This is a genomic window from Pseudooceanicola pacificus, from assembly GCF_009789075.1.
Taxonomy (GTDB): Bacteria; Pseudomonadota; Alphaproteobacteria; order Rhodobacterales; family Rhodobacteraceae; genus Pseudooceanicola; species Pseudooceanicola pacificus.
Map to the genome: position 1 here is coordinate 622,796 of NZ_WNXQ01000001.1, position 55,987 is coordinate 678,782.

The 55,987-nt window shown below is 66.7% G+C and carries 53 protein-coding genes and 1 tRNA gene (2 of these 54 cut by a window edge); 31 read left to right on the forward strand and 23 right to left on the reverse strand.

Going from position 1 to position 55,987, the window contains the following annotated elements; translation table 11 throughout:
• Positions 1-269, forward strand: partial view of a nucleotide exchange factor GrpE gene (locus GLS40_RS02780; protein WP_160381066.1) — the 3' portion only. It extends 292 nt beyond the left edge of the window; only the last 269 of its 561 coding nucleotides appear in the window; its start codon lies beyond the left edge, outside the window; its stop codon occupies positions 267-269.
• Between the two features lie 109 nt (positions 270-378).
• Entirely contained in the window at positions 379-1,125 is a 747-nt protein-coding gene (gene map, locus GLS40_RS02785) for a type I methionyl aminopeptidase (RefSeq protein WP_160381067.1), read from the forward strand.
• Between the two features lie 29 nt (positions 1,126-1,154).
• On the opposite strand, the gene mutS is transcribed toward map, so the two are convergent.
• Entirely contained in the window at positions 1,155-3,773 is a 2,619-nt protein-coding gene (gene mutS, locus GLS40_RS02790) for a DNA mismatch repair protein MutS (RefSeq protein WP_160381159.1), read from the reverse strand.
• A 163-nt stretch (positions 3,774-3,936) separates the two neighbouring features.
• Here mutS and GLS40_RS02795 point away from each other — a divergent pair, with 163 nt between their 5' ends.
• Both GLS40_RS02795 and GLS40_RS02800 read left to right on the forward strand, forming a co-directional pair.
• Positions 3,937-6,192, forward strand: coding sequence for an NADP-dependent malic enzyme (locus tag GLS40_RS02795; RefSeq protein ID WP_160381068.1), 2,256 nt, complete (start codon positions 3,937-3,939; stop codon positions 6,190-6,192).
• A 1-nt stretch (position 6,193) separates the two neighbouring features.
• Positions 6,194-7,066 (forward strand): ribokinase, encoded by an 873-nt coding sequence (locus tag GLS40_RS02800; protein ID WP_160381069.1) that lies wholly within the window; start codon positions 6,194-6,196, stop codon positions 7,064-7,066.
• Between the two features lie 2 nt (positions 7,067-7,068).
• Here GLS40_RS02800 and msrA read toward each other — a convergent pair whose 3' ends face one another.
• Positions 7,069-7,707, reverse strand: coding sequence for a peptide-methionine (S)-S-oxide reductase MsrA (msrA, locus tag GLS40_RS02805; RefSeq protein WP_202075789.1), 639 nt, complete (start codon positions 7,705-7,707; stop codon positions 7,069-7,071).
• Positions 7,708-7,837: 130 nt separating this feature from the next.
• On the opposite strand from msrA, the gene GLS40_RS02810 reads away from it, so the two are divergent.
• Both GLS40_RS02810 and GLS40_RS02815 read left to right on the forward strand, forming a co-directional pair.
• A complete protein-coding gene (locus GLS40_RS02810; protein ID WP_160381071.1) occupies positions 7,838-8,560 on the forward strand; it encodes a sulfotransferase-like domain-containing protein in 723 nt (240 codons plus the stop codon).
• 98 nt (positions 8,561-8,658) lie between these two features.
• Positions 8,659-9,072, forward strand: a complete 414-nt coding sequence (locus GLS40_RS02815) for a DUF7282 domain-containing protein (protein WP_160381072.1) — start codon at positions 8,659-8,661, stop codon at positions 9,070-9,072.
• 169 nt (positions 9,073-9,241) lie between these two features.
• Here GLS40_RS02815 and GLS40_RS02820 read toward each other — a convergent pair whose 3' ends face one another.
• Together GLS40_RS02820 and GLS40_RS02825 are read right to left on the reverse strand one after the other, a co-directional pair.
• Positions 9,242-9,838, reverse strand: a complete 597-nt coding sequence (locus GLS40_RS02820) for an SAM-dependent methyltransferase (RefSeq protein WP_160381073.1) — start codon at positions 9,836-9,838, stop codon at positions 9,242-9,244.
• Between the two features lie 11 nt (positions 9,839-9,849).
• Positions 9,850-11,073 (reverse strand): argininosuccinate synthase, encoded by a 1,224-nt coding sequence (locus tag GLS40_RS02825; protein WP_160381074.1) that lies wholly within the window; start codon positions 11,071-11,073, stop codon positions 9,850-9,852.
• A 331-nt stretch (positions 11,074-11,404) separates the two neighbouring features.
• Here GLS40_RS02825 and ilvA point away from each other — a divergent pair, with 331 nt between their 5' ends.
• Complete coding sequence (ilvA, locus tag GLS40_RS02830; protein WP_160381075.1) at positions 11,405-12,631, forward strand: threonine ammonia-lyase IlvA; 1,227 nt, start codon at positions 11,405-11,407, stop codon at positions 12,629-12,631.
• 3 nt (positions 12,632-12,634) lie between these two features.
• Here ilvA and GLS40_RS02835 read toward each other — a convergent pair whose 3' ends face one another.
• On the reverse strand, positions 12,635-12,973 hold the full coding sequence (locus tag GLS40_RS02835; protein ID WP_160381076.1) for an Hpt domain-containing protein: 339 nt from the start codon (positions 12,971-12,973) through the stop codon (positions 12,635-12,637).
• Between the two features lie 161 nt (positions 12,974-13,134).
• On the opposite strand from GLS40_RS02835, the gene GLS40_RS02840 reads away from it, so the two are divergent.
• Positions 13,135-14,397, forward strand: a complete 1,263-nt coding sequence (locus GLS40_RS02840; protein ID WP_202075795.1) for a PP2C family protein-serine/threonine phosphatase — start codon at positions 13,135-13,137, stop codon at positions 14,395-14,397.
• Positions 14,398-14,432: 35 nt separating this feature from the next.
• Here the strand turns inward: GLS40_RS02840 and GLS40_RS02845 are convergent, their stop codons facing one another.
• The gene (locus tag GLS40_RS02845; protein WP_160381077.1) at positions 14,433-14,867 is read right to left on the reverse strand and encodes an NUDIX hydrolase; all 435 of its coding nucleotides are present in this window, start codon (positions 14,865-14,867) and stop codon (positions 14,433-14,435) included.
• An 80-nt stretch (positions 14,868-14,947) separates the two neighbouring features.
• Here GLS40_RS02845 and hslO point away from each other — a divergent pair, with 80 nt between their 5' ends.
• The 6 genes from hslO (at position 14,948) to GLS40_RS02875 (ending at position 21,420) form a co-directional block, all read left to right on the forward strand.
• Positions 14,948-15,940 (forward strand): Hsp33 family molecular chaperone HslO, encoded by a 993-nt coding sequence (gene hslO / locus GLS40_RS02850; RefSeq protein WP_160381078.1) that lies wholly within the window; start codon positions 14,948-14,950, stop codon positions 15,938-15,940.
• The gene (locus GLS40_RS02855; protein WP_408003717.1) at positions 15,933-16,529 is read left to right on the forward strand and encodes a CoA pyrophosphatase; all 597 of its coding nucleotides are present in this window, start codon (positions 15,933-15,935) and stop codon (positions 16,527-16,529) included. The genes hslO and GLS40_RS02855 overlap by 8 nt, the downstream gene beginning before the upstream one ends.
• A 53-nt stretch (positions 16,530-16,582) precedes the next feature.
• Positions 16,583-17,677, forward strand: a complete 1,095-nt coding sequence (locus GLS40_RS02860) for a CCA tRNA nucleotidyltransferase (RefSeq protein ID WP_160381161.1) — start codon at positions 16,583-16,585, stop codon at positions 17,675-17,677.
• Positions 17,678-17,744: 67 nt separating this feature from the next.
• Positions 17,745-19,580 carry an ABC transporter ATP-binding protein gene (locus GLS40_RS02865; RefSeq protein ID WP_160381080.1) on the forward strand — a complete coding sequence of 612 codons (1,836 nt, stop codon included), beginning with the start codon at positions 17,745-17,747 and terminating at the stop codon, positions 19,578-19,580.
• A 40-nt stretch (positions 19,581-19,620) separates the two neighbouring features.
• Positions 19,621-20,844 (forward strand): class I SAM-dependent RNA methyltransferase, encoded by a 1,224-nt coding sequence (locus GLS40_RS02870; protein WP_160381081.1) that lies wholly within the window; start codon positions 19,621-19,623, stop codon positions 20,842-20,844.
• An 84-nt stretch (positions 20,845-20,928) separates the two neighbouring features.
• Positions 20,929-21,420, forward strand: a complete 492-nt coding sequence (locus tag GLS40_RS02875) for a L,D-transpeptidase family protein (RefSeq protein WP_160381082.1) — start codon at positions 20,929-20,931, stop codon at positions 21,418-21,420.
• 86 nt (positions 21,421-21,506) lie between these two features.
• Here GLS40_RS02875 and dalA read toward each other — a convergent pair whose 3' ends face one another.
• Entirely contained in the window at positions 21,507-22,019 is a 513-nt protein-coding gene (gene dalA / locus GLS40_RS02880) for a divisome-associated lipoprotein DalA (protein ID WP_160381083.1), read from the reverse strand.
• 170 nt (positions 22,020-22,189) lie between these two features.
• Here dalA and GLS40_RS02885 point away from each other — a divergent pair, with 170 nt between their 5' ends.
• Together GLS40_RS02885 and GLS40_RS02890 are read left to right on the forward strand one after the other, a co-directional pair.
• Complete coding sequence (locus tag GLS40_RS02885; protein WP_160381084.1) at positions 22,190-22,807, forward strand: L,D-transpeptidase; 618 nt, start codon at positions 22,190-22,192, stop codon at positions 22,805-22,807.
• Between the two features lie 147 nt (positions 22,808-22,954).
• Entirely contained in the window at positions 22,955-23,137 is a 183-nt protein-coding gene (locus GLS40_RS02890; RefSeq protein ID WP_160381085.1) for a hypothetical protein, read from the forward strand.
• Positions 23,138-23,219: 82 nt separating this feature from the next.
• Here the strand turns inward: GLS40_RS02890 and hemH are convergent, their stop codons facing one another.
• Positions 23,220-24,269, reverse strand: a complete 1,050-nt coding sequence (hemH, locus tag GLS40_RS02895) for a ferrochelatase (protein WP_160381086.1) — start codon at positions 24,267-24,269, stop codon at positions 23,220-23,222.
• A gap of 50 nt (positions 24,270-24,319) precedes the next feature.
• A complete protein-coding gene (locus GLS40_RS02900) occupies positions 24,320-24,952 on the reverse strand; it encodes a methyltransferase domain-containing protein (protein ID WP_328598867.1) in 633 nt (210 codons plus the stop codon).
• Positions 24,953-25,165: 213 nt separating this feature from the next.
• On the opposite strand from GLS40_RS02900, the gene GLS40_RS02905 reads away from it, so the two are divergent.
• The 4 genes from GLS40_RS02905 to GLS40_RS02920 are packed head-to-tail and all read left to right on the forward strand — an operon-like array spanning position 25,166 to position 27,453.
• On the forward strand, positions 25,166-25,888 hold the full coding sequence (locus GLS40_RS02905; RefSeq protein ID WP_160381088.1) for a ComF family protein: 723 nt from the start codon (positions 25,166-25,168) through the stop codon (positions 25,886-25,888).
• A 38-nt stretch (positions 25,889-25,926) separates the two neighbouring features.
• Positions 25,927-26,184, forward strand: a complete 258-nt coding sequence (grxC, locus tag GLS40_RS02910; protein WP_160381089.1) for a glutaredoxin 3 — start codon at positions 25,927-25,929, stop codon at positions 26,182-26,184.
• Between the two features lies 1 nt (position 26,185).
• A complete protein-coding gene (locus tag GLS40_RS02915; protein ID WP_160381090.1) occupies positions 26,186-27,019 on the forward strand; it encodes a carbon-nitrogen hydrolase family protein in 834 nt (277 codons plus the stop codon).
• A complete protein-coding gene (locus GLS40_RS02920; protein ID WP_160381091.1) occupies positions 27,016-27,453 on the forward strand; it encodes a MarR family winged helix-turn-helix transcriptional regulator in 438 nt (145 codons plus the stop codon). The genes GLS40_RS02915 and GLS40_RS02920 overlap by 4 nt, the downstream gene beginning before the upstream one ends.
• On the opposite strand, the gene GLS40_RS02925 is transcribed toward GLS40_RS02920, so the two are convergent.
• From GLS40_RS02925 to GLS40_RS02950, 6 genes are all read right to left on the reverse strand, one after another.
• Positions 27,450-28,562: an alginate O-acetyltransferase AlgX-related protein gene (locus tag GLS40_RS02925; protein WP_160381092.1), complete on the reverse strand. Its 1,113-nt coding sequence runs from the start codon at positions 28,560-28,562 to the stop codon at positions 27,450-27,452. The genes GLS40_RS02920 and GLS40_RS02925 overlap by 4 nt on opposite strands.
• A 12-nt stretch (positions 28,563-28,574) precedes the next feature.
• A complete protein-coding gene (locus GLS40_RS02930; RefSeq protein ID WP_160381093.1) occupies positions 28,575-30,050 on the reverse strand; it encodes an MBOAT family O-acyltransferase in 1,476 nt (491 codons plus the stop codon).
• Positions 30,051-30,177: 127 nt separating this feature from the next.
• Positions 30,178-31,098 (reverse strand): NADP-dependent oxidoreductase, encoded by a 921-nt coding sequence (locus tag GLS40_RS02935; RefSeq protein ID WP_160381094.1) that lies wholly within the window; start codon positions 31,096-31,098, stop codon positions 30,178-30,180.
• A gap of 21 nt (positions 31,099-31,119) precedes the next feature.
• Positions 31,120-33,333, reverse strand: coding sequence for a hybrid sensor histidine kinase/response regulator (locus GLS40_RS02940; protein WP_160381095.1), 2,214 nt, complete (start codon positions 33,331-33,333; stop codon positions 31,120-31,122).
• Complete coding sequence (locus GLS40_RS02945) at positions 33,333-34,472, reverse strand: FIST N-terminal domain-containing protein (protein ID WP_160381162.1); 1,140 nt, start codon at positions 34,470-34,472, stop codon at positions 33,333-33,335. Before GLS40_RS02945 ends, GLS40_RS02940 begins: the two co-directional genes overlap by 1 nt.
• 47 nt (positions 34,473-34,519) lie before the next feature.
• On the reverse strand, positions 34,520-35,200 hold the full coding sequence (locus GLS40_RS02950; protein ID WP_160381163.1) for a response regulator: 681 nt from the start codon (positions 35,198-35,200) through the stop codon (positions 34,520-34,522).
• A gap of 210 nt (positions 35,201-35,410) precedes the next feature.
• Between GLS40_RS02950 and GLS40_RS02955 the strand changes: the two genes are divergently transcribed.
• Genes GLS40_RS02955 through GLS40_RS02965 form a run of 3 tightly spaced genes read left to right on the forward strand, consistent with a single transcriptional unit; the run spans position 35,411 to position 39,164 of the window.
• Entirely contained in the window at positions 35,411-35,893 is a 483-nt protein-coding gene (locus GLS40_RS02955; protein WP_160381096.1) for a (2Fe-2S)-binding protein, read from the forward strand.
• A gap of 57 nt (positions 35,894-35,950) precedes the next feature.
• Positions 35,951-38,323 carry a xanthine dehydrogenase family protein molybdopterin-binding subunit gene (locus GLS40_RS02960; protein ID WP_160381097.1) on the forward strand — a complete coding sequence of 791 codons (2,373 nt, stop codon included), beginning with the start codon at positions 35,951-35,953 and terminating at the stop codon, positions 38,321-38,323.
• A gap of 52 nt (positions 38,324-38,375) precedes the next feature.
• Positions 38,376-39,164, forward strand: a complete 789-nt coding sequence (locus GLS40_RS02965) for an FAD binding domain-containing protein (protein ID WP_160381098.1) — start codon at positions 38,376-38,378, stop codon at positions 39,162-39,164.
• Between the two features lie 85 nt (positions 39,165-39,249).
• Here GLS40_RS02965 and GLS40_RS02970 read toward each other — a convergent pair whose 3' ends face one another.
• The 3 genes from GLS40_RS02970 to GLS40_RS02980 all read right to left on the reverse strand — a co-directional run bounded on the left by GLS40_RS02970 (position 39,250) and on the right by GLS40_RS02980 (position 44,246).
• Entirely contained in the window at positions 39,250-40,458 is a 1,209-nt protein-coding gene (locus tag GLS40_RS02970; RefSeq protein WP_160381099.1) for a winged helix-turn-helix domain-containing protein, read from the reverse strand.
• Position 40,459: 1 nt separating this feature from the next.
• Positions 40,460-41,482: a LacI family DNA-binding transcriptional regulator gene (locus GLS40_RS02975; RefSeq protein WP_328598868.1), complete on the reverse strand. Its 1,023-nt coding sequence runs from the start codon at positions 41,480-41,482 to the stop codon at positions 40,460-40,462.
• Positions 41,483-41,852: 370 nt separating this feature from the next.
• Positions 41,853-44,246, reverse strand: a complete 2,394-nt coding sequence (locus GLS40_RS02980) for a methyl-accepting chemotaxis protein (RefSeq protein WP_160381100.1) — start codon at positions 44,244-44,246, stop codon at positions 41,853-41,855.
• A gap of 214 nt (positions 44,247-44,460) precedes the next feature.
• Between GLS40_RS02980 and GLS40_RS02985 the strand changes: the two genes are divergently transcribed.
• Positions 44,461-44,537, forward strand: a tRNA-Arg gene (locus tag GLS40_RS02985).
• A gap of 19 nt (positions 44,538-44,556) precedes the next feature.
• On the opposite strand, the gene GLS40_RS02990 is transcribed toward GLS40_RS02985, so the two are convergent.
• The 3 genes from GLS40_RS02990 to GLS40_RS03000 all read right to left on the reverse strand — a co-directional run bounded on the left by GLS40_RS02990 (position 44,557) and on the right by GLS40_RS03000 (position 46,905).
• Positions 44,557-45,774 carry an MFS transporter gene (locus GLS40_RS02990; RefSeq protein ID WP_160381101.1) on the reverse strand — a complete coding sequence of 406 codons (1,218 nt, stop codon included), beginning with the start codon at positions 45,772-45,774 and terminating at the stop codon, positions 44,557-44,559.
• A 167-nt stretch (positions 45,775-45,941) separates the two neighbouring features.
• Positions 45,942-46,646 (reverse strand): winged helix-turn-helix domain-containing protein, encoded by a 705-nt coding sequence (locus GLS40_RS02995; protein ID WP_160381102.1) that lies wholly within the window; start codon positions 46,644-46,646, stop codon positions 45,942-45,944.
• Positions 46,618-46,905 carry a hypothetical protein gene (locus GLS40_RS03000; RefSeq protein WP_160381103.1) on the reverse strand — a complete coding sequence of 96 codons (288 nt, stop codon included), beginning with the start codon at positions 46,903-46,905 and terminating at the stop codon, positions 46,618-46,620. The genes GLS40_RS02995 and GLS40_RS03000 overlap by 29 nt, the downstream gene beginning before the upstream one ends.
• Positions 46,906-47,084: 179 nt before the next feature.
• Here GLS40_RS03000 and GLS40_RS03005 point away from each other — a divergent pair, with 179 nt between their 5' ends.
• The 3 genes from GLS40_RS03005 to GLS40_RS03015 all read left to right on the forward strand — a co-directional run bounded on the left by GLS40_RS03005 (position 47,085) and on the right by GLS40_RS03015 (position 49,618).
• Complete coding sequence (locus tag GLS40_RS03005) at positions 47,085-47,621, forward strand: hypothetical protein (RefSeq protein WP_160381104.1); 537 nt, start codon at positions 47,085-47,087, stop codon at positions 47,619-47,621.
• 172 nt (positions 47,622-47,793) lie between these two features.
• Complete coding sequence (locus GLS40_RS03010; RefSeq protein ID WP_160381105.1) at positions 47,794-48,414, forward strand: ribonuclease HII; 621 nt, start codon at positions 47,794-47,796, stop codon at positions 48,412-48,414.
• Positions 48,415-48,517: 103 nt separating this feature from the next.
• A complete protein-coding gene (locus GLS40_RS03015) occupies positions 48,518-49,618 on the forward strand; it encodes a site-specific DNA-methyltransferase (RefSeq protein ID WP_160381106.1) in 1,101 nt (366 codons plus the stop codon).
• A gap of 388 nt (positions 49,619-50,006) precedes the next feature.
• Here GLS40_RS03015 and GLS40_RS03020 read toward each other — a convergent pair whose 3' ends face one another.
• The gene (locus tag GLS40_RS03020) at positions 50,007-51,134 is read right to left on the reverse strand and encodes an alkane 1-monooxygenase (RefSeq protein ID WP_160381107.1); all 1,128 of its coding nucleotides are present in this window, start codon (positions 51,132-51,134) and stop codon (positions 50,007-50,009) included.
• A 33-nt stretch (positions 51,135-51,167) separates the two neighbouring features.
• Positions 51,168-52,253 carry an A/G-specific adenine glycosylase gene (locus tag GLS40_RS03025; RefSeq protein WP_160381108.1) on the reverse strand — a complete coding sequence of 362 codons (1,086 nt, stop codon included), beginning with the start codon at positions 52,251-52,253 and terminating at the stop codon, positions 51,168-51,170.
• A gap of 100 nt (positions 52,254-52,353) precedes the next feature.
• Here GLS40_RS03025 and GLS40_RS03030 point away from each other — a divergent pair, with 100 nt between their 5' ends.
• From GLS40_RS03030 to GLS40_RS03045, 4 genes are all read left to right on the forward strand, one after another.
• Positions 52,354-52,863, forward strand: a complete 510-nt coding sequence (locus GLS40_RS03030; protein WP_160381109.1) for a DUF721 domain-containing protein — start codon at positions 52,354-52,356, stop codon at positions 52,861-52,863.
• Between the two features lie 13 nt (positions 52,864-52,876).
• Positions 52,877-53,551, forward strand: a complete 675-nt coding sequence (locus GLS40_RS03035) for a DsbA family protein (protein WP_160381110.1) — start codon at positions 52,877-52,879, stop codon at positions 53,549-53,551.
• 1 nt (position 53,552) lies between these two features.
• Complete coding sequence (locus GLS40_RS03040; protein ID WP_160381111.1) at positions 53,553-54,671, forward strand: CaiB/BaiF CoA transferase family protein; 1,119 nt, start codon at positions 53,553-53,555, stop codon at positions 54,669-54,671.
• A gap of 181 nt (positions 54,672-54,852) precedes the next feature.
• A protein-coding gene (locus GLS40_RS03045) for a 3-hydroxyacyl-CoA dehydrogenase NAD-binding domain-containing protein (RefSeq protein ID WP_160381112.1) crosses the window boundary here: on the forward strand, positions 54,853-55,987 show its 5' portion. Its footprint extends 968 nt past the window's final position; the window shows 1,135 of its 2,103 coding nt (coding positions 1-1,135); it begins with the start codon at positions 54,853-54,855; its stop codon lies beyond the right edge, outside the window.

Below are 55,987 nucleotides of genomic sequence, written 5' to 3' on the forward strand. Positions count from 1 at the left end.
GGTTGGGCGAAGATCACGCCGCCCTGCTGGAAGGTGTCGAGCTGACGATGCGCGAACTGCTGAACGTGTTCCGCAAACACGGCATCGAACCGATTTCCCCCGAAATCGGCGACCGGTTCGACCCCAAGCTGCACCAGGCGATGTTCGAGGCGCCGGTCCCCGAGACCCGCGCCGGAGACATCATCCAGGTGGCCGCCGAAGGGTTCATGCTGCACGACCGGCTGCTGCGCCCCGCGCAGGTCGGGGTGAGCTCGAACCCGGCAAAGTGAGCGGAGCCGTCAGGCATCGCGCGGGACCCGGCCACTGGCCGGGTTTTTCGTTTGATGGGGCGGGGCCTGCTGCGGCAGGGTTCCACGTGAAACGAAAGGGACGGTGCGGATGACAATCAACCACGAAGACGAGCTCGACACGCTGAAAGAGATCGGACGCATAGTCGCCAACACCATGCAGACGATGGCCCGCGAGATGGAGCCGGGCATGACCACGGGCGAGCTGGACGAGATCGGGCGCGCGCTGCTGGAGCGGGAGGGCGCGGTATCGGCCCCCAAGAGCACCTATGATTTCCCGGGCGCGACCTGCATCAGCGTGAACGAGGAGATTGCCCACGGCATCCCCGGCGGCCGGGTGATTGCGGCGGGCGATCTGGTGAATATCGACGTGTCCGCCAGCAAGAACGGGGTCTTTGCCGACACCGGCGCGACGTTCCGGGTGCCGGCGGTACGTCCCTCGCAGGATCGGCTGTGCCGCGACGGGCGGCGCGCGATGCAGATCGGGATCGCCCAGGTGCGCGACGGCCGCCCGCTGTCGGGGATCGGGCAGGCCATCGGGGCCTTTGCCGCCGCGAAGGGCTATACCCTGATCCGCAACCTTGCCAGCCACGGGATCGGGCGCTCGCTGCACGAATACCCGACCGAGGTCGCGACCTGGCCCAACCGCGACCGGCGGCGGATCAATCGCGGGCTGGTTCTGACGGTGGAGCCGTTCTTGTCGCGCGGCGGGATCTGGGCGACTGGCGGCAAGGATGGCTGGACACTTTACAGCGAACCCGCCGCGCCCTGCGTGCAATATGAACATACGGTTGTCGCGACCGACCGCGGCGCGATTGTCGTGACGATGCCCGGCTAGGCTGGGCGCGTGTTCAGCCGAAACAGGGTCTAATTCCGGGCGGCGTCCTTGAGGCGGTAAAGCACCTCCAGCGCTTCGCGCGGGGACAGATCGTCGGGGTTGGTGTCTTCCAGCAGCCGGGCCACCTCTCCCAGACCCTCGGGCAGTTTGGCTTTGGGCGCGGGCGGCGGGGCGGCGGCAAAGAGGGGCAGATCGTCGATCAGCACCTGCCGCTTGGCCCCCTCGCGGTCGCCCTTTTCCAGCGTGTCGAGGATCGCGCGCGCCCGGGCGACAACCGCCTCGGGCAGACCGGCCAGCCGGGCGACCTGCACACCATAGCTGCGGTCGGCAGCGCCCTTGCGGACCTCGTGCAAGAAGATCACGTCGCCCTCGTATTCCCGGACGGACACGGTGGCATTGTCGACGCCCGCCAACTTGCCCGCCAGCGCCGTCAGCTCATGATAATGCGTGGCGAAGAGGGCGCGGCAGCCGTTGACCTCGTGCAGATGTTCCAGCGTGGCCCAGGCGATGGACAACCCGTCATAGGTGGCCGTGCCGCGCCCGATCTCGTCGAGGATCACCAGAGCATTGGCATCGGCCTGGTTCAGAATCGCGGCGGTTTCGACCATTTCCACCATGAAGGTCGACCGCCCCCGCGCCAGATCGTCCGAGGCGCCGACACGGCTGAACAGCTGCGAGACGACGCCGATTTCGGCCCGCTCCGCCGGAACATGGCTGCCGGTCTGGGCCAGCAGGGCAATCAGCGCGTTCTGCCGCAGAAAGGTCGATTTGCCCGCCATGTTCGGGCCGGTCAGCAGCCAGATGCGGGCGGGATCGTCGCTCAGGTCGCAATCGTTGGCGATGAAGGGCGCGCCCTGGCGCCGCAGGGCGGCTTCGACCACCGGATGGCGTCCGTCCTCGATCCTGAGCGCGCGGCCCTGGGTCATCACCGGGCGCACCCAGTTTTCGCCGCGCGACAGATCGGCCAGCGCGGTGGCGAGGTCGAATTCCGACAGCGCGCGGGCGGTAGCGGCGATCCCGGCGGCGGATTCCAGAATAGCGCCTTTCAGGGTGTCATAGAGACGTTTTTCAATCTCCAGCGCCTCGCCGGCGGCGTTGTGAATCCGGGTTTCCATCTCGGAAAGTTCGATGGTGGTGAACCGCAGCTGGTTTGCCGTGGTCTGCCGGTGGCGGAAGGTGCCTGACAGCGGCTCCGACAGCATCTTGTCGGCATGGGTCGCGGTGACCTCGATGAAATAACCCAGCACGTTGTTGTGCTTGATCTTCAGCGCGTTGATGCCGGCAAGTTCGGCATATTCGCCCTGCATCCGGGCGATCACGCCGCGTCCTTCGTCCCGCAGCTCGCGCGCGGCATCCAGATCGGCGTCATAGCCGGCGGCGATGAACCCGCCGTCGCGGGCCAGCAGGGGCGGTTCGGCCACAAGCGCGGCGTCCAGCAGCTCCAGCAGCGCGTCATGGCCGGTGAGGTCGGCAGAGGCCCCGGCGAGAAGCCGGGGCACCGCGGTCCCGCCAAGGATCGCGCGCAGTTCTTCGGCCTGGGTCAGCCCGTTGCGGATCGCGGTCAGATCGCGCGGGCCGCCGCGGTCCAGCGACAGGCGCGACAGGGCGCGGTCAAGATCGGGCACCTTGCGCAGCGCCTCGCGCAGATCGGCAGATATGCGACCCTGATCCTGCGCAAAATCCACCGCGTCGAGCCGTTCCTCGATCACCGAAATGACGCGCGAGGGCGAGGACAACCGACGCTCCAGCAGCCGCGCACCGCCGGGGGTGACGGTGCGATCCACCGTTGCCAGCAGCGACCCGGCCCGCCCGCCCGACAGCGCATGCGTCAGTTCAAGATTCCGGCGGGTGGCGGCGTCGATCTGCATCGTGCGGTCCTCGGCCTCGCGGACCGGGGGGCGCAGCAGGGGCAGTTTGCCCTTCTGGGTGATTTCCAGGTAGTCGACGATGGCGCCCATGGCGGCGACCTCGGGCCGGGAGAACTGGCCAAAGGCCTCCAGCGTGCCCACGCCAAAGAGCGAGAGCAGGCGTTTCTCTCCGCCCGTGCTGTCGAAACTCGCCCGCGCCAGCGGGGTCAGCGCCGGCCCGATATCAGAGACTGTTTCGCGGTAATCGCCCTCGATCGCATCCGACATCAGCACCTCGGACGGGGCCAGCCGGGCCAGTTCCGGCCCCAGGCGGACGGGCGGCAGGGGCATCACGTGAAAGGCCCCGGTCGAGATATCGACCCAGGCCAGCGCGCCCTCGTCCCGCACCAGGGCATAGGCGGCCAGGTAATTGTGGCGACGCGCGTCAAGCAGGGAGTCCTCGGTCAGCGTGCCGGGCGTCACCAGCCGCACCACGTCGCGCATCACCACGGATTTCGACCCGCGTTTCCTGGCCTCTTCGGGGCTTTCCATCTGTTCGCCCACGGCGACGCGGAATCCCTTGCGGATCAGGGTCAGCAGGTAGTTCTCGGCGGCATGCACCGGGACGCCGCACATGGGAATGTCCTCGCCCAGGTGCTTGCCGCGTTTGGTCAGGGCGATGTCCAGCGCCTCGGCCGCCGCGACGGCGTCGTCAAAGAACATTTCGTAGAAATCGCCCATCCGGTAGAACAGCAGCGCATCCGGGTATTGCGCCTTGATCTCGAGATATTGCGCCATCATCGGCGTCACGGCGGAACTGGCCTGGTTCACTGCATCGCCCCCACTGCGTTGCCCGGCAACTTACAAATCCGCAGCCCGCGGCGAAAGGCGAAAGCGCGATTCGGTTGAGTGCCACGCACGGCCCGTGTAAGAGGCCCAAGCCTTGACGAAGGAGGAGGCCCCGATGACTCGCAACAGGATCACGCCGGAAGAGGCGCTTGCATTCCATCTGGAGCCCATGCCGGGCAAGCTGGAAGTCAGCGCCACCGTTCCGATGACCACGCAGCGGGACCTGTCGCTGGCCTATTCCCCCGGTGTGGCCGTGCCCTGCGAGGCGATCCATGCGAACCCGGAAACCGCCTATGACTACACGACCAAGGGCAACCTTGTCGCGGTGATCTCCAACGGCACCGCGGTGTTGGGCCTGGGGAACCTGGGCGCGCTGGCCTCCAAGCCGGTGATGGAGGGCAAGGCCGTCCTGTTCAAGCGGTTCGCCGATGTGAACTCGATCGATATCGAGCTGGACACCGAGGACACCGAGGCCTTCATCAACGCGGTCAAGCTGATGGGCCCGACCTTCGGGGGCATCAACCTGGAGGACATCAAGGCGCCGGAATGCTTCATCATCGAGCAGCGGTTGAAGGAAGAGATGGATATCCCCGTCTTCCACGACGACCAGCACGGCACGGCGGTGATCTGCGCGGCGGGGCTGATCAACGCCCTGCATCTGAGCGGCAAGAAGATCGAGGATTGCCGGATCGTCCTGAACGGGGCCGGGGCCGCTGGCATCGCCTGTATCGAGCTGCTCAAGCGCATGGGCGCGCGGCCCGAAAACTGCATCACCTGCGACACCAAGGGCGTCATCTACCAGGGCCGCACCGATGGCATGAACCAGTGGAAATCGGCCCATGCGGTCAAGACCGACCTGCGCACTCTGGAGGATGCGATGGCCGGGGCCGACGTTTTCCTCGGCGTTTCGGCCAAGGGGGCGGTGACGCGCAAGATGGTCGCGAGCATGGCCCGCGATCCCGTGATCTTTGCCATGGCGAATCCCGATCCCGAGATCACGCCCGAAGAGGCGCATGAGGTGCGCTCGGATGCCATCGTCGCCACCGGGCGCAGCGATTACCCGAACCAGGTAAACAACGTCCTGGGCTTTCCTTACCTGTTCCGGGGCGCGCTGGACATTCACGCCCGGTCGATCAACGACGAGATGAAGATCGCCTGCGCCGAGGCGCTGGCCGCGCTTGCCCGCGAGGATGTGCCCGACGAGGTCGCGATGGCCTATGGCAAGGCGCTGACCTTTGGCCGCGACTACATCATCCCCACGCCCTTCGACCCGCGGCTGATCCACCGCATCCCGCCCGCCGTGGCGCGGGCCGGGATGGACACCGGCGCGGCGCGGCGGCCGATCATCGACATGGAAAGCTATGAGCAGTCGCTCATGTCGCGGATGGATCCGACGGCCAGCATCCTGCGCGGGCTGAACGCCCGGGCGCGGCGGGCACAGGCGCGGATGATCTTTGCCGAGGGCGACGACCCGCGCGTGCTGCGCGCCGCCGTCATGTACCAGCGCAACGGGTTCGGCGAGGCGCTGGTCGTCGGGCGCGAGCCGGATGTGAAGGCCAAGCTGGAAGCGGCCGGGCTGGGCGACGCGGTGAGCGAACTGAAGGTGGTGAATGCCGCCAACACGCAGCACCTGGAAACCTACAAGTCGTTTCTTTACGACCGGTTGCAGCGCAAGGGCTATGACATGGCCGATATCCACCGGCTGGCCGCGCGCAACCGCCATGTCTTTGCCGCGCTGATGCTGGCGCATGGCCACGGCGACGGGCTGGTCACCGGGGCGACCCGCAAGTCGGCCCATGTGCTGGAGCTGATCAACCACGTCTTTGACGCCAGCATCGAGATCGGGGCCGCCGGTGTCACCGCGCTGCTGCACAAGGGGCGGATCGTCCTGATCTCGGACACGCTGGTGCATGAATGGCCGGACGAGGAAGACCTGGCGAATATCGCGGAACGCGCGGCCTCGGTCGCGCGCGATCTGGGGCTGGAGCCCCGGGTGGCCTTTGTCAGCTTCTCGACCTTCGGCTATCCGGTTTCGGAACGGGCGGAAAAGATGCATGTCGCCCCCCAGGTGCTGGAAGCGCGCGGCGTGGATTTCGAATTCGAGGGCGAAATGACGGTCGACGTGGCGCTGAATGCCAGGGCGGCGGCGCATTACCCGTTCTCGCGCCTGACCGGGCCGGCCAATATCCTGGTGGTGCCGGCGCGGCATTCGGCCTCGATCTCGGTCAAGCTGATGCAAGAGATGGCGGGCGCCACGGTGATCGGGCCGATCCTGTCGGGTGTCGACCGCCCGATCCAGATCTGTTCGACCGGCTCCACCGTGAACGACATCATGAACATGGCGCTGATGTCCGCCTGTAAGGTCGGCTGAGATGACGGTCTGGAACCTGGGTTCGGTCAATGCCGACAGGTTCTATGCCGTGCCGCACATCCCCGCGGCGGGTGAGACCCTGGCCGCCACGGGTTATGCCGAGGGGCTGGGCGGCAAGGGCGCGAACATGGCCGTCGCCTCGGCCCGCGCGGGATCGCGGGTCGAATTGATCGGCGCCGTCGGGGCGGATGGCGGCTGGATGCGCGACCGGCTGGCCAGCTATGGCGTGTCGGTCGCGCATGTCGCCCAGGTCGAGGGCCCGTCGGGGCATGCCAATATCGCGGTGGACGGAGACGGAGAGAACCAGATCCTGATCCTGCCCGGCGCCAATGTGCTGCTGGATCGGGGGCAGGTGGCTGCCGCGCTTGCCGCCGCTGCGGCCGGGGATATCTTCGTCTGCCAGAACGAAACCAACCTGCAACGCGAGGCGGCCGACATCGCCCGCGCGCAGGGCCTGCGCGTGGCCTATGCCGCCGCGCCGTTTTCGGCCGGGGCGGTCGGGCGCATGCTGCCGGTGACCGATCTGCTGGTGATGAACGCTGTCGAGGCGCGCCAACTGGAAGAGGCGACAGGCACCGCCCCCGCCGACCTGCCGGTGCGCGACGTGGTGATCACGCTTGGCCCGGACGGATGCCGCTGGATCGACACTGTTTCAGGGCAATCGCGCGATTTCCCGTCGCCAAGGGTTTCGGCTGTGGACACCACCGGGGCGGGCGACACCTTCACCGGCTATCTTCTGGCCGGGCTGGATCAGGGGGCCGGGATGCCCGAGGCCTTGCACCTGGCGCTGCGGGCCGCCGCGCTGAAGGTCACCCGAAGAGGCACCGCCGACGCGATCCCCGCGCGGGACGAGGTGACGGGCTGGCAGCCCTAGGCTCAGCCGTGCACGAAGGGCGCGCCGTTGCCCCAGAGCGCGCGGATCCGTTTGTCCCGCCCGCACGCCTCGCGATAGCGCTTGTAGGCCTCGGCCTGACGCTTGGGGCCGAACCGGGTCAGGATCAGCTTGGACCCCTTGTAATAGTTCTGGTGATAGTCCTCGGCCTTGTAGAAAGTCCCGGCCTTGAGGATCGGGGTCACGATCTTCTGCCCCAGGGCGGCCTGGGCCTCGGCCCTGGCCTTTTGCGCCGCCTGCTGTTCAGCCGCGGTAGAGACAAAAATTGCCGTGCGATAGCTGTCCCCACGGTCGCAGAACTGCCCGCCCGCGTCGGTCGGGTCGACCGAGCGGAAGAAGAGCGCCAGCAACTGGTCCAGCGAGATGCGGCGCGGGTCGTAATTTATCTGCACCGCCTCGTAATGCCCGGTGCCGCCGGCCGACACCTGCTTGTAGGTCGGGTTCTTGAGCGTGCCTCCGGTATAGCCCGAGACGACGCTGCGCACCCCGGCGACGGATTCGAAATCGGCCTCGACGCACCAGAAGCAGCCCCCGGCGACGGTCAGGGTGTCCGCGCGGGCGGCGGACAGGCCGGTCATGGCGGCAAGCGTCAGGGCCAGCAGGGACAGGAAGCGGAATGACATGACAGGCTCCTCGGGTTTCACGTGGAGCATGGCAGGATGCGGCCCGGGCACAAAACCCTTTGCATCCCTGTCACGCGGTCTTGAGCTTGCGTGATCGCCGGTAGAGGATCGCCAAAAACAGGAGCCTCACGTGAAGATTGCCTGCTGGTCCGGCCCCCGGAACCTGTCGACCGCCATGATGTATGCTTTTGGCAACCGCGCCGATTTCGCCGCGGTGGACGAACCCTTCTATGCCGCCTACCTCGCCCGTACCGGGCTGCAACATCCGATGCGCGAGGCGATCCTGGCCAGCCAGCCGCAGGATTATGCCGGTGTGATCGAGGCCCTGACCGGGCCGGTTCCCGACAATCGGGCGCATGTCTGGCAGAAACACATGGCCCAGCACATGATCGAGGGGATCCCCCGCGACTGGGCCAGCGACCTGGTCAATGTCTTCCTGATCCGCCACCCGGCGCGCGTGGTCGCCAGTTTTTCCGACAAATACGACAACCCCACGCTGGACGACATCGGCTTTCGCCAGCAGGCGGAGCTGTACGACATGCTGGTCGCCCGGGGGCAAAGCCCGGTGGTGATCGACGCGCAGGACATCCGGGCCGATCCCGAACAGGCGCTGCGGGGTTTGTGCGATGCGATCGGGCTGGACTGGGATCCGGCGGTGCTGTCCTGGCCGCAGGGCGGGCACCGGGCGGATGGAATCTGGGCCTCGCACTGGTATGCCTCGGTCCATCGCTCCACCGGATTCGCGGGGGCCGAGGGGCCCTTGCCCGAACTTGCCGGACCGGCCCGCGATCTGGCCGAAGCGGCGATGCCCCATTACCGGCGGCTGCACGCCCTGCGCCTTGGATCGGGCTGATCCACCTTTCGAAAGTTTCTGTGAAACTAATAGCGCTCCCCATCCGTTTCTATGTCAGCGCCCACAAACGGGCTTGCTCAAAACCCAGGGAGACTTTGATGAAGACCTTTGTACTTTCCGCCGTATTTACGACCCTTGCCGGTGCCGCACTGGCCGCCAGCCACAGCATGGCCCCGATGGTCGAAGCGATGGATCAGGACGTGTCCAACGGCGTCGTCAGCGCGACGAAGGTTGTCGCGCCGGAAAACGGCTGGATGGTCGTGCACCGCACCGACAGCGAGATGAAGCCCGGCCCCGTGGTCGGCTATGCCCCGCTGCGCATGGGTGACAACGAAGACGTCGCCGCGATCCTGATGGAAGATGTCAAGCCCGGCGACATGCTGATGCTGATGGTCCACTCCGAAGCAGGCGGCATGAAGACCGGCAGCTTTGAATACACCCTCGGCGCAACCGAGGACGGCCCGATCAAGCCGGACGGCAAGCTGGTGATGACCACCATCACCGCCAAGTGATGGAGGACCGGTGATGGTCTTTTGCACCTTCACCGCGAAACAGAGTGTTTCTGAAACGGGGTCGGAACGTCCGGCCCCGTTTTGCGTTGACGTGACGTTAACGAGTGACCGTGTTAGTTGGTAAGTCGGCGCGAGCCGGCGACGGCTCGTGCCGCACCAGACTGCCAGGCTAAACCCGGCGCACGACCAGGTCAGTCAGGGCCGACATGCCTTCATGTCCGGACCCTTCGGAAATCTCCGCCTCATAGTCCCTCAACTCGACGATCTCATGCGCTGAAAAGGCGTCTGTCAGGATCTCCGCCGTATAGAGGTTTTCCACGACGCCCGGGCCGCCGGTGCCGAATTCGATCTGTTTCGGCGTGTAGCCGTGGATCAGGATCAACCCGCCGGGGCGGGTGGCGGCGATCATGCCGTCGAACACTTGCCGGCGCAGGGCAGGCCCGGCGAACTGGAAGAAGATACCGCAGACAATGTCATACTGCCGGGCCGTCCAGCCGAACCTTTCGGCCGTTTCCTGGCGGAAGTCGACCGTCACGCCGCGGCTCTCTGCCAGCTTGCGGGCCTTGTCGAGTGCGACGGGCGAGGCATCCCAGGCCGTCACATTCAGACCCTGTTCCGCCATGAACACCGAATTCCGCCCCTCGCCATCGGCGATGCAAAGGGCGGTGTCCCCGGCGGTCAGCAGGTGGACATGTTCGGACAGGAACCGGGACGGCGCGGTGCCGAAGAGGTAGTCATCGGTCGAATAGCGCGCGTTCCAGTCCATCTGCGGTATCCTCAGCCCGTGCGGCGGTTCCGCATGGCGATCAGTTTCAGCCGCAGCGCGTTCAGGTTGATGAACCCGGCCGCGTCCTTCTGGTCGTAGGCGCCGGCGTCTTCCTCGAAGGTCACATGCGCCTCGGAATAGAGCGAGTGATCCGACCAGCGGGCCACGGTGCGCGCCGAACCCTTGTAGAGCATCAGCCTGACGGTGCCGGTGACGTGCTCCTGGCTCTTGTCGATCAGGGCCTGCAGCATCTCGCGCTCGGGCGAGAACCAGAAGCCGTTGTAGATCAGCTCGGCATAGCGCGGCATGATCGAATCTTTCAGGTGCCCGGCGCCGCTGTCCAGCGTGATCTGTTCGATCCCGCGGTGCGACTCCAGCAGGATGGTGCCGCCCGGGGTCTCGTAGACGCCGCGGGATTTCATGCCGACAAAGCGGTTTTCGACGAAGTCCAGCCGCCCGATGCCGTGGCGCTTGCCGTAGTCGTTGAGCTTGGTGAGGATCGTGGCGGGCGACATCGCCTCGCCGTTGATCGACACGGCGTCGCCCTTTTCAAAGCCGACCTCGATATATTCCGGCTCATCCGGCGCGGTGAGCGGATCGTCGGTGCGCTGGTAGACATAGTCTGGCGCCATGTCGCCCGGGTTCTCCAGCACCTTGCCCTCGGAAGAGGTGTGCAGCAGGTTGGCATCGACCGAAAAGGGCGCCTCGCCGCGTTTGTCCTTGGCGATCGGGATCTGGTTGGCCTCGGCGAATTCCAGCAGCTTGGTGCGCGAGGTCAGGGACCATTCCCGCCACGGGGCGATGACCTTGATCAGCGGGTTCAGCGCATAGGCGCTGAGTTCGAACCGCACCTGGTCGTTGCCCTTGCCGGTGGCCCCGTGGGCGACGGCATCGGCACCGGTTTCGGCCGCGATTTCCACCAGCCGCTTCGAGATCAGCGGCCGCGCGATCGAGGTGCCCAGCAGGTAGAGCCCTTCGTACAGCGCATTGGCGCGGAACATCGGGAAGACGAAGTCGCGGCAGAATTCCTCGCGGACGTCCTCGATATAGATGTTCTCGGGCTTGATACCCAGAAGCTCGGCCTTCTTGCGGGCCGGGTCCAGTTCCTCGCCCTGGCCGAGGTCGGCGGTAAAGGTCACGACCTCGCAGCCATATTCGGTCTGGAGCCATTTCAGGATGATCGAGGTGTCGAGGCCGCCGGAATAGGCCAGCACAACTTTCTTGGGCGCGGACATGGTTTTCCCTCGTCTGGAGTTTGGCAGTGGCGATAACGGGTTTCCTTGGGCGGGGCAAGGTGGCGGCGGGGGCAGAGCGGGGTCCCCGGGATCGCAACGGCCCGCGTGGCAGGTCGCACATCGGCCTAGATGTCTTGCCCGGTGGCACCCCGGGCGGCGCCCGGCCCTCCCCCCGGGAGGCGCTTGGCGCAGACATCCGGCATTGCTGCTTTCACGCGCAGCGCCGACCGCACGCCGGGCGCATGCCCTCACAGGGTCGGGCGCGCCCCTCAGACCCCGTGTCCCCACCATCGGACTTGCGCCCGCGCCCCAAGGGATGCACACCGATCCAATGACCGACACGTTCCGCACCGCCGTCCTGACCGCCACCGAGGCCATGCGCGCCGTCTTTGCCGAGACGCCGCTGCTGCGCAACGATCACCTGTCCGCGAAATACGGCGCCGATATCTGGCTGAAGCGCGAAGACCTCAGCCCCGTGCGGTCCTACAAGCTGCGCGGCGCCTTCAACGCCATGCGCAAGGTCGAGGGCGCGCGCAGCTTCGTCTGCGCCAGCGCCGGCAACCACGCGCAGGGCATGGCCTTCATGTGCCGTCATTTCGAAACCCCCGGCGTGGTCTTCATGCCGGTCACGACGCCGCAGCAAAAGATCGACAAGACCCGCATCTTTGGCGGCGATTTCATCGAGATCCGCCTGGTTGGTGACTATTTCGACGACACCCTGGCCGAGGCGAAACGCTTCTGCGGCGAGATCGGCGGCCATTTCCTGGCCCCCTTCGACGATGACGACGTGATCGAGGGCCAGGCCAGCGTCGGCGCCGAGATCGAGGCGCAGCTGCCCGGCGTGCCGGACCTGATCGTGCTGCCCGTGGGCGGCGGCGGGCTGGCGGCGGGGCTGACGAAATGGTTCTGCGAGACCTGCGCGTTTTCCTATGTCGAGCCCGAAGGCGGCGCCAGCCTGACCGCCGCCGTGCAGGCCGGCGAGCCGGTGACGCTGAACAAGGTCGACAGCTTTGTCGACGGGGCCGCCGTGGCGCGGATCGGCGAACGGCCCTGGGCGGCGCTGCGTGGCCTGACCCCCGATCAGGTGAAGACCGCGCCCGAGGATCGAATCTGCACCACGATCCTGGAAATGCTCAACGTCGAGGGGATCGTGCTGGAACCGGCGGGCGCGCTTTCGGTCGACGCGCTGAAGGACCTTGGCGATCTCAGCGGCAAGCGGGTGGTCTGCATCACATCGGGCGGGAATTTCGATTTCGAACGCCTGCCCGAGGTCAAGGAGCGGGCGCAGCGCTATTCCGGAGTCAAGAAATACTTCATCCTGCGCCTGCCGCAGCGCCCTGGCGCCCTGCGCGATTTCCTGGAGATGCTGGGGCCGGACGACGATATCACCCGGTTCGAATACCTCAAGAAATCCGCCCGCAACTTCGGTTCGGTCCTGATCGGGATCGAGACGAAGGATGCCGCGAATTTCGACCGGCTCTTTGCCCGGATGGAAGAGGCCGGTTTCGCCTATCGCGACACGACAAACGACACGATCCTGGCGGAATTCCTGATCTGAGCGCTAGCTGCCCGGCATGGCGACCTGCAGGCGGGCCGCCATCTCTTGCAGGAAATATGCGCGTGCGGCGCAAAACGACCGGTCGAGCGCGGTAACATCCACCGCATGGGCCTGGCCCCGGGCGGCGTCGGACTCGCCCTGCTGGCAGAGGCCGGCCAGTTCGGCGAAACCCACGGTCATCGCGCTGCCCTTGATATCGTGCAGGGCATGTTCGCTGGCGCCCTGTTGCATCATCCGGCCGATGGCCTCCTCGGTGTCGCCCAGGAACATGGTCAGCACCTCGGGGAACACGTCCGCCCCGATTTCATCGCGCAGCTCTGCGGCGCGGGTCCAGTCGATCACCTTGGCCTCCTGTCCGGTTCCGCCGGAAGGGTAAGCGCGAGGGTTTAACAAAAAGCTGACTAGATTTCGGGGGGCGCCACCCGGATTTTCACCGTGGATCAACGACTCGGCCCTATTCAGGTGACAGGCGGTCACGGGCCGGGCGGCGAAAGGCGGATCCATTGTACAGGGCCAAGGAACCGGTCCGGGCGGATCACGCCCAGGCGGACGCGGGATATCGCGTGCTGGTGGTCGACGACAACCGGCTGCAGCGGGCGGTTCTGCGCAGCTCGCTCACGCGCTGGGGCTACCGGGTGGAAGAGGCCGGATCGGCGGAAGAGGCGATTGCCCTGGCCACCCTCACCCCGCCCGACCTGGTGTTGAGCGACTGGATGATGCCCGGGATGAACGGGCTGGAATTCTGCCGCGCCTTTCGCGCGATGGAACGCGAGGATTACGGCTATTTCGTCCTGCTGACCTCCAAGGCCGAAAAGACCAACGTGGCCGAAGGGCTGGACAGCGGCGCCGACGATTTTCTGACGAAACCGGTGAATTCGGGCGAGCTGCGGGCCCGGCTGAACGCGGGCGAACGCATTCTCGCCATGCAGCGCGAGCTGCGGCACAAGAACCGGCTGATCAGCGACACGTTGAACGAATTGCAGACGCTCTACGATTCCATCGACAGCGACCTGGTCGAGGCGAAGAAGCTGCAACAATCCCTCGTGCGCGAAAGGTTCCGCGACTTTGGCAGCGCCAAGCTGTCGCTGACGCTCAGCCCGGCGGGGCATGTCGGCGGCGACCTCGTGGGCCATTTCCCGGCGGGGGAGGGGGTTGTGGGCCTCTACGCGATCGACGTATCGGGCCACGGCATCAGCTCGGCCCTGATGACGGCGCGGCTTGCCGGGTATCTCTCGCCCGCCGCGCCGGAACAGAACCTGGCCCTGCTGCGCCGCCCCGACGGGGGATTCGCGCCCCGCCCCCCGGCCGAGGTGGCGGCCCATCTCAACCGTCTGGTCCTGGCCGAGGTCGAGACCGAACATTACTTCACCCTCGTCATCGCGCTGTGCGACCTGCGCACAGGCGCGGTGCGGATGGCGCAATGCGGCCACCCGCACCCGCTGCTGCAGGCGGCGGACGGTCAGGTGCGGCAGGTCGGCCAGGGCGGCATGCCCGTCGGGCTGATCCGCGATGCCGAATATGACGAGGTTGCGTTTCAGCTGCGCCCGGGCGACCGCCTGCTGCTGGTGTCGGACGGCATGGTCGAATGCCCCAACCAGGTCGGCGGTATCATTGGCGAGGAAGGGCTGATCGCCATGCTGGCGGGGTTGGCGGACATCCCCGGCCCGCCCCTGCTGGAAACCCTGATTTGGAGCCTTGACCAAAGGAACCCGCAGCCGGATTTCCCCGACGACATATCGGCGATCCTGTTCGAATTCTCGGGATAGGGCCGGAACAGGGTCGAATCCGCCCGGCCCCGGGATCAGCCGATAATCTGCCCCAGCAGGTGCCGCTCGCCCTCGTTCGCCAGCAGGTCGACAGCGGTTTCCGCCGGCATCCACACCGCCATATGCCCCGGCTCGCTCGGCGGGCCGTGGGGGCGGACCGGACGGGCCATGTAGATCATGCAGATCTTCTCGGCCCAGAGGTCGTATTCCGGCATGTAGACGAACCGGCGAAAGGCCCCCACACGCCGGGGCGCGGCGATATGCCAGCCGGTTTCCTCGAACACCTCGCGATGCAGGGCGCGGATCGGGGATTCGCCGGGGTCGACACCGCCGCCGGGCAGCTGGAACTCGGGCTCCGGCTCGGCCTGATGGGTCAGCAGCAGGCTGCCGTCGCGCGGCAGGATGGCATAGACCCCGGGACGCAGGGTGTAGGTGATATCGGGCCTGGCCGGCTCTCCGAATCGGCGCATCGTGATCGTCCTTTCAGGGGGCCTTCTTGCCCCGGCTCCGCCCAGAGGCTATGGCAGGGCAAGGCGCGGAAGGATACCCCATGACCATAGGTTCCAAACTGGCCTGGGACGACACGGTGCTGCCGTTCCAGCTGGACACTTCTGATATTCGCGGCCGCGTGGCCCGCCTGGATGGCGTGCTCGACGGCATCCTGAAGCAACACGATTACCCCCGGGTTGTCGAGGCGCTGGTGGCCGAAATGGCCCTGCTGACCGCTCTGATCGGGCAGTCGATCAAGCTGCGTTGGAAATTGCAGCTGCAGGTGCAGTCCGACGGCCCCGTCCGGATGATCGCGACCGACTATTACGGCCCCTCGGAAGAGGGCGAACCGGCGCGCATCCGGGCCTATGCCAGCTTTGACGCCGACCGCCTTGGCGACGGGCCGGCATTCGACCAGGTGGGCAAGGGCTATTTCGCCATCATGATCGACCAGGGCCAGGGCATGTCGCCCTATCAGGGGATCACGCCGCTGGCCGGTGGATCGCTCGCCGCCTGCGCCGAGGCCTATTTCGCCCAGTCCGAACAGCTGCCGACGCGGTTTTCCCTCAGCTACGGCCGCTCGACCGAGGCCGGCGGGACGGAACACTGGCGCGCGGGCGGGATGATGATCCAGACCATGCCCAAGGCCTCGCCCCTGTCGGGCGGCGGTTCGGGCGAGGGCGGGCTGATTGCCGCGCAGGACCTTGTCGAAGGCGACGAGGAAGAGAACTGGAACCGCGTGAACTATCACCTCGACACGGTCGAGGCGCTGGAGCTGATCGGCCCCAATGTCGCGCCGACCGACCTGCTGGTGCGGCTGTTCCACGAGGAACAGCCGCGCGTTTTCGATTCCCAGCCCGTGCGGTTCGGCTGCACCTGTTCCGAGGACCGCGTGCGCCAAAGCCTGTCGATCTATTCCGCCCGCGATATCGGCACGATGACGACGGACGACGGCAAGGTCACCGCCGACTGCCAGTTCTGCGGCGCGCATTACGAGCTGGACCCGGCAACCGTGGGATTCGAGGCGAACGGGGATGCGCCCAAAGGTGAGTGACCTCTTCGCCCCGGTGGCCGCGGGGCTGAACGCGCCCGGCGATCCGACCTCGGATTTCGAGCTGAACCCGGGCGTGTTCGTGCCGTCCACGGCCAAGGTGCGCCCCGCCGGGGTGCTTGTCCCGCTGATCGAGCGCAACGGCGCGCTGAACGTGATCCTGACGAAACGCTCCTCGGCGCTGAAACATCACCCGGGGCAGATCGCCTTTCCCGGCGGCAAGGTCGACCCGAGCGATGCCGATGCCACCGCCGCCGCCCTGCGCGAAGCCGAGGAAGAGATCGGCCTGCCGCGCGACAATGTCGAGGTGATCGGCTACCTGCCGACGCATGACACGGTGACCGCCTTTCGTGTGACCCCCGTGGTTGGCCGCGTGCTGGCCCCGTTCGAACTGCGCCCCGAGGCGGGCGAGGTGGCCGAGGTCTTCGAGGTGCCGCTGGCGCATCTTTGCGACGTGGGCCGCTATTCGATCCAGGGCCGCCGCTGGCAGGGACGCACGCGGTACTACTATACCGTGCCCTGGGGGCCCTATTACGTCTGGGGCGCCACGGCGCGCATGTGCCGGGTGCTGGCGGACCGGTTGGCCCCGTGACCCGGCTCTCCGGCTCCTGGCTGGAACGGCCCGAAACCCAGGCCGTCTGCGCCATGTTGACCGAGGCCGGGCATCAGGCGCTGTTCGTCGGCGGCTGTGTGCGCGACGCCCTGCTGGGACGCGAGGTCAGGGATATCGACATCTCCACCGATGCGCGGCCGGAAACCGTGGTCTCCCTTGCCGGTCGCGCGGGGCTGAAGCCGGTGCCGACGGGTATCGAACATGGCACGATCACGGTTGTTTCGGGTCACATTCCGCACGAGATCACCACCTTCCGCAAGGATGTCGAAACCGACGGACGCCGCGCGGTTGTCGCCTTTGCCGACCGGGTGGAGGATGACGCCCGGCGGCGCGATTTCACCATGAACGCGCTCTATGCCCGGCCCGATGGCACGGTGCTGGATCCGCTGGGCGGCATGCCCGACCTGCTGGCCCGGCGGCTGCGTTTCATCAAGGACCCGGCCCGCCGCATCCGCGAGGATTACCTGCGGATCCTGCGGTTCTTTCGCTTCCATGCCTGGTATGGCGATGCCGCCGCCGGGATGGATGCCGAGGCGCTGGCCGCGATTGCCGACCTGGCCGAGGGCATTCAGACCCTGTCACGCGAAAGGGTAGGGGCCGAGGTGATCAAGTTGCTGAGGGCGCCCGATCCCGCGCCCTCTGTCGCGGCGATGCGGGCGACGGGCGTGCTGGCGGTGACGCTGCCGGGGGCCGACGACCGGATGCTGGCCCCACTGGTGCACCTGGAGGCTCAGGCCGGGGTCGCGCCGGACCCGATCCGGCGCCTCGCCGCCCTGGGTGGGGCAGATGTGCAGGATGCGCTCCGACTCAGCCGGGCCGAAAGCGCCGAGTTGGGCCGGATCAGAGACGCTTTTGCCGCGATGATGCCGCCTGCCGAGGCCGGGTACAGGCTGGGTGCTGAGCGGGCCGCCAGCACCCTGTTGCTGCAGGCCGCGCTGGCGGGGCAGGAGCTGGCCGAGGGCGCGCTGGACACCGCGCGCGCTGCTGCGGGGCAGCAGTTCCCGGTGCGCGCCGCCGATCTGATGCCCGGCTACAGCGGCCCGGCCCTGGGCGCGCGGCTGGCAGAGCTGGAAAATCGCTGGATCGCATCGGGCTTTGCCCTGACACGCGACGACCTGCTGGGCTGAGCCGCGCTTTGCGGCTTGACCGCGCCCGGCCAAGGCCCAGTATCCCCCGCAACAAGGGAGATCGCAGATGCGGCCTGACCGCCTGATCGACGCATTCCGCCCCGCCGAGGGCCCGCCCCCCACAACCCTGCTGCCCTTCATGCGCTGGGCCCTGCGCGGTGCGTTCCCGGCGCTGATCCTGGCGGCGGTCTTTTCCGCCCTGGCCGGCGGGATGGAGGCGGGCACGGCCTATATCCTTGGCCGCGTGATCGACACGGCGACCACCAGCGGCGCCGAAAATTTCCTGACGCCTGCCAACCTGGGCCTGTTGCTGGGCGCTGTGGGCTTCTTCCTCGTGCTGCGGCCGATCCTCTTCGGCCTGTCCTCGGCCTCGAACTCGATCGTGGTTGCGCCCAATGTCGACGCGATGGTGCTGGCGCGGCTGCACCGCTGGACGCTGGGCCAGTCGGTTGTCTTCTTCGACAACGACTTCGCCGGCCGGATCGCGCAGAAACAGATGCAGGCCGCGCGCGCGATGACCGATGTCACGGTCGAGATGATCAACGTGGTCGCCTTTGCCCTCGCCTCGCTGGCCGGGGCGGTGGCGCTGATGGCGGGGATCAACTGGCGGCTCGCGGTCGGCTTTCTGCTCTGGCTCTGTCTCTATTTCGCCCTGATCCGCTATTTTCTGCCGCGCATCCGGGTGCGGGCCGCGAACCGCGCGGCGGCGCGGGCGATGGTCACCGGGCAGATCGTCGACACGATCACCAACATCAAGACGGTCAAGCTTTTCGCCCATGACGATCATGAGGACCGGGCCGCCCTGGGCGCCATGCGCAGCTTTCGCGGGCGGGTGCTGGAATTCGGCTACATGGCTTCGGCCTTTCGCGTGATCCTGAACGCGCTGGCCGGCACGCTGCCGGTTCTGCTGGTGGGCGGCGCGCTGTGGCTGTGGACGCAGGGCCTGTCGACCATCGGCGATGCCGTTGCGGCGGGCACCATCGCGATGCGGGTGGCGCAGATGACCGGATGGGTCAGTTTCTCGCTGATGACGATCTATGCCAATGTGGGCGAGATCGAGGACGGCATGCGGACCCTCGCCCGCCCCGTGCGGCTGGAGGACGAGCCCCGCGCCGGGCAGCTGTCGGTGCCGAACGGGCGCGTGACCTTCGACAATGTGGGCTTTGCCTACGGGCGTGAAAAAGGTGGCGTGCAGGGCATCCGGCTGGACATCGCCCCGGGCGAAAAGCTGGGGATCGTCGGTGCGTCGGGGGCCGGGAAATCGACGCTCGTGGGGCTGTTGCTCAGGCTCTATGACCCGGAACAGGGTCGAATCCTGATTGACGGGCAGGACATCCGCGACGTGACGCAGATTTCGCTCAGGCGGCAGATCGGCATGGTCACGCAGGAAACCGCGATGTTCAACCGCTCGGCCCGCGACAACATCCTGTACGGCAATCCCGACGCGGGCGAGGCCGACCTGCACGCCGCCGCCTCCAAGGCCGAGGCGCATGAGTTCATCGGCGACCTGGTCGACCACACCGGACGCGAGGGCTACGAGGCGCGGCTGGGGGAGCGCGGGGTGAAACTGTCCGGCGGGCAGCGTCAGCGCATCGCCCTGGCGCGCGCGATACTCAAGGACGCGCCGATCCTGGTGCTGGACGAGGCGACCAGCGCGCTGGACAGCGAGGTCGAGGCCGCGATCCAGGGCGCGCTGGAGCGGGTGATGCAGGGCAAGACGGTCCTGGCCGTGGCGCACCGCCTGTCGACCATCAGCCACATGGACCGCATCGTGGTGCTGGACCGGGGCCAGATCGCCGAGATCGGCACCCATGACGAGCTGCTGGCGGCGGACGGGCTTTATGCCCGCTACTGGGCGCGCCAGTCGGGCGGGTTCCTGGGCGCGCAGGACGCGGCCGAGTAATCCCCTCGACGCGCGGCGCGCCATTCGCTATCGCGACGGTATGCAAAGCTTTCTGATCCAGCGCCTTGGCCAGCAGGGGGACGGCATCGCCGCCGGGCCCCTCTACGCCGCCATGACCCTGCCGGGGGAAGAGGTCACCGGACGGGTGGACGGCGACCGGCTGGAGGAGGTGAAGATCGTCACCCCCTCGCCCGACCGGGTGGCGCCGCCCTGCCGGCACTTCCGCTCCTGCGGGGGCTGCGCGCTGCAGCATGCGGCCGACCCGCTGGTGGCGGAGTGGAAGGCCGGGCTGGTTCTGCACGCGCTGTCGGCCCGGGGGATTTCAGCCGGGATAGGGTCGATTCAGACCTCTCCGCCGCAGTCGCGACGCCGGGCCGGGCTGTCCGCCCGCCGCACCAAGAAGGGTGCGCTGGCCGGGTTCCACGGGCGCGCCTCGGGCAGCATCGTCGAGATACCGGATTGCAAGCTGCTGGACCCGGCGCTGATGCCGGCCGTGGGCCTGGCCGAGGCGCTGGCGATCGAAGGCGGCAGCCGCAAGGGCGAATTGTCGGTGCTGGCCACCGTGTCGCAGGCGGGGCTGGATGTCGAAGTGTCGGGGGGCAAGCCGCTGGACGGGCCGCTGCGCTTGTCCCTGGCGCAGATCGCCGAACGCTGGCAGCTGGCCCGGCTGGGCTGGGACGGCGAGCTGGTTGCCACGCGACAGCCGCCCGAGCAGGTTTTTGGCGCCGCCCGGGTCGTTCCGCCGCCGGGTGCCTTTCTGCAGGCCACACGAGAGGGCGAGGCCGCGCTGCTGGCCGAGGTGCAGACGATCCTGGCGGGCTGTGGCCGGGTGGCTGATCTCTTTGCCGGATGCGGCACCTTTGCCCTGCCGCTGGCGGAACGGGCCGAGGTGCATGCCGTCGAAGGCAGCGCCGCGATGGTTGCCGCGCTGGACCGGGGCTGGCGGCAGGCGCGCGGGCTGAAGCGGGTGACACATGAGGCGCGCGACCTGTTCCGCAACCCGCTGATCGCCGAGGATCTCAAGAGGTTCGACGGCGTGGTCATCGACCCGCCGCGCGCCGGGGCCGAGGCGCAGGTCGCCCAGCTGGCACGGGCGCGGGTGCCGGTGATCGCCCATGTCTCGTGCAACCCGGTGACCTTTGCCCGCGAGGCCGAGCAGTTGATCGGTGCGGGCTACAGCATGGGTCCGGTCACGGTTGTGGACCAGTTCCGCTGGTCGACTCATGTGGAGTTGGTGGCGGGATTCACGCTCACATCCGCGTGAGCGGGCGGGATCCCCGGGAAAGCCCTGTGCAGATCGCCCGTTTTTCGATAAAACTGGGCAAAAAAGGACGCAAGGGGCAGTGCAATGCGTTTCGTACGACTCATCCTGATTCTCACGCTCGGCCTGTCGGTCGTGGCGTGTTCCAAATTCAAGACCTACAACGGGCCCGAGGTGACGCGGGTCTATGTCTTCAAGGAACAGCGCAAGCTGTACCTGATGCACCACAACACGGTGCTGGAGGCCTATGATTTCGGCCTTGGCTTTGCGCCCTCAGGGCACAAGCAGTTCGAAGGCGATGGCCGCACGCCCGAGGGCGAATATGTCATCGACCGGCGCAATCCGAATTCTCAGTTCCATCTGTCCGTCGGGATTTCCTATCCCAACCAGGCCGACCGCGAATTCGCGTCGAGCCAGGGCAAGAGCCCGGGCGGCGACATCTTCATCCACGGGCGGCCCAAGAAGTACCGCAACGGGGTGCGCGACTGGACGGCGGGCTGCATCGCGGTGACGGACAAGGAGATCGAACAGATCTACGCCATGGTCCGCGACGGCACGCCGATCTCGATCTATCCCTGATCGGCCCGTAACCCGGAGCCGGGACCCGGAAACAAAAACGCCGCGGAGCGATCCGCGGCGTCTGGTTTTTCAAGGGCTTGGCCGGTTCAGCCGCCCATGATCAGGGTCCACCAGATCTTGCCGTTGCTTTCCTGATACCAGGCAAAACCCATGTTCAGCGCGCGCCTGTCGAGGATCACGTCGCGCGTGTCGGGCTGTTCCATCCAGGCTGACAGGGTCTCGAGCTCGGATTCATAGGTTTCCGAGATGTTCTCGCCCAGCATCATGCCGGTGTAGCCCACGCGGCGCACCCGGTCGATCGGCGAGGAGCCGTCCGAGCCGAAATGCCAGGGCCGGTTCTGGTTCGACATGTCGCGCGAATGGGTGGCCGAGGCGGCGTTGAGCTGGGCGTTCAGCTGCACCGGGGCGGCGCCCGCGGCCTGACGCAGGGCGTTCACCGAATCGAGCATCTCGTACTGGATGCGCCCCTCGTCCGCCGCGCGGATGCGGTAGAGTTTCGGCAGGGGTTTGCCATCCGAGCCCAGCCGAGGCCCGTCCGGCTGGGTCGCACAGGAGGCCAGAGTCATGACGGCTGCGACAAGAAAGATCAGGAAACGCATGGAACACCCGGTTGAATTTGTTTGTTGAACCCGACTTAGCGCGGGTGGCGTGGCTTGACAAACCCACAACAGCGTTAGATGCCGAAATGACACTTGTTTGCATTGCGGGCGGGTCCGCAGAGTCCTACCCTGTGTGAAGATCTGATAAATTCAGGTTCGAGGAGCGATCCATGACAAAGAAACTGATCGAAACAGGTAGCCGCCGGGCTTTCCTGGCAGGCGGAGCCGCGCTCCTTGCCAGCCCCGCCCTGGCCCAGGCCACCAACAATTACGCCGCGCCGTTCGAGAATTCGACCGAGACCGAACGCGACATCACCGAGTCCGTGCGCCGCAACATCTCGTCCTTCCGGTCGCTGGACTGGCAGCCGTATTTTTCCAATACCGTGAACGGCGCGATCTTGGTCGATACGACCTCGCGGGCGCTGCACTTCTGGTCAGAGGACAAGTCGGTCTACAAGCTCTACCCGACCTCGGTTCCCCTGACCGAAGAACTGACCCGCCGCGGGCGCACGGAAATTGTGCGCAAGGTGGTCGGCCCGGAATGGCGCCCCACCCCGTCGATGAAAGAGCGCAACCCCGAGTGGCCCGACTATGTCGGCCCCGGTCCGGATAACCCGCTGGGAACCCACGCTCTTTACCTGAGCTGGACCTATTACCGTATCCACGGCACCCACGATACGCGCAAGATCGGGCGCCGGTCCTCCAACGGCTGTATCGGGCTCTATAACGAGCATATCGCCGAGCTTTTCGGCCTGACCAAAGTGGGCACACAGGTGTTGCTAATTTGACGACATTCGGTCCGGCAGCGGGCCGTGTCCGTCAAGTTGGGTTTGCAATCACCGCGAATTGTTGCTTAGAACGAGTTACGAGGTAAGTCTTGGGTGCTCTCGTCCTTTAACCTGTTGAGGACGATGGGCGAATATCTGGAGGATACTATGAAGAAACTCGTTCTCGCTGCTGCACTGGCAGGCGCTGCTTCGACCGCAACCGCGGGTTCGATGGCAGAGCCGATCATCGAAGCACCGGTCATCGTGGAAGAAACCACCAGCTCGTCCTCGGGCGTTCTGGTTCCCCTGATCCTGCTCGCACTGGTTGCAGCGGCCGTCGCATCCTCCTAAGGGTCGACCTGAAAGACTTGAAAAAGGCGGTGGAGACACCGCCTTTTTTGTTTGTCCCGATGCCTGGCCGAGGACTCGGCGATCAGGCAAGCCATCCGGCCAGATTCGACTCGATCTGCCCGGCCAGCGCGGCGATATGGGCGTCGTCGTCGTTCAGGCAGGGGATGTAGGTAAAGCTTTCGCCACCGGCGTGCAGGAAGCTTTCGCGAATCTCTTCGTTGATCTCTTCCAGCGTCTCGATGCAGTCGGCGGAAAACGCCGGCGCCATGATCGCGATCCGTTTCCTGCCCGCCTGGGCCAGGCGCGCGACCTCTTCGACCGTGTAGGGCTGCAGCCATTCCTCGGGGCCGAACCGGCTCTGGAATGTGGTCATGATGCGATCGTCGGGCAGGGCCAGGCGCTCCTTGAGCAGGCGCGTCGTCTTCTGGCACTGGCAATGGTACGGGTCGCCCTGCATCAGGTAGCGCTTGGGCAGGCCGTGGTAGGAGCAGACCAGGATATCCGGCTCGTGCTCCAGTTTGGCATAGGCCCGGGTGACCGACTCCGCCAGCGCGCCGATATAGTCGGGCGTGTCGAAATAGGGCGGCAGCGTCCGGGTCGCGGGCTGCCAGGTTTCCTGCATCAGCGCGCGAAAGAACTGGTCGTTGGCCGTGGCGGTCGTGGCCCCGGCATATTGCGGATACAGCGGGCAGAACAGGATGCGGGTGCATCCCGCCTGCACCATCGCCTTGACGCGGGACGCGGTCGACGGGTTGCCGTAGCGCATGCAGTAATCGACCATGACGTTGTCGCCGTACCGCTCGGCCAGAACCGCCGTCAATTTGGCGTGCTGCTGCTTGGTGATGGTCAACAGGGGGCTTTCGTCCGCCTCGGTGTTCCAGATGCTGCGATAGGCCTTGCCGCTGGTGAAGGGGCGCTTGCCCAGGATCACCGTCTGCAGGATCGGCTGCCATTTCCACGCCGGGTAGTCGATCACCCGCTTGTCCGACAGGAACTCCCCCAGGTAGCGCCGCATGTCCCAGTAACCGGTGCTGTCGGGCGTGCCCAGGTTGGCGATCAGGACCCCGACCTTTTCGCGCGGAATGGCGGGATGGTCGGCTGCGGAGTGGGTCGGGCGGATGGCGTCTGTCATGGCTTGTCCCTCTGTCGTCCGGGCCGGAGATAGAGGGTTTGCCGCAGGGGTCAATCCTTGAGCGGCGTTTCCCGTGTGCCCAGGGCATCGGCCAGACGTTGTGTCGCGGAGCCGGGGCGCAGCGGCTGCGGCTGGGTTTCATCGGGCGCCCAGCCGGTCAGGAAGATGATTTCGAACGTCGCGGGCAGGCGGCCGTCGGGCAGGGCATGTTCGGCGGCATAGATCGCGGCGGCCCGCTCAAAGACCGCGCGCCGGGTCGGATGGCGCAGCCGGTGGGCCAGGGCATTGCCCTCGCCCATGTGGCGCAGGTCGTGCATCAGGGCGGTCATGTCCGGATAGGTCACGGTCAGCTTCAGCGAGTCGGCCACCGGCAGGGCCAGCCCGGCGCGCTGCAGCAGGGCGCCCAGGTCGCGGATCTCGGCCATCGGGGCGATGCGGGGGGACAGGCCGCCGGTCACCTGCGCCTCGGCCTCGGCCAGGGCGGTGCGCAGCTCGTGCAGGGTCTGCCCGCCGAAGAGGCAGGCCAGCAGGAACCCGTCGGGGCGCAGCGCGCGGCGGCACTGGATCAGCTGGCCCACCGGGTCCGAGGCCCAGTGCAGGCCCATGGCGTGGATCACCAGATCATGCGCGCCGGGTTGCACGTCCAGCGTGTCGGTGTCGGGAATTGCCCTGAGACCGGGCAAAGAGAGGTTTTGGCTCCATCTTTCCGGGAATGGCCCGACCAAGAGGGGCTCCGTAAAGACTCTGTTAACCATTCCGAGGCGAGCCTCGATTTCATCCAAGGCCGAGTCGTGCAGGAAGAATGCGCCCGATTGCACACGGGCCCGGTTGCGGATGAGGGCGATGGGGTCCGAGAGGCGGGGCGTGGTCATGGGTCAGAGATTAGGAATTCGGCGTTGAACATTCAAACTGCGCTGCATCTTGTCTACCCGCCCCGTTGCCTCACCTGCGGGGACGAAGTCCAGAGCGATTTCGGCCTTTGCGGTCCCTGCTGGCGCGACACGCCCTTTGCCACCGGGCTGGTCTGCGACCTCTGCGGCCTGCCCCTGCCGGGCGGCGCGCCCGGCGAGGTCGCCCATTGCGACGAATGCCTGCGTTATGCCCGGCCCTGGCGGCAGGGGCGTGCGGCGATGGTCTATGACGGCACCGCCCGGCGCATGGTCCTGGGCCTGAAACATGGCGACCGGCAGGATATCGCGACCCCTGCCGCGCATTGGATGCGGCTGGCGCTGGCCGATGTGAACACCCGCGACATGCTGGTGTCGCCCGTGCCGCTGCACCGCTGGCGCCTGCTGAAACGGCGCTACAACCAGTCGGCGCTGATCGGCCGCGCGCTCTCCGACATGCTGGAGCTGGAGTTCATCCCCGACCTGCTGGTGCGCACCCGCCGCACCGCGATGCTGGACGGCAAGGGCGTGGCGCAGCGCTTTGCCGCGCTGGACCGGGCGATTGCCGTGCCGATCCGGCGGCGCGAGTCGGTCGAGGGGCGGCATGTGCTGCTGGTCGACGATGTGATGACCTCGGGCGCGACGCTGACAGCGGCATCCATCGCCTGTCTGGAGGCCGGCGCGGCGGATGTTTCGGTTGTCACACTGGCGCGTGCGGTAAAAGGCGCATAAGTTCTGCGAAAGATCCGGTTTTCGTGGGAGTTGGGCATATGCAGCCTGTCGATATCTATACCTCGCCGCTCTGCGGCTTTTGCCACGCCGCGAAACGACTGCTGAACGACAAGGGCATCGCCTTCAACGAGATCGACGTTCTGCGCGATCCGTCCCGCAAGGGCGAGATGATCCAGCGCGCCAATGGCCGCCACACGGTTCCGCAGATCTTTGTCGGCGAGACCCATGTGGGCGGGTGCGACGACCTTTACGCGCTGGAAAACGCCGGCAAGCTTGACCCGCTGCTGGCCGGTTGAGATGAAAACGGCGCTGCTGCAGATCACCTCGTCGGACGACCCGGCCGAAAACCTCGCCACCGTATCTGCGATGATCCGCGAGGCTGTTGCGCAGGGCGCGGGCTTTGTCCTGACGCCCGAGGTCACGAACTGCGTCTCGGCCAGCCGCACCCGGCAGGAAGAGGTGCTGCGGATGCCCAAAGACGACCCGTTCCTTGCCGCCATGCCCGCCCTCTGCCAAGAGCTGGGGATATGGCTGCTGATCGGCTCTCTCGGCGTCAAGACGACCGATGCGGACGGGCGCTTTGCCAACCGGTCCTTCCTGTTTTCGCCCGAGGGCACGCAGGTCGCCTGGTACGACAAGATCCACATGTTCGACGTTCAGGTCAGCGAGACCGAGACCTATCGCGAATCCGCCGGCTATCGCCCGGGGGAACGCGCGGTGGTGGCCGATGCCGGGTTTGCCCGGATCGGGCTGACGGTCTGCTACGACGTGCGGTTCCCGAAACTGCATCGCACGCTGGCGCAGGCCGGGGCGCAGGTGCTGACCTGTCCCGCCGCGTTCTCTCCGGTTACGGGTGCCGCGCATTGGGAAAGCCTGCTGCGCGCCCGGGCGATCGAGACCGGCTGCTGGGTCCTGGCGCCCGCGCAGACCGGCACCCATGCGGCCAGCCGGGGCCGCGCGCGCAGCACCCACGGGCATTCCCTGGCCATCGCGCCCTGGGGCGAGGTGGTGCTGGATATGGGGACAGAGCCGGGCATCGGCATGGTCGATGTCGACATGTCAGCCGTGACCTCGGCCCGGGGAAAGGTGCCGTCGCTGGATCACGACCGGCCGTTTGCGCTGGACATATGACCGAATCCGCCCATTCCCTTGCGGTCACGCTGTTCAGCGAGATCCTGACCTCGGACCAGCTGGTGCGCAACCGGCTGGGAAAGGTGCTGCCCAAGGGGATGGAGATTTCGCATTTCTCGGTGCTGAACCATCTGGCCCGGGCGGGGGAACGGTCTCCGGCGCAGCTGGCCAAGGCGTTTCATGTCACGCGCGGCGCGATGACCAATACGCTGACCAAGCTGGAATGGGCCGGCCACGTGCACATCCGCCCCGACTGGGACGACGCGCGGCGCAAGATGGTGGCGATTTCTCCCGCCGGGCGCCTGGCGCGCGATACCGCGCTGAACGGGATCATGCCCATGGTGCGTGACCTCGTGGCCGAGATGGGCGAGGAGAAGGTCCGCGCCGCCCTGCCAATCCTGCGCGAGCTGCGGACCAAGCTGGAAGAGGACTAGCCGCCCGGCACCCGTGGCGCGGGGCCCAGAAAGGGCGCGATGGAGCGGCGTTCCACCACCGTCAGCAGCACCAGGTCGGGCTGCCAGTCACGGGTGAGGTCGCGCAGCATCTGGCCGTCGCTGGCAAAGGCCGTGTCATAGTGGACATGGATCACGTCGGTGAATGTCCCGGCCATGTATTTCGAGACGGCAGTGCCGAAACTGTCGCGGATCCACAGCACCTTGAGCCGGTTGGCGGCGTTCGGGCTGGTTACCATCAGGGGCCGCATCTGGTTCGGGATTTCGGGGTTGCCGCCGCGTCCGACCTCCTGCGCGGTTTCGACCAGCGTGCGCACCGTCTCGATCGGCACGGGCGAGTCGAAGGCATAATCAATGTCCCGGTCCTTCATCACGGCAGTCAGGCGCAGGAACTCTGACAGGTCACCGGCCGCGCGCCGGACGACCAGGGGATCGCGGATGCCGGGCAGCGTCAGCCGCTGGCCCCGCAGGTCGACCGTGCCCAGCCAGTCCCGCGCGGCGATCGCCCCGGCGAAGGTGTTCCAGTGGGTATCGGTGCGAAAATAGAGCTCGGCCCCCGGCACGACATCCTGGCGGGTCAGCGCCGCGCGCGGATCGGTGATCAGGGATCCGGCCCCGGGAACGGCCATGATCCGGTCGAGCGGGGTGCCCGGTCGCGGGTCCACCCAGACCGGCATGTGATCGGGGTACTGCGTGCTCTTGTTCGGGCCGATCAGCACGCGAAAGTCGGCGACCCCCTGTGCCAGCAGCCAGGCCCGCCAGCCGACCAGCTTGTCGACGGTGGCTGCGGCGAGCTGATCGTCGACGTCGTACCCGCCGATACGGCGGCGGTGCAGCGATTCGTCATAGTGATTGCCCAGGTACAGCCATCCGTCATGGCCGATCACGACCTGACCGGGATCGACGCTGATGCCCAGCGGGCTGACCACAGCGCTCAACATCGCAAGCGGCAGATCGAGGTTGAAAAAATCGTGCTCGGCCATGGCCCGGCCGGCGTCCTCGTTGCCGTTCAGCCATCTTACCAGGTTGGCCGCGGGCAGGGCCGCGATTCCGATCAGCGCCGTCACAAGGAACAGACCCACCTGTCGCATCGCCCCGCCCCGTCAGAAGTTGAAGTAGAGGAACACGGTGCTGGTCGATCCCAGCATCACGTAGATCCCGATGGCAAAGAGCAGCCCCGCGCCCAGGGTCATCGCGTTGCTCGGATGATCGGTCACGAACTGGTAGGGGTTGCGGCAGGCGATCAGCGCAAAGCCCAGCAGAAGCGCCGCATAGACCGGCGCCTGCACCGCCAGCGCGGGCGGCGACACGGCCAGCAGCCAGTCCATCCCCTTGCCCGCCCAGGCCAGGCTCTCTGTCGGCAGGCTGTCGAGCGTGGTCCGCCGGATCGAGCCGATGTCGACCATGCCCCAGAGCACCCGCTTGGCCGAGGCCATGTCGGTCGCGCGGAAGAAGACCCAGGCGAGGTTCACGAAGAGGAAGGTCACCAGCCAGGCCAGCGGGCGCGGCATCCGCAGGCCCGCGCCGCGCCAGACCCGGTGCGCCGCCAGCGCCACGCCATGCATCAGCCCCCAGATGACGAACATCCAGCTGGCCCCGTGCCACAGCCCGCCCAGGGTAAAGGTCACGATCAGGTTGCTTAGCACCCGCGCCTCGCCCGCCCGGTTGCCGCCGAGGGGGATGTAGACGTAATCGCGCAGGAACCGGCCAAGGGTGATGTGCCAGCGTCGCCAGAAATCCTGTATGTCCAGTGACTTGTAGGGCGACAGGAAATTCAGCGGCAGGCGGATGTTGAACAGCATCGCCGCGCCATAGGCCATGTCGCAATATCCGCTGAAATCGAAATAGAGCTGGAATGTGTAGGACAGGCTTGCCGCCCAGGCGCCAAAGAAATCCAGCGGCCCGGTCCCGTCGAACCCGGCATCGGCCCAGGTGGCAAAGGTGTCGGCGATGGCGACTTTCTTGAACAGGCCGATGGCAAAGATGATCAGCCCGACGGTGATATTGCCCGGGATCATCCGGTGGTTCCGGCTGTCGCCGAACTGGCGCATCATTTCCGAGTGGTGGACGATCGGCCCCGCGATCAGCTGCGGAAAGAACGAGACGAACAGCGCATAGTTCATCAGGTCGTATTCCAGCGTCTGGCCGCGATAGCTGTCGACCAGATAGGCGATCTGCTGGAAGGTGAAGAAGCTGATGGCCAGCGGCAGCAGGATGTTCAGCGCGACATGGCTGCCCCCGGTTGCGGTGGCGTAGTTCTCCATCAGGAAGTCGGCATATTTGAAATAGCCGAGCGCGCCGAGGTTGGCGGCAATGCCGAAGGTCAACACCACCCGGGCCGCCCGAATGGAGCCCTTGCGATGCATCCGCCCCAATTCGCTGCCCAGCGAATAGTTGAACAGCACCGAAATCATCAGAAGCAGCAGGTAGGCCGAGTTCCACCAGGCGTAGAAGACAAGGTTGGCAATGACGAGGCACCCGCGTCCCGCAACATCAAGGCCGGCGTGGACAAGCGCGAAGTAGACGGCAAAGGCCGCGGGCAAGAAGACAAAAATGAATTCTGGCGAACTGAAGAGCATCGGGACGATTGGTTAATACGAGGTGGAGCGTTAACAATTAACTAATCATTGCACCGAATTTCCTGCCCGGGATCTGAGTGCCGGGCAAGAGTTTTGATCTCCTGCCATTCGTGGCGCGGGTCATATGTCAATCCGGCAGCAACACCAGCTTGCCCCTGACATGTCCGGCCTCGCTTGCCACATGGGCGCGGGCGGCATCGGCCAGCGGCATGGTCTCGATCACCGGCGGTTTGAACACGCCCAATTCGGCCAGGGCGGCGACACGGGCCATCAGGGCGCGGCTGCGGTTCACCGCCGGGCGCAGGGCGGTGACGTCGGTGCGGGTCGGTTCCGGGGCGGCGGTGCCGCTGGCGATGAAAGCCGCGCGCCCGCCGGGGCGCAGCGCGGCAAAGCTGCCGGGCACCGTCGCCGCGCCCACCGTGTCAAAGGCCGCGTCGCAATCGCCCAAGGCGGCGCCGATATCCTGCGTGGTGTAATCCAGCACCTCATGCGCGCCCAGCCCCAGCAGGTAGTCGCGGTTGACCGCGCGGCCGGTGGTCACGACATGCGCCCCCATGTACCGGGCCAGCTGCACCGCCATGCCGCCAACGCCCCCGGCACCGCCCTGCACCAGGATCTTTTCCCCGGCCTGCAGGTGCAGCGTATCCTGCAGCGAGATCATCGCGGTCAGCCCGGCCAGCGCGATGGCGGCCGATTCGACATGGCTGAACCCGGCGGGCATCGGCGCGACCAGATCGGCGGGCAGGACGATGCGGCTGGCATATCCGCCCTCGGTCTCGCGCGGGCAGACGCCAAAGACATCGGTGCCCACGGCCAGATCCGCCCCCTCGCCCACGGCGACAACGGTGCCCGCGAAATCGCGCCCCGGCACATGCGGCAGGGTGACCGAGGCGGTGCTGCTGCCGCGCCGGACCTTCCAGTCGGCGGCATTCACGCTGGCGGCGCGGATCTGCACGGCGACCTCGCCCGGGCCGGGGGGCAGGTCGGGCAGGTCGACCAGGGTCAGGACCTCGGGTCCGCCATGCTGCGCGATCTGGATGGCTTTCATATCGGGGCTTTCCGCATTGGGTCAGGTGGTGCTGCGTTCGAGAAGGGCGACCAGGTTGATCGCCAGATGCCCCGGTTCGATCGGTTTCGAGATCAGCGGCAGGTCCTTGCGGGCACAGATCTCCTGCAGCTCCTTGCCGCGGTCGGCGCTGACGATGCAGGCCGGCACTGGGCCAAAGGTATGGCGCAGGGCGGTGACGGCATCGGTGCCGCGTTCCCCGTCGTCCAGCTGATAGTCGGCGACGATCACGTCGGGCACCAGCCCCACCTCGGACAGCAGGGCGCTGGCCTCGGCCCCGGTGGCGACGGCAAAGACATCGACGCCCCATTTTTCCAGCAGGATGGTCATGGCCTGGCGGAAGTCGGCGTCATTCTCGATCAGCAGGGCCAGCCGGCCCGCCAGCCGGTCCTGCGCCAGATCCGAGGGCACGGCGCGGCCGCCTTCGTCCAGCTTCTGCACCTTGGCCAACGGCAGGTCGACCAGAAAGCCCGAGCCGCGCCCGACCTCGGACACCAGGGTCAGGCGATGGCCCAGCAGGGCACAGGCGCGGTCGACGATGGCAAGACCCAGGCCCATCCCTTCGGACGGGCTGGCGATGGATTCCAGGCGCTGGAATTCGTTGAAGATCACGTCGCGCTTGTCGTCGGGGATGCCCGGGCCGGTGTCCCAGACCTCGACCCGGATGGTGTCGCCACGCCGCCGCGCGCCGACCAGAACCTTGCCCCGGGCCGTGTAGCGCACCGCGTTCGAGATCAGGTTCTGCAGCACACGGCGCAGATAGGTGCTGTCGCTGGAGGCCACGGCGGTGCTGGGCACGACACGCAGCTCCAGCCCCTTGCGGCGGGCGACGGGGCCCAGCTCTTCCTCCAGCCGCGCGAACATGCTGCCCAGCTGGGTGGGCCCGACATGCACCGCGGCCAGGCCCGAATCCAGCTTCGAGATGTCCAGCAGCGCGTCCAGGATCGACTCGACACTTTGCAGGGCGCGGCCGGTCTTGGACAGGATTTCCTGGGTGACGGGATCGCCGTCATCGGTGGGGATGGACGAAAGGTACAGCTTGGCCGCGGAGAGCGGTTGCAGCAGGTCGTGGCTGGCGGCCGCGACAAACCGGGATTTCGACGCATTCGCCCGTTCGGCCGCGCCAAGGGCGGCCTGCAGCTCCAGCGTGCGGGCCGCGACACGGGCCTCAAGGGATTCGTTTGCCTCGCGGATCGCGGCCACGGCGGCACGTTCCGCCGACACGTCGGTAAAGCTGATGACGAATCCGCCATCCGGCATCTCCTGCGCGTGCACATGCAGCACCTCGACCCCGCGCCGCAGTTCGAAGGTCATGGGGTCCCGGCCCGCGCGCCGCGCGATCCAGTCGCGCGCGCCGCGGGCCGAGATGCCCTGAAAGGTGAAATGCCCCTCGATCCAGTCGAGCAGGCCGTTCGCCTCGGCATTCAGGTAGACCCGGCGGATCGGCACGTGCAGCAGATCGCCCATGCGCTGGTTCCAGCCCGCCAGGTGGCCATGCGCGTCAAAGATGCAGACGCCCTGATCCAGGTGATCCAGCGTGGCGCGGATCAGGCGGGCCTGGTCGTCCAGCAGGCGCTCGCGCTCCTGCCGCTCGATCCGCATGATGTCGGTCACGTCGGTCTGCAGGATGACGGTGCCGCCATCGGCGGTGCGGTGTTCGCTGACCTGCACCCAGCGGTTCCAGATCATGCGCACGTTGAAGATCACGTGATCGTCGCGGTGCCGTTCCATCCGCCGGATGCGCCACTGGCGCGGGGTCTCGCCCTCGGGCAGGGCCAGGTGCAGGCTTTCGCTGATCAGATGGACATACCTCTGAAAGGTCAGCCCGGGCTGCAGGCTGTCGCGGATGTCGGGCATATGCATCCCGAAACGCGAATTGCACAGGACCAGCCGCTCGCTGCTGTCGAACAGCGCGAATCCCTCCTGCACCGTCTCGATCGCATTGGCCAGGTTGGTCCGCGCGGCCTCGGCCTCTTGCGTGGCGTTGGCCAGCATGGCGTTCGAGGTGTTCAGCAGCTCCATCGCCTGTTCAAGGTCGCGGGTCCGGGCGCGGACCTCTTCCTCCAGCAGGGCGGCGCGCTGGAACTGGGCATAGGCCGCCCCGGTGCTTTCGCCGCCTTCCTCGACCCGCCGCATCAGAGAGGCGGCGATCGTCATCAGCTTCTCGGTCTGGCGCTCGGGCGAGTCCTCGGGATTGATCAGCGAGATGGTCGACATCAGTCCTCGGGCGGGTAGATCGCAACCCCGGTCAGGGTCTGGTTCACATGCATCGAGCCCATTTGCTCGCCATAGGTCGAGAACCCGACAACCCGGTGACGGGCCAGCACCTCGGACAGCTTGCCCTTGATCTGTTTCTGCTCGGCCTCCAGCTTGCGCAGCAGGCAGTCGCAGGCGAGGATCGTGTCAGGCACGCGGTCCGCCGACAGGGCGGCCAGTTCGGTTTCCAGGTGGTCGACCATGTCCTGCGCCTCGGCCAGCGACAGCACCAGACCCTCGCCCACGGCGGAAAAGAAGGTCAGGTCGCCGTTCTCATGCGCCTGCTGGATCGAGCGGACATGATGCTGCGCCCCGATCCGCACGACAACCGGATGAGCGGCAAAGGTGAAGGTCGTCAGCTGTTCCGGATCCTTGCCCAGCAGCCGGGCGTATTCGCGCCCCGCCGGTTCGTCGTTGATTCGGTGCACGACACGTGTGTCGGGGCTGGCACAGGTCACGACCATGCGGTGTTCGGTGGGCACAAGGTGATCGGTCTTGAACACCTTGACCGGGCAGCGGGTGCGCACCACCAGCAGAACGGCGGCGCTGTCATGGGTTTCGCCCTCGTGGAACACCTTGGCGCATTGGAACCGCTCGCCATCCCCGGCAGAACCGCCGAACAGCGGCACCGGGCCCAGCATCGCCGCCAGTTCCGATGCGACCTGGTCCTCGGACCGTGACATGCCGTCGATCATGAGGAAGGCGAATTCGTGATCCCAGTCCGGCACTTCGCGCATCAGCTCGCCACGGGCCAGCAGGATGCGCTGCGTCAGATCGGGGGCGGGAGATTTGTGGATCTCGCGCAGCAGGAAGGCGCGGCTGCGGAAGGCGTTGCGCGGCAGGCCGATGGCCAGCAGCTCGCCTTCGGCATAGCCGTGGCCGTCAAGCTCTCCGGCGGTGGTGCAGCCGATCACCCGGGCGGGGGCGAAGCGCGACTGCGCCTCGGCCAGCAGGGCGGGCAGACCGGGATCGGGCGAAGCGAAGAGGATGACCGCGTCCAGCTCGTCGCCCAGACCTTCGGCCAACAGTTCGATCGCCCTCTCCGTCCCCAGAGAGACGGATGAACTGCGCACGATGCCCGGCGCGGCGGGCGTATTCATGAAGGTCACTGACGGTCCTCCCTCCGTCGATGGCCCAGCGTGGCAGGTCAGGCGCCGTCTTGCAATACGCTTGAAAAACTGGTTTCGCGCGCGAGCAGGGCGGCCTGAGTCCGGCTTTGCACCCCAAGCTTGCGCATGATGGCGGTGACATGCGCCTTGACCGTGGTTTCGGCAATCGAGAGGTCGTAGGCGATCTGCTTGTTCAGCTTGCCGGCGCAGATCAGGTCGAGAATGCGGGCCTGCTGCTGGGTCAGAGTGCCGAGGCGCTGCATCGCCTCGTCCAGCGGCATGTCGGCGCTTTCGTCGGGCAGGTAGCCCTCGGGGGCAAAGCTGCGCCCGGCGCGGATCGCGTCGAAAGCGGCGCCAAAGACCTCGCGCTGGCTGTGTTTGGGCACGAACCCGTCCGCCCCGGCCCTGAGCGCGGATCCGATCACCCGGCTGTCGGTCATCGAGGACACCACCACCACCGGAACCGAGGCCGCGCGGCGCAGGCGGATCAGCCCGTCGAGCCCCTTCACATCCGGCAGGTTCAGATCCAGCACCACAACGTCGGGCGCTGCGCCATTGGCGATGACCTGCATCGCGCCCTCAAGGGAGTCGGCGGTCAGCACCTCACGCACGCCGGCCACATGGCGCAGGGTCATCGCAAGCGCGTCGCAGAACAGGGGATGATCGTCCACGATCAGCGCCCGGTCCAAAGCCAATGAAGTTCCCTCGGCGTCGTGCATGTGGGTCACCTGTTCCTCCTCTGGTTGGATAGTGTACCAGCGACAGCTTGCCCGGAAATATAAGCCGTTGGTCGCATATGGGCCAAGCCCGTGGTGCGCAAGGTCCTGCGGCCTACGCCCTTGGTCTTATAGCGTGGGCGGGCGCGGCGAGCGTAGCCTTTCGCCAAAGCGGGATCCGTCCCGCGCAGGTTTCGGAAGGGGAGGATTTCCATGAAAGTGACGATGAAGGTCAACGGCCGCCAGGTCTCGGGCGAGGTCGAGGGGCGCACGCTCCTGTCGTCCTTCCTGCGCGAAGGGCAGGAACTGACCGGCACCCACATCGGTTGCGACACCAGCCAGTGCGGCGCCTGCACCGTGCATGTCAACGGCAAGCAGATCAAAAGCTGCTCGGTCTTCGCGGTCGAACTGGAAGGCGCCGAGGTCACCACGATCGAGGGCATGGCCGCCCCGGACGGCACGCTGAACGCGATCCAGGCGGCATTCCAGGAATACCACGGCCTGCAATGCGGTTTCTGCACGCCCGGCATGGTGATGGCGGCCGCCGCGCTGCTCAAGGATACCCCCAAGCCGACCGAGTCGCAGATCCGCGAGCATCTGCAGGGCAATATCTGCCGCTGCACCGGCTACCACAACATCGTCAAGGCGATCATGGCCGCCTCGGGCCAGCCCGTTGCCGCCGTCGCCGCGGAATAACGCCACTCACGTAATCGAAGGTGCGCCCGGCGCACCGCCCCGAAGGGAGGGAAAGACATGCCCAAGGACGGCATCGGCGCCAGCACCAAGCGGCGCGAAGACAAACGTTTCCTCACCGGCGTTGGCCGGTACACCGACGACATCAACCTGCGCGGCCAGGCCTACGCGTATTTCCTGCGCTCGGACGTGGCGCACGGGCGTCTGACCAATGTCGACATCTCTGCCGCCGCGGAGATGGAAGGCGTGGTCAAGGTCTTTACCGCCGCCGATTTCTCGGCCGCCGGGGGCCTGCCCTGCGGCTGGTGCGTGACCGACCGGCACGGCAACCCGATGCAGGAACCCAAGCACCCGATTCTGGCCGAGGGCAAGGTACGCCACGTGGGCGACCCGATTGCCGTGGTCATCGCCGACAGCCCCGAACTGGCCCGCGACGCCGCCGAGGCGATTGTGGTGGAGATCGAGGAACTGCCCGCCGTCATCAACATGAAGGACGCGGTCAAGGACGGCGCCACCAAGGTGCATGACGACCTGACCTCGAACCTCTGTTACGACTGGGGCTTCGTCGAGGACAACCGCGAGGCGGTGGACAAGGCCATCAAGGAGGCCGCCCATGTCACCACGCTGGAACTGGTGAACAACCGCCTGATCGCCAACCCGATGGAGCCGCGTGTCGCCGTCGGCCATTACGACCGGGCGAGCGACGATTACACGCTCTACACCACCAGCCAGAACCCGCATGTGATCCGCCTGCTGATGGGCGCTTTCGTGCTGGGGATCCCGGAACACAAGTTGCGGGTCGTCGCACCCGACGTGGGCGGCGGCTTCGGCTCCAAGATCTTCCACTATGCCGAAGAAGCCTTTGTCACCTATGCCTCGAAGGTCGTGAACCGGCCGGTGAAATGGACCTCGTCCCGGTCCGAGGCCTTCGTGTCCGATGCGCATGGCCGCGACCACGTGACCAAGATCGAACTGGCGCTGGACGAGAACCACAAGTTCACCGCGATCCGCACCGACACCTATGCCAACATGGGCGCCTATCTGTCGACCTTTGCCCCTTCGGTGCCGACCTGGCTGCACGGGGTTCTGATGGCGGGCAACTACACCACGCCGCTGATCTACGTGAACGTGAAGGCGGTGTTCACCAACACTGTGCCCGTCGACGCCTATCGCGGGGCCGGCCGGCCGGAGGCGACCTATCAGCTGGAGCGCGTGATCGACAAGGCCGCGCGCGAGCTGGGGGTCGACCCGGCGGAACTGCGGCGCAAGAACTTCATCCAGCCCGACCAGTTCCCCTATGCCACCCCGGTGGCGGTGGAATACGACACCGGCAACTATGATGCGACCTTGGACAAGGCGCTGGAGATGTCGGATTACGCCGGCTTTGACGCGCGTCTGGCCGAGTCGAAAGCGCGCGGCAAGCTGCGCGGCATCGGCATCGCGCATTACATCGAGGCCTGCGGCATCGCGCCGTCGAACCTTGTCGGCCAGCTCGGCGCACGGGCGGGCCTGTATGAATCCGCCACTGTCCGGGTCAACGCCACGGGCTCGATCTCGGTCATGACGGGGTCGCATTCCCACGGGCAGGGGCACGAGACGACCTTTGCCCAGGTGGTGGCCGACATGATCGGCATCGATGCCAGCCAGATCGACATCGTGCATGGCGACACGTCGAAAACCCCGATGGGCATGGGCACCTATGGCTCGCGCTCGCTTGCGGTTGGCGGGTCGGCGATGGTCAAGGCGACCAACAAGATCATCGACAAGGCCAAGAAGATCGCGGCCCATCTGATGGAAGCTTCGGACAGCGATATCGAGCTGAAGGACGGGCAGTTCACCGTGGCAGGGACCGACAAGTCGGTCGCCTGGGGTGACGTGACGCTGGCGGCCTATGTGCCCCACAACTACCCGCTGGAATCGATGGAGCCGGGTCTGGAAGAGACGGCCTTCTACGATCCGTCCAACTTCACCTACCCCTCGGGCGCCTATATCTGCGAGGTCGAGGTCGACCCCGAAACCGGCGAGGTCGAAGTGCTGGCCTTTACCGCGGCCGACGATTTCGGCAATGTGGTGAACCCGATGATCGTCGAGGGGCAGGTCCACGGCGGGCTGGCCCAGGGGATCGGGCAGGCCCTGCTGGAAAACTGCGTCTACGACGAGAACGGACAGCTGGTGTCGGGCAGCTACATGGACTACGCCATGCCGCGTGCCGCAGATGTGCCGATGTTCGCTGTGGACCATTCCTGCGTCACCCCCTGCACGCACAACCCGCTGGGCGTGAAGGGCTGCGGCGAGGCCGGGGCCATCGGGTCGCCGCCCGCCGTTGTCAACGCGGTGATCGACGCGCTTCACAGGTCTGGGCACAAGGTCGGGCATATTGACATGCCGGTCTCGCCCGCCAGAGTGTGGGCAGCAATGAACGGCCAGGGCTGACGGTGCACCCGTCCGGGCCAACCCGGACGGGACCCCACCAGGGAGATAGAGAATGTACAACTTCGAATTCGTGAAACCCTCGTCGGTGGAAGAGGCCGTTGCGGCCCTGAAAACCGAAGACGCCAAGCCGCTGTCGGGCGGCCAGACCCTGCTGCCGACGATGAAGCAGCGGCTTGCCTCGCCGTCGAAACTGGTCAGCCTGCTGGGCATCGACTCGCTGAAGGGCGTCAGCGTCTCGGATGGCGTGATGACCATCGGCGGCGCGACCAACCATGCCACCGTGGCGAAAGAGGCGGCCTCGGCCTTTCCCGGCCTCGCCTATCTGGCCGGCAAGATCGGCGACCCGGCTGTGCGCAACCGCGGCACCATCGGCGGGTCGATCGCCAATAACGACCCGGCGGCCTGCTACCCCTCGGCCGCCATCGCCTGCGGTGCAACCATCGTGACCGACCGCAACGAATATGCGGCCAGCGACTTCTTCCAGGGCCTGTTCACCACCGCGCTGGAAGAGGACGAGATCGTGACGGCGGTCAAGTTCCCGATCCCCGAGGCCTCGAACTACCAGAAGTTCGAACAGCCGGCCTCGCGCTTCCCGCTGACCGGCGTCTTTGTCGCGAAATACGCCGGCCGCGTGGGCGTGGGCGTCACCGGCGCCTCCGAAGACGGCGTCTTTGCCTGGGCCGAGGCCGAGGCGGCGCTGGCGGGCAACTTCTCGCCCGACGCGATCTCGGGGCTGACGGTCGATGCAGACGGCATGATCTCCGACCTGCATGGCACCGGCGCCTATCGCGCGCATCTGGTCAAGGTGCTGACCGGGCGCGGGGTCAAGGCCGCAAGCTGACCTTTCAGGTTTGACTCGAAACGGCCGCGCCTGACTGGCGCGGCCGTTTTCATGTCGGGTTTCAGACCGGCGCGATGGCTGGCGGTCAGTCGTCCAGCCAGTCGCGGGCGAATTCCACCCGCTCCAGCCCGGCGAAGCGCGCCATGCGGATCAGTTCGGATTCCAGCCGCGCGAACCGGCCCTTGGACATGCGGGTATGCTCCTCCATCCAGACGCGCGTGACCTTCAGCACGGTGCGGTCCTGATCGGCCTTCATGTCGATGCGTCCGATCAGCTTGTCGCCCTCCAGCATCGGAAAGACGTAATAGCCGTACATCCGGCGCGATTCCGGCACGAAGATCTCGATCCGGTAATGATAGCCGAACAGCATTTCCGTTCGGTTACGGTCGCGGATCAGCGGATCGAACGGGCTGAGGATGCGCAGGCGCGAGGGCGGCGGTTCCAGCTCTTCGGCCTCGTCGAAGATGTCGGGCAGGGCGTAGAACACGCGGCTGCCCCCCGCGGCGGACTCCACGCGCATCTCGATCACCTCGCCCTCGTCCATCCGCTTCTGGCACCACGTCTTGGCCTCGGCTGGGCTGACATGACCCCAGAACGACGCGATCTGGCCCGAGGTCGCAAAGCCCAGCCGCAGCAGCGCCTCTTCGCAGAGCCAGTCGATGCTGCTTGCCGTGCCGGGATGGGGCAGCGCCGCGGCCTGGGGAAAGACATTTTCGGTCAGGTCATAGACCTTCTGGAACCCGATGCGGCGGCAGACCGACAGCTCTCCGGTCCGCCACAGGTATTCCAGCGCCGTCTTGGACGGGTGCCAGTTCCACCAGCCGCCGCTCTGCCCGCGATGCGCATCGGCCATCATCTCGCTGGACCGGACGGGGCCGTTTTCCGCAATATGCTCGCGCACCCGCTGCAATTCGCTGACGTAGTCGGTGCCCTGCCACTTGTCCCATTTTTCGACCAGGTTTGCCTTGTCGCGGGAAAACCGCAGCTGCCACCAGGGAAAGAATTCCGTCGGGATGACCGAGGCGTCATGCGTCCAGTGTTCGAACAGCAGCCGGTCGCGTTCCAGCAGCGGTGTCAGGTTCGCCGGGCGATAACTGGGGCGGCGCGCGAAAAGGATCATGTGGTGGGCGCGTTCCACCGTGTTCACGCTGTCCACCTGGACAAAGCCCAGCCCCCGGATCACCGACATCAGGTCCGATCCGCGTCCCGATCCCTGCGGCTGTGTGCCCAGCAGGTGCCGGTGCATGAAGACCTTGCGCGCGGCAGTGTTCGACAGGACGGGCCGTTTGGGCATCTCAGGGTTGTTTCAATGTGTCGCCGAATGCAATTGTCGGCGTCAGTTCGACCTTGGGGCCGTCCTTGGTGTCGCCGGTGAGCCGATCGGCCACGATCTGCGCGGCGCGGCGGCCGATCTCCTCGCGGCAGCTGTCTATGGTGGCCAGCTTGCGCGGCAGACCCTGCAGCAGACGCACGCCGTTGAACCCGGCCATGCCAACCTTGTCGGGAATGTCATAGCCCTGCTCGATCATCCACAGCAGGCCGCCCGCGCCGATCAGGTCGTTGGAATAATACAGGAAATCCAGGTCGGGGCTGCGGGCCATCATGGCCATCGTCATCTCGCGCCCCTTGGCCAGGGCCGAGCCGCCGGAATAGAATTCCTGGTCGGCGACTTCGACCCCGCCCTTGGCGAGCGCCTCGGTAAAGCCCTCGAACCGCTTGCGGGCGCGGTGGTCCAGGCCCAGGCCCGTGCCCAGGAATCCGATCCTGCGGTGGCCCGCGGCCAGGATCGCGCGCCCCATCTCGCGCCCGGCGCGGCGGTGAGAGATGCCCACCATCGTGTCGATCGGGGTGCCGTCGGTGTCCATGATCTCGACCACAGGGATACCGGCTGTGCGCAGCATCGCGCGCGAGGCGTCGGAATGCTCAAGCCCGGCGATGATGACGCCCGAGGGACGCCAGGACAGCATCTCGAAGAGGACCTTTTCCTCTTTCTCGGGCAGGTAATCGGTCAGTCCCACGACCGGCTGCAGCTCGGTCTGTTCCAGCACCCGGTTGATGCCGGTCATGACCTCGGGGAACACCAGGTTCGACATCGAGGGGATGATCACGGCCACGAGGTTGACGCGCTGACTGGCGAGGGCGCCGGCGATCTTGTTGGGCACGTAACCCAGCGTCTTGGCGGCGCGCAGGACCTTTTCGCGGGTGGCGGCAGAGACGTCGCCGCGGTTGCGCAGGACGCGGCTGACCGTCATTTCAGACACACCTGAGGCTTCGGATACGTCGCGCAGCGTCAGGGGGCGGGTGTCTTTTGGTGTCACTTGGAGTTCCCGGGCCAGTGGACCTTTAGTTATTCGCAAGCATGCGCTGCGATCAAGGAGATTGAAACACCCGGTTCCTGCGCATTGCGCCGGCAGCCCGATTTCGCTGTGCCGCAAGTCCGCGGACAGCGGCGCGGAGCCCGGGATAACGCCCGTCTGCGCAGCACCTCATGCCCGGAGCGCCGCACGGCAATTGGCACGGCTTGGCCCAGTCGAAGTGGCGCATCACGGGCCCTGCCGGAAACTCAGGGCAAACCTATGACGACTTGCGATAGCGGGGCCGCTGGCACCCGGAATGCCAGCGGCCCGCCACGTCTGGGCCTGGTGCGGCCCGGGTGCCGGCCCGAAGCCCAGGTGGATCGGCTGGGTGTCAGAACTCGGCCCAGATATCGTCGGACAGGTCGTTGGCCCTTGCAATCATCGGCGCTCCGTTGGCGACCATCTGTTCCACCCGGGCCGGTGCCGCAGCCTTGGGCATACGTGGTGCCGCCGCTTGCACGCTGGTGTCGATGCGGAACCGTGACGAGACCTCGTTCAGCTTGGCCGCTTCGGCCACCATGACCTTGCCGGTGCCGTGGACCTGGGTGGCCACTGCAGCATTCTTCTGCGTCACGCCGTCCAGCTGGTCGACGGCCGAGTTGATCTCTTCAAGGCCGATGGATTGCTCGCGAGCCGCGGCCGCGATGGCCGAAACGGAGGCAGAGACCTTTTCGAAATCGTCGATCATCCCTTCGAAGGACTTGCCAGCCTTCTCGACCAGCTCCACCCCGCTGCCGACATTCTCGGCGCTTTCCTGGATCAGCCCGTTGATCTCTTTCGCCGCGTCCGAGGAGCGTTGCGCAAGAGCGCGCACCTCGGATGCCACAACCGCAAAACCGCGCCCAGCTTCTCCCGCGCGGGCGGCTTCCACGCCTGCGTTCAGGGCCAACAGGTTGGTCTGGAAGGCCAGGTCCTCGATCACCGATGTGACCTGGGTGATCTTCTGTGACGAGGTCGAAATCCTGTCCATCGCGGTCATCGCGCGGTTCACCTCCTGTCCGCTTGCTTCGGCATCGGTGCGGGCGCGGGTCATCACGCGGTCGGCGTCGCTGGCTGCGTCGGCGGTGGATTTTACCGATGCGGACAGCTGGGTGATCGCGGCGGCGGTTTCTTCCAGATTGGCCGCCTGTTCGATGGCCTTCTGGCTGAGGTCGTTCGACGCGTTCTCGACTTCGCGCGCGTTGTTGTCGATCTCGCGCGCGGCGGAAACCAGCGAGGCAACCGTGTCGTTCAGGCTTTCCACCGCGCCATTGAAGCCTGTGCGCAGCCCTTCGTAGTCCGGGGCGAAAGCCTGTTCGATCCGAGCGGTCAGGTCGCCCTCAGCCAGCTTGCGGATGCCCGAGGTCAGATGCCTGACCACCTGCTGCTGCTCTTCGGTCCGGCGGTCCTGAACCTGGCGTTCCTCGGCAGCGGCGGCGAGTTTCTCGCGCAGGTTTTCCAGGTTGCGCGACAGCATGCCCACATCGTCGCCGCGGCCACGGAACGGGGTCGGCTGGCGCAATTCGCCCTGGGTCATCCCCACAAGCGCCTGTCCGATGATGCCGAAAGGACGAGAGATGGCGCGGCCGATGAGCATTCCCGCAAGGGCGATCAGCAGAGCCAGCCCGCCGGTCTGGAGCGCCAGCATGTTCCTGAGATTGATGATCGGGGCCTCCAGTTCGTCCAGATCCTGCTCGATGACAAGGGTCCAGTCCGCGGTCTTGTACTTGAAGGGGACAAAGAGCGACTCGACCGGCTGATTGCGCAACCCATCCGTCAGCATCAGGCTCGGCGGATCCGGCCGGTTGATCTGGCGCACCAGTTCGTCGTCCTCAAGCGGGCTTAGCACGTCGTAGCGCGACTCCCCACGGGGTTTGCTGCGCAACAGGCCATCGTGGCCAAGAACGAAGGACTGGCCGGACTCGCCAAGGCCATGCACGCCCTGCATGATCGCGTTGATGCCCTCGATCGGCAGCTTGTAGATCAGCGTGCCGATGCGCTGGCCATCGCGCCCGGTCAGGGGGGTCGAAATGAAACCGGCCGGGGCGTTGTTGCTTGGCGCGTAGGGGGCGAAATCGAAAAATGCGGTGTCGCCGGACGCCAGTTCCCGCGACTTGCGCCAGGCGGCGGCCAGGTCGGAACTGCGCCAGGGGCCATCGGCCAGGCTGGTGGCAAAATCCAGCTCCTTGAAGACGGTGTAGACGACGTTGCCGTCGGGATCGACAAGGATGATGTCATCATATCCGCGCGCCTGCAGCAGCGACCGGAATTGCGAATGGTACTTGGTGTGCACCAGGTCATATTGCGAGGCCGATCCGCTGGTCGTCATCGCGTCCTTCTGACCGGCCGGGTTGGGGTTTTCCTCGATATATTCCTTTTGCAACTTGCGCGTCCGGTCCCCGTCAAGCGCGACCCAGCTGAGGGCAAAGGCCTGCATCGCCGAGCGGGTTGCCGTGCTTTCGGACTGCGCCTCAAGATCGCGTTCAATATCTGTGAGCAGGCCGCGCAATGCCTCCCCCCGGCTCGCGAGGGTGCTGTCGAAGCGTTCCTTGATCTGCCCTTCCATGATCGCGCGCGCGTCGAAATAGGCCGTGGTCGTCAGCGCCAACGAGGAGGCAAGCGCCAACCCCACGATGATGATGGGCAGCTTGATCACCAGCCGCATGTTGGCAAGGGGTCTGAGGGGGGACCATCCGAAATGGCGGTTGCCGTCCCCGGGCAAATGCGATCCCGAATCGCTGGTCATGCTGGCCGTCCTTTCGCGCCTCGTCACCAGCGCGGGTCGGGCGCGGGACGGTTGATTTCCGTCACAGCGATACAGCCCAGTTTTTAATGACCACTTAAGCGCGCCGGCCCCGGATGGCGGACGCCGGCGTGAAATACCGAGAATTCTAGCGATCCGGATGGCGGCAGATCTGGCGATGACATTGTCCGGATGTCACGCTAAGAGGGGCGCGCGTGGTCCCGTGGCTCAACTGGATAGAGCAGCCCCCTCCTAAGGGGCAGGTTACAGGTTCGAATCCTGTCGGGATCACCACTCCGGCGCAGGCCGGGGGTCACTCGATCCCGCTGCGCCGCGCGTCCCTGAGGGTGATCGCGAAGAGCACGAAACCCAGCGCCGCAAGCCCCGCCCCCACGTAGCCCGAGGCCGGGAAGCCGTAGCCCGCTGCCACCACCCGCGCGGCCAGGAAGGGGCCAAGCGCGTTGGCGGTGTTGAACGCGGCATGGTGCAGCGATGCGGCCAGCTGCTGGGAGTCCCCGGCGACATTCATCAGCCGGGTCTGCATCACCGTCGACACCCCGCCGAGCACGGCCATGAAGAAGACGGCGATCCCCATCGTCCAGAGCCCGCCGTAGGCCGCGACCGGGAACAGCGCCAGCACCACCGCGCCGGCCCCGAAGGCCATGTAGGCGGTGGCGTTCATGTTGCGGTCAGCCAGGGCGCCCATCAGCAGGTTGAACACGGTCATGCCGACACCGGCGGTCATCAGCATGAAGGCGACGGCGGTGTCGCCATAGCCCAGCGTCGTCTGCACGGTCGAGGCGATGTAGGTGTAGACGGCGAAGAACCCGCCGAACCCGATCGCGCCGGTGGCCAGGGTCAGCCAGACCTGCCGGTTGCCCAGGGCGCCGAGTTCCCGCAACGGGTTGGCGTTCGGATCGGCCGGGGTGCGCGGGGCCTTGAGCCAGACAGCCACGGCAGTGGCCAGCGCCAGGAAACCCACGATGACATAGCCGCCGCGCCAGCCGATGTACTGGCTCAACCACGTCGCGGCGGGCACGCCCAGCGTGGTCGCCACGGTCAGGCCGAGGAAGACGCGCGACACCGCCGTCGCCCGTTTGTTGCGCGGCACGACCGAGGCGGCGACCAGGGCGGCCACGCCGAAATACGCGCCGTGCGGCAGGCCCGAAAGGAACCGTGACGCGGTGAAGAGGCCGAAGCCGGGGGCCAGGGCCGAAAGCGTGTTGAAGACGGCAAAGGCCAGCATCAGCCAGATCAGCAGCATCCGCTTGCGCATCCTGGCCCCGGCAACGGCCAGCACCGGCGCGCCGACAACCACGCCAAGCGCATAGGCGCTGATCGCATCGGCGGCGCGGGCTTCGTTCACCCCCAGGTCGGCGGCAAAGTTCGGCAGCAGCGCCATCGAGGCGAATTCGGTTGTGCCGATGGCAAAGCCGCCCATGGCGAGGGCGAAGAGAACGGCGCGGGCCGAAACCTCGTGGTGTCCGGCGGTCGCGGGCCGGGGCTCCGCGCTGGCGGTCTGATCGGTCATGTCGACGCACTTCGTGATCTGGGGGGACCGGAGGAGATCCCGCGAGGTGTCTCCTCCCTCATGCCCCAGCTAACGCAGCGCCGGGATGGCGGCAAGGGCCAGGACCCGCCGGTGCGGGGATGCGGAAATGCATGTGCCGCATGGCCCGCGAAACGGACAGGGCGGGGTCAGATGACGCGGATCACGTTCTTGCCCACGGCCAGCATATAGCCGCGCCGGGCGATGTTCTTGACCAGCAGCTCGCTCACGATCTGGTTGCCCAGGGTGTCGCGCAGCCGCTTGATCCGCATCGCGCCGGCCGATTCGTCGCATTCGCTGTCGTCGCGCCCCGAGATGATCGCCTCGATCTGCACGCCGGTCAGCACGTCGTCGTCCATCCGCGCCTCGGCCAGGATCGACAGGGTTTCCATCGCCGCGTCGGTCAGCTTGAAGCCCAGGTTGTTGAGGTAGACGGTGTTCTCTTCGCGGCTGATCAGCAGCGAGTTCACCTCGATCCCGGCGCGTTCGATCTGGGCCATGCGGCGGTTCATCGTGATCAGCATCACCAGGAAGACGAGCGAGGCAAGCAGCATCGCCGTGGCAAAGACCAGCAGCACGAAGATCACCGTGCGATAGCTGGCCAGGGTCTCGGAAAAGGCGGTGCCGGACTGGGCGAGGATCTCCAGCAGCTTGACCTCGGCTTGCTGCTGCAGGTTGTCGTTCTCGGCAAAGATCGTCGCCACGCGGTCGTTGAAGGCATTGGCGTCGGGCAGGTTCACGAACAGCAGCACCCCGGCCACCAGCAGCAGGCCGACGATGGCCGCCAGCCCGATGGCGACGGCCCGGGTGCCGGTGCGCCGCGCGTCAGTAGCGGAGATAGTACTGTCCTGCATTCGCCTGCCTCCGCGCCAGCCCGGTTTCGTCAAAGACGCTCAGCACATTGAGCAGCGTCCAGCCGTTGGCCGCAAGCCTTGCGGCGATTTCAGCGCGGGCGGCCCCGGCATCGCAGGCGGAAACCTGCATCACCCCGTAATGCAGGCGCAGGGGGTTGTCCTGTTTCGCCTTGTAATCGGCGTAACAGGCGGCCTGCGCGGCAGTGGCGGCGAGGGCCAGGACGGCGGATACCGCCAGAGAGGCAAGCATGTGTTTCATGTCCCCGAGCATGCCGCCGCGCCGGTGGATATTCAATAACATGAACGGCTTGTTAGGACCGATATTGGATAACAGCGGGGTGTTATTGCCTGTTTCACGGGGTCGGCGCCACGGTTGGTCCACACCGTCCGGCGTGCTGTCCGGGCCGATGTGAACCGATCCAGAAAAGGACCCATGTTATGGCTCGCAAGTTCATCGCTACCATCCTCGCCGCCGCGCTCGCAGTGTCCAGCTTCACCGCCCCGGCCCAGGCAGGCTCAAAAGACAAGATCGCGCCGATCATCGCCGGTGCCGCCGCACTTGCCATCATCGGCACGGTCATCGCCGACAAGAACAAGAAACGCGTGCAGCCGGTCGTGCCGACCCCGCAGCAGGTACATGGCTCGCACGGCGGCCAGGCGCCCCGCTTCGATCCGCGCCACGGCTTCGTGCCTCCGGGGGTCGGCAACGGCCGTCCGGGCTATCGCGATCACGGGCGCGGCCACGGGCGCGAACACGGGCGCACCCAGGTGATCACCATGCCGCAGTCCTGCCGCATCGTGATGCCGTCGCGCCAGGGCCCGATCAGCGGCTATGGCTACCGTTGCGTGCAGCGCAACGCACGCTTCGCCGACCAGCTGCCGGGGCGTTGCGTCGCGGCCAGCCGCTCGAACCAGGGGCCGCGCTTCTTCTACGACAGCGGTTGCCTGCGGCGCGCGGGCATCCGCGCCTTCTGACGACACATCGGAACGTCCCCCGCCCACCGGTGCGGCGGGGGGCCAGGCCCCGGCGGTCGAGCAGCGTCGGGGCCGATCCACGGGCGGGACGGGGCCATACCCCTCCCGCCCGTGGCATGTCGCGGCGGTTTGCGCTTGCCGCCCCGGCCCGCGCGGTGTTGAACCCGGCGGCATGAGCGCTCCTGATTTCTCCCTCGAATCCCTGGCCTTCTCTCGCGGGGCCCTGCGCGTCGCCGGTGTCGACGAGGTCGGGCGCGGCCCCCTCGCCGGGCCGGTCACCGCCTGCGCCGTGGTCCTCGACCCCGCCCGCATCCCCGAGGGGCTGAACGACAGCAAGCGCCTGACCGCCCGGCGGCGCGAGGCGCTGATGGCCGAGATCCTCGCCACCGCCGATGTCTGCGTCGCCCATGCCGAGGTGGCCGAAATCGACAGTCTGAACATCCTGCGCGCCAGCCACCTGGCCATGATCCGCGCGCTGGACGGGCTGGCGCTCAGGCCCGACCATGTGCTGGTCGACGGCAACATGCTGCCGCGCGATCTGACCCTCCCGGCCGAGGCGATCGTGAAGGGCGACGGGCGTTCGCTCTCCATCGCGGCGGCCTCGATCGTGGCCAAGGTGACACGCGATGCGATCATGCGGGATTTGGCGCAACACTTCCCCGGCTACGGCTGGGAGACCAACGCCGGATACGGATCGAAAAGCCACATGGCCGCGCTTCAAGATCTTGGTGTGACCCCACACCATAGAAGATCCTTTGCCCCCATCCACAATATCTTGTGTAAAGACGTTTAGTTAACCCCTTGATTCAAAAAAGAAATTGACCACGAATCACGTTTGACTCATCTTTTCCCCATCAAATCGAGCGCAAATAACAGCGCCGGGAACGAGGCAGAAGATGACGAAGACAAGATCAAAGGAAGCGGTTGCGCTTCCGTTGAACACGATCCTTGCGGGTGACTGCGTGGAGGCGATGAACGCCCTCCCGGAGAACTCGATAGACCTGATCTTCGCCGATCCGCCCTACAATCTGCAGCTGCGCGGCGATCTGCACCGCCCGGACAACTCCCGCGTGGATGCGGTGGACGATGCCTGGGACCAGTTCGCCAGTTTCGAGACCTACGACCGCTTCACCCGCGACTGGCTGCGCGCCGCGCGCCGCCTGCTCAAGCCGAATGGCGCGATCTGGGTGATCGGCAGCTATCACAACATCTTCCGCGTCGGCGCCGCGCTCCAGAACGAAGGCTACTGGATCCTCAACGACGTGATCTGGCGCAAGTCGAACCCGATGCCGAACTTCCGCGGCAAACGCTTCACCAATGCGCATGAGACGATGATCTGGGCCTCGAAATCCGAAGGGGCCCGGTACACCTTCAATTACGAGGCGCTGAAATCCCTCAACGAGGGCGTGCAGATGCGCTCGGACTGGGTCCTGCCGATCTGCAACGGCGGCGAGCGGCTCAAGGATGCCAATGGCGACAAGGCCCACCCGACGCAAAAGCCCGAGGGGCTGCTGCACCGGGTCATCGTCGGGTCGACCAACCCCGGCGACGTGGTGCTCGATCCCTTCTTCGGCACCGGCACCACCGGCGCGGTGGCCAAGATGCTGGGCCGCGACTTCATCGGTATCGAACGCGAGGCCGCCTATCGCGAGGTCGCCGCGAAACGCCTCGCCAATGTCCGCAAATACGACCGCGAGTCGCTCCAGGTGACCGGCAGCAAACGCGCCGAACCGCGCGTGCCCTTCGGCCAGCTGATCGAACGCGGCATGCTGCGGCCCGGAGAGATGCTCACCTCGATCAACGGCAAGCGCAGCGCCAAGGTGCGCGCCGACGGCACGCTGATCGCGGATGACGTGAAAGGCTCGATCCACCAGGTCGGCGCCGCGCTCGAAGGCGCGCCCTCCTGCAACGGCTGGACCTACTGGTGCTTCCGGCGCGACGGCAAGACGGTGCCGATCGACCTGCTGCGCCAGCAGATCCGCGCCGAGATGAGCTGACAGCTCACCAGACCACCCCGAGACACCGCCTGCAATCGCGCCCGCCGCGCGTATTGCAACACCTGTGCCCCGCCCTCAGTGGCGGGGCCTTTTTTGTGTGGCGCCCGGCGCGGGGCCTCCACGCCGTCCGCCGCCGCGCCCCGCCCCGATACCCGCCCGGCACCCCGGCCCCATCAGCGCGCACCACCCAGGCGCCCGACCCCGACGCGCGCCCGGGGCCCCGGCCATCCCGGGCGCCCGCCCTCTCCAGGCGCGGCTCCCGCCCCAGCAGCCGTCCCACCGCCCGCCAGCCCGGGCGTCCCCCGGCCATGGGCCCAAAGGCCGCCCCCCGGGCGCCACCCCCGGCTTCATCTCGTCCAAAATACTCCCGCCGGAGGCTCCCGCCCCCTCAGCCCGTATGCCGCCCGCTCTTGTAGGGCGCCCAGTCGGTGATCTCGGGATAGTACATCGCCCGCCATTTGCGCACCCGCGGGTTCATCATCCGGCGCCAGAGCGGCGGCACCATCGCGGCCGAGGCCATCAGCGGATAGCCGAAGGGCAGCTGCGGCGCCTCGTCCGCGCCATAGGTCTGCAACAGCGGAAACCGCCGGTCGGGCTTGTAATGGTGGTCGGAATGGCGCTGCAGGTTGATCAGCAGCCAGTTCGATGCCTTGTGCGCCGCGTTCCAGGAATGGTGCGGCTTCACATGTTCGAACCGCCCCTCGCCCAGGTATTTCCGCGTCAGCCCGTAATGTTCGACGTAATTCGTCAGCTCCAGCTGCCAGATCGCGACACCCGCCTGGTAGAGGAACAGCACCAGCCCCGTCCAACCGCCAACCGCCAGCGCCAGGGCCAGCATCAGCAGTTGCAGCGCCGCGTAGCGCCAGAACGGATTGCGCCGGTCCAGCGGCCCGGCCTTGCGCCGGGCCAGCAGAGCCGTCTCCGCCCGCCAGGCCGAGCCGGGGCATTGCCGCAGCACGCGGAAGAAGAAGTGGTGGAAGCCCTCGTTGTAATAGGCCGTCACCGCGTCCTTCGGCGTGCCCACGTCGCGGTGATGCACCAGCAGGTGCTCCGAACGGAAATGCGAATAGAGGACCGAGGCCAGCAGCAGATCGCCCAGCCAGCGTTCCAGCCGGTTCTTCTGATGCAGCAGCTCGTGGCTGTAGACGATCCCGATGGAGCCGGTCATCACCCCGACGCCAAAGAACAGCACAACGGTTTCCGGCAGGCCCAGGTGATCGGCCCGGGGCACGTACCACAGCAGGCCGTAGAGCGTGACGAACTGCACCGGGAACCAGACGATGGTGATCAGGCGATACCAGAACAGATCCGCCTCGCCGGTCTCGGGGTCGGCGTTTTCCTCGTTCAGCCCGGTCAGCGCGTCGAGGAAGGTGAACAGCGCCCAGCCATAGAGCGGCAGCAGCGCCACGGTCCATCCGCCCTCAGTCGCGCCGATCCAGGCCAGCGGCACGGTCAGCAGCGACAGCGCAAAGGGCAGGGCCGAGGCGGGGCGGGCGAGGGTGTCGGCGGCGATCATTGGGGCATCCGTATCGGTCTGGTCTCCAACCTGTCACACATTGTCGAACGCGCCTTGAGCGAGGTCAAATGCCTTTCGCATCAGCGTCGGCAGATCCGAGGGGCGGAACAGGTCGCGGGGCACGACGGCACGGTCCCCGGGCGGGATGCGGGCCGGCGGGGTGCCGGAGACATCCGGCACCTCTGCGACCATGATCGTCAGGCGCAGGTGGAAATGGGTGAAGGTATGCAGGGCCTCGGCCGGGACCTGACGCCAATCGGCATCTAACGGCGGTTCGGGATCCGGCAGAGGCTCGGCCAGGTCGGCCCAGCCGGTGCCGGGCCAGCCCAGCGTGCCGCCCAGCAGGCCCTTGTCGGGCCGCCGCTCCAGCAGCCACCCGCCCGACGGGGTGCGGGCAAGGTAGACGATGCCGTGGCGGGTCGGTTTCGCCTTCTTCGGGGTCTTCTTGGGCAGCTCGGGCGCGGTGCCGGCGGCGCGGGCCGCACAGGGCGCGCGCCAGGGGCAGATGCCGCAGGCCGGGCTGCGCGGGGTGCAGATCGTGGCGCCCAGGTCCATCACCGCCTGGGCATAATCGCCCGGCCGCGCGGCGGGCGTCAGGGCGGCGGCCAGGGCCGTCAGCTCGCGCTTGGCGGCGGGCAGGGGCCTGTGGACGTCATGCAGCCGGGCCATCACCCGTTCCACATTACCGTCCACCACCGTTTCGGCCCGGTCAAAGGCGATCGCGGCGATGGCCGAGGCGGTGTAGGGTCCGATCCCCGGCAGGCTCAGCAGCCCCTCGCGCGTATCGGGAAACGCCCCGCCGTGATCGGCCACCACGGCCCGGGCGCATTTCAGCAGGTTGCGGGCCCGGGCGTAATACCCCAGCCCCGCCCATTCGGCCATCACCGCCCCGTCCTCGGCCGCGGCCAGGTCGGCGACCGTGGGCCAGAGGGTCGTGAATCGGGCGAAATAGTCCCTGACGGCGGCCACGGTGGTCTGCTGCAGCATCACCTCGGACAGCCAGACGCGGTAGGGGTCCGGCCGGGTGCCATCGCGGCGCGCCTGGGGCCCGGTGCGCCAGGGCATGACCCGGGCATGGCGGTCGTACCAGTCCAGCAGGCTGGCCGAGAGCAGGCTCATGTCAGTCGCGTCACGCAATATTTATGACCTTTCCGGGCATTCCCTGCTGTCTTGCAGGGTCTGCGACACTAGAATAGGTCCAAGCCCGAGGATGCAAGCGATGGCCAGACGGACCACGACCACATACGGATTTGCCCGGACTTCGAAACTTCTCGAAGGCCGCATCCGGCGTGCGGGCGAAAGCCGGGGCTTTGCCGTCACCCGCCTGCTGACCCACTGGGAGGAAATCGCCGGCCCCGACATGGCCGCGATGGTCCGCCCGGTGGATGTGAAATACGGGCGCCAGGGCTTTGGCGCGACGCTGACCGTGCTGACCACCGGGGCGCTGGCGCCTCTGGTCGAGATGCAGAAGGAAAAGCTGCGCGAGAAGGTCAACGCCACCTACGGCTACAACGCGATCTCGCGCATCCGCGTGACCCAGACCGCCGCCACCGGCTTTGCCGATGGCAAGGTCGATTTCAGCCACCGCCCCGCGCAGGTGGCGATGACGCCCCCCGATCCCGCCGTGACCGCCCAGGCGCGGCAGACGGCGGACGGGGTGGGAGACGAAGGGCTGCGCCACGCGCTTGAGACCCTGGCCCGGAACGTTCTAAGCAAACAAAAGAGTTGAGAAAGGATCCCTGATGGACCGCAGGATTTTCATGGCTGGCGGTGCCGGTGTTGCCGCGCTTGGCGCGGCTGGTATCTGGTACGGCATGAAATCGGAAGCCGCCCCCCTCGGCACGACCGAGATCATCCGGGCCAGCGCCGACGGCCCGACAGATGTCGACACCTCGGGCATCACCGAGATGTATCTGGGCGCCGAGGACGCGCCGGTGGTGCTGACGGAATATGCCTCTTTCACCTGTCCGCATTGCGCGAATTTCCACGCCACGGTCTATCCGAACCTCAAGAAGGACTACATCGACACCGGCAAGGTGCGGTTCCACTACCGTGACGTCTATTTCGACCGGTTCGGCCTCTGGGCGGCGATGATCGCACGCTGCGAGCCGACGAAGTTCTTCGGCATTTCGGACATGCTCTACGACCAGCAGCGCGAATGGCTGGGCGCCGACGATCCGGCCATCATCGCCGACAACCTGCGCAAGATCGGCCGCGTGGCCGGGCTGGGCGACGAACAGATCGAGGCTTGCCTGGCGGACCAGGACATGGCCAAATCGCTGGTGGCCTGGTTCCAGAAGAATGCGACCGATGACGATGTGAGCTCGACTCCCACGCTGTTCATCAACGACACCAAGCATTCCAACATGAGCTACGCCGACCTGAAGAAACTGTTGGACGCCGCTCTGGAGAGCTGACTTGAACCACCCCCTGGCCGGCCTGAAGGTCGTCGAACTCGCCCGTATTCTGGCTGGCCCCTGGGCCGGTCAGACCCTTTCCGACCTTGGCGCCGAGGTGATCAAGGTCGAAAGCCCGGACGGCGACGACACCCGCCAGTGGGGGCCGCCCTTTGTGGAGCGCGCGGGCGAGACGACCGCCAGCTACTACCACGCCACCAACCGCGGCAAGAAGAGCGTCACGCTCGACTTCCGCACCCCCGAGGGGCAGGAGGCGGTGCGCGAGATGGTGCGCGACGCCGATATCCTGATCGAGAACTTCAAGGTCGGCGGGCTGAAGAAATACGGGCTGGATTACGACAGCCTGTCGCAGGTGAACCCCCGGCTGATCTATTGTTCGATCACCGGCTTCGGGCAGACCGGCCCCTATGCCCACCGGGCGGGTTACGATTACATCATCCAGGGCATGTCCGGCCTGATGTCGGTCACCGGCGCCCCGGACGGCGAGCCGCTGCGCCACGGGGTGGCGATCACCGACCTGTTCACCGGGGTCTATTCCGTGGTCGGCATCCTGTCGGCGCTGCACCAGCGGCAGGTCACCGGGCGCGGGCAGCAGGTCGACATGTCGCTGCTGGATTGCGCCGTTTCGGTCACCGCGAACCAGGCGATGAACTACCTGACCACGGGCAAGTCGCCGATGCGGACCGGGAACACCCATCCGAACGTCGTGCCCTATCAGGTGTTCGAGGTGTCCGACGGGCATATGATCGTGGCCACCGGCAATGACGGGCAGTACCGCCGCTTCTGCGACCTGCTGGGCCTGCCCGACCTGAAGGACGCGCCCGAGTTCCTGACCAACAGCCAGCGGATCGCCAACCGCGACAGGCTGATCCCGCAGATTCAGGCCGCCTGCCTGGCGTTTTCCCGCGCCGAGCTGCTGGCCGCCTGCGAGGCCCAGGGCGTGCCCGCCGGGCCGATCAACCGGATGGAGGACGTCTTTGCCGATCCCCAGGTCATCGCCCGCGGCATGCAGGTGGACCTGGACGGCATTCCCGGTGTCCGCGCCCCCCTCCGATTCTCGGATGCCGAGCTGAAGCTGGACCACCCTTCCCCCAGGCTGGGCGAGCACAACGAGTCCTGATCCGTCCCGCAAGGGACGTTGCGTCGCAGGCCAGTTCTGCACTGCAAAAAACTATTCCACAGATTGACGGACTCGGCCCGGGTGCCTAGGGTCCGCCCGAGGAATGTAGGGGAGGAGAAGCATGCGGCGCGAGTCGCGTGCCCCTTTTCCCATGACCCGAACCGGAAGAGAGGTTTTGAGCATGGCTGAAAGCACCCAGGTCAACGATGTCATCAGCGTGGGCCACGACGGCGACATCGCGCTGATCTGCATCGACAATCCGCCCGTGAACGCCACCGGCCAGGCCGTGCGGCAGGGGCTGGAAGAGGCGATTTCGTCCCTGAACGAGGACGGCAGCGCCAAGGTCATCGCGATCTACTGTGCCGGGCGCACCTTTGTGGCCGGGGCCGACATCCGCGAATTCGGCAAGCCTCCGCAGCCGCCCTCGCTGTCCGATGTGCTGGACCAGATCGAACGCTCGGAAATCCCCGTGATCTCGATCATCCACGGCACTGCGCTGGGTGGCGGGTTCGAACTTGCGCTTTCGACCCATGCCCGCGTGGCGATCAAGGGCGCGCGCATCGGCCTGCCCGAGATCCTGCTGGGTCTGCTCCCCGGCGCCGGGGGCACGCAGCGCCTGCCGCGCCTGGCGGGCATCCCGTGGTCGCTGGACGTCATCCTGTCGGGCCGTCAGGTCAAGGCCGAGGAGGCGCTGGAGAAAGGCGCCGTCGATCGTGTGACCGAGGGTGAGCCGCGCGCCGTGGCGCTGGCCGCCGCGCAGGACGTGCTGGACGGCAAGCTGGCCACCCGCCGCACCGCAGAGCTGAAGACCGAGGCGAACCAGAAGGCGCTGGACGACACGCTGGCGATGGTCACGAAGAAGAACCCGCACCTCTTCAGCCCCGGGAAATGTGTCGAGGCCATCGCCGCCTCGACCCTGCCGCTGGACGAGGGGATGAAAGTCGAACGCGCCTGCTTCATCGCCTGCATGGAGACGCCGCAGCGGTCGGGCCTGATCCACGCCTTCTTTGGCGAGCGCGCCGTGTCGAACATCCCCGAGGCCAAGGGCGACACCCGCCCGCTGGCCAAGGTCGGCGTGATCGGCGGCGGCACGATGGGGTCGGGCATCACCACCTCCTGCCTGATGGCGGGCATTCCCGTGCGCCTGATCGAGGTCGCGCAGGACGGTCTGGACCGGGGCGTCGCCACGATCACCAAGAACCTCGACGGGGCCGTGTCGCGCGGCAAGATGTCCTCGGACAAGCGGGACGCGGCGCTGGCGATGCTGGAGCCGTCCATCGCGATGGAAGACCTGGCCGATGTCGACCTGGTGATCG

What these genes read in the sequence shown, in the direction of transcription:
- map (WP_160381067.1), top strand. Translation starts at nt 379, where the DNA reads ATGACAATCAACCACGAAGACGAGCTCGACACGCTGAAAGAGATCGGA.
- mutS (WP_160381159.1), bottom strand. Translation starts at nt 3,773, where the DNA reads ATGATGGCGCAATATCTCGAGATCAAGGCGCAATACCCGGATGCGCTG.
- GLS40_RS02795 (WP_160381068.1), top strand. Translation starts at nt 3,937, where the DNA reads ATGACTCGCAACAGGATCACGCCGGAAGAGGCGCTTGCATTCCATCTG.
- GLS40_RS02800 (WP_160381069.1), top strand. Translation starts at nt 6,194, where the DNA reads ATGACGGTCTGGAACCTGGGTTCGGTCAATGCCGACAGGTTCTATGCC.
- msrA (WP_202075789.1), bottom strand. Translation starts at nt 7,707, where the DNA reads ATGTCATTCCGCTTCCTGTCCCTGCTGGCCCTGACGCTTGCCGCCATG.
- GLS40_RS02815 (WP_160381072.1), top strand. Translation starts at nt 8,659, where the DNA reads ATGAAGACCTTTGTACTTTCCGCCGTATTTACGACCCTTGCCGGTGCC.
- GLS40_RS02820 (WP_160381073.1), bottom strand. Translation starts at nt 9,838, where the DNA reads ATGGACTGGAACGCGCGCTATTCGACCGATGACTACCTCTTCGGCACC.
- GLS40_RS02825 (WP_160381074.1), bottom strand. Translation starts at nt 11,073, where the DNA reads ATGTCCGCGCCCAAGAAAGTTGTGCTGGCCTATTCCGGCGGCCTCGAC.
- ilvA (WP_160381075.1), top strand. Translation starts at nt 11,405, where the DNA reads ATGACCGACACGTTCCGCACCGCCGTCCTGACCGCCACCGAGGCCATG.
- GLS40_RS02845 (WP_160381077.1), bottom strand. Translation starts at nt 14,867, where the DNA reads ATGCGCCGATTCGGAGAGCCGGCCAGGCCCGATATCACCTACACCCTG.
- hslO (WP_160381078.1), top strand. Translation starts at nt 14,948, where the DNA reads ATGACCATAGGTTCCAAACTGGCCTGGGACGACACGGTGCTGCCGTTC.
- GLS40_RS02860 (WP_160381161.1), top strand. Translation starts at nt 16,583, where the DNA reads ATGTTGACCGAGGCCGGGCATCAGGCGCTGTTCGTCGGCGGCTGTGTG.
- GLS40_RS02865 (WP_160381080.1), top strand. Translation starts at nt 17,745, where the DNA reads ATGCGGCCTGACCGCCTGATCGACGCATTCCGCCCCGCCGAGGGCCCG.
- GLS40_RS02870 (WP_160381081.1), top strand. Translation starts at nt 19,621, where the DNA reads ATGCAAAGCTTTCTGATCCAGCGCCTTGGCCAGCAGGGGGACGGCATC.
- GLS40_RS02875 (WP_160381082.1), top strand. Translation starts at nt 20,929, where the DNA reads ATGCGTTTCGTACGACTCATCCTGATTCTCACGCTCGGCCTGTCGGTC.
- dalA (WP_160381083.1), bottom strand. Translation starts at nt 22,019, where the DNA reads ATGCGTTTCCTGATCTTTCTTGTCGCAGCCGTCATGACTCTGGCCTCC.
- GLS40_RS02885 (WP_160381084.1), top strand. Translation starts at nt 22,190, where the DNA reads ATGACAAAGAAACTGATCGAAACAGGTAGCCGCCGGGCTTTCCTGGCA.
- GLS40_RS02890 (WP_160381085.1), top strand. Translation starts at nt 22,955, where the DNA reads ATGAAGAAACTCGTTCTCGCTGCTGCACTGGCAGGCGCTGCTTCGACC.
- hemH (WP_160381086.1), bottom strand. Translation starts at nt 24,269, where the DNA reads ATGACAGACGCCATCCGCCCGACCCACTCCGCAGCCGACCATCCCGCC.
- grxC (WP_160381089.1), top strand. Translation starts at nt 25,927, where the DNA reads ATGCAGCCTGTCGATATCTATACCTCGCCGCTCTGCGGCTTTTGCCAC.
- GLS40_RS02915 (WP_160381090.1), top strand. Translation starts at nt 26,186, where the DNA reads ATGAAAACGGCGCTGCTGCAGATCACCTCGTCGGACGACCCGGCCGAA.
- GLS40_RS02920 (WP_160381091.1), top strand. Translation starts at nt 27,016, where the DNA reads ATGACCGAATCCGCCCATTCCCTTGCGGTCACGCTGTTCAGCGAGATC.
- GLS40_RS02925 (WP_160381092.1), bottom strand. Translation starts at nt 28,562, where the DNA reads ATGCGACAGGTGGGTCTGTTCCTTGTGACGGCGCTGATCGGAATCGCG.
- GLS40_RS02930 (WP_160381093.1), bottom strand. Translation starts at nt 30,050, where the DNA reads ATGCTCTTCAGTTCGCCAGAATTCATTTTTGTCTTCTTGCCCGCGGCC.
- GLS40_RS02935 (WP_160381094.1), bottom strand. Translation starts at nt 31,098, where the DNA reads ATGAAAGCCATCCAGATCGCGCAGCATGGCGGACCCGAGGTCCTGACC.
- GLS40_RS02940 (WP_160381095.1), bottom strand. Translation starts at nt 33,333, where the DNA reads ATGTCGACCATCTCGCTGATCAATCCCGAGGACTCGCCCGAGCGCCAG.
- GLS40_RS02945 (WP_160381162.1), bottom strand. Translation starts at nt 34,472, where the DNA reads ATGAATACGCCCGCCGCGCCGGGCATCGTGCGCAGTTCATCCGTCTCT.
- GLS40_RS02950 (WP_160381163.1), bottom strand. Translation starts at nt 35,200, where the DNA reads ATGCACGACGCCGAGGGAACTTCATTGGCTTTGGACCGGGCGCTGATC.
- GLS40_RS02955 (WP_160381096.1), top strand. Translation starts at nt 35,411, where the DNA reads ATGAAAGTGACGATGAAGGTCAACGGCCGCCAGGTCTCGGGCGAGGTC.
- GLS40_RS02960 (WP_160381097.1), top strand. Translation starts at nt 35,951, where the DNA reads ATGCCCAAGGACGGCATCGGCGCCAGCACCAAGCGGCGCGAAGACAAA.
- GLS40_RS02965 (WP_160381098.1), top strand. Translation starts at nt 38,376, where the DNA reads ATGTACAACTTCGAATTCGTGAAACCCTCGTCGGTGGAAGAGGCCGTT.
- GLS40_RS02970 (WP_160381099.1), bottom strand. Translation starts at nt 40,458, where the DNA reads ATGCCCAAACGGCCCGTCCTGTCGAACACTGCCGCGCGCAAGGTCTTC.
- GLS40_RS02980 (WP_160381100.1), bottom strand. Translation starts at nt 44,246, where the DNA reads ATGACCAGCGATTCGGGATCGCATTTGCCCGGGGACGGCAACCGCCAT.
- GLS40_RS02990 (WP_160381101.1), bottom strand. Translation starts at nt 45,774, where the DNA reads ATGACCGATCAGACCGCCAGCGCGGAGCCCCGGCCCGCGACCGCCGGA.
- GLS40_RS02995 (WP_160381102.1), bottom strand. Translation starts at nt 46,646, where the DNA reads ATGCAGGACAGTACTATCTCCGCTACTGACGCGCGGCGCACCGGCACC.
- GLS40_RS03000 (WP_160381103.1), bottom strand. Translation starts at nt 46,905, where the DNA reads ATGAAACACATGCTTGCCTCTCTGGCGGTATCCGCCGTCCTGGCCCTC.
- GLS40_RS03005 (WP_160381104.1), top strand. Translation starts at nt 47,085, where the DNA reads ATGGCTCGCAAGTTCATCGCTACCATCCTCGCCGCCGCGCTCGCAGTG.
- GLS40_RS03010 (WP_160381105.1), top strand. Translation starts at nt 47,794, where the DNA reads ATGAGCGCTCCTGATTTCTCCCTCGAATCCCTGGCCTTCTCTCGCGGG.
- GLS40_RS03015 (WP_160381106.1), top strand. Translation starts at nt 48,518, where the DNA reads ATGACGAAGACAAGATCAAAGGAAGCGGTTGCGCTTCCGTTGAACACG.
- GLS40_RS03020 (WP_160381107.1), bottom strand. Translation starts at nt 51,134, where the DNA reads ATGATCGCCGCCGACACCCTCGCCCGCCCCGCCTCGGCCCTGCCCTTT.
- GLS40_RS03025 (WP_160381108.1), bottom strand. Translation starts at nt 52,253, where the DNA reads ATGAGCCTGCTCTCGGCCAGCCTGCTGGACTGGTACGACCGCCATGCC.
- GLS40_RS03030 (WP_160381109.1), top strand. Translation starts at nt 52,354, where the DNA reads ATGGCCAGACGGACCACGACCACATACGGATTTGCCCGGACTTCGAAA.
- GLS40_RS03035 (WP_160381110.1), top strand. Translation starts at nt 52,877, where the DNA reads ATGGACCGCAGGATTTTCATGGCTGGCGGTGCCGGTGTTGCCGCGCTT.